Below are 57,671 nucleotides of genomic sequence, written 5' to 3'. Positions count from 1 at the left end.
TGTCCAGGTCGCCCTGATCCGCATTGGCGGTGAAGGGGCAGTTGTCGCCGCCGTCGCCGATGCCGTCGTTGTCATCGTCGTCGTCACAGGCGTCGCCGAGGTTGTCGCCGTCGCTGTCCTGTTGCCCGCCGTTGGCCGCCAGCGGACAGTTGTCGGCGGCGTCTTCAATGCCGTCGCCGTCGCTGTCGGTCAGGTCGTCACAGGCGTCTCCTATGCGGTCACCGTCGGTGTCGGCCTGGGCGGCGTTGGAGTGGTGCGGGCAGTTGTCGCTCGCGTCTTCGACGCCGTCACCGTCGCTGTCGGTCAGGTCGTCACAGGCATCGCCGAGCCCGTCGCCGTCGGTGTCCGCCTGATCGGCGTTGGCGCTCTGCGGGCAGTTGTCGCTGCCGTTTTCCACGCCGTCGCCATCCCGGTCGCTGTCGCAGGCGTCGCCGCGACCGTCGCCATCCTGATCCGCCTGATCGCCGTTGGCGGTCAGCGGGCAGTTGTCGCCGTCGTCGCCGGTGCCGTCGCCGTCGTCGTCGCCGTCGCAGGCATCGCCGTGGCCGTCGCCATCGACGTCTGACTGGGATGGGTTGGCGTCGGTGGGGCAGTTGTCCGCGCCGTCGTCGAGCCCGTCGCCGTCGGTGTCGCTGTCCGCGTCGCAGGCGTCGCCGGTGTTGTCACTGTCCTGGTCGGCCTGATCCGGGTTGGCGGTTTGCGGGCAGTTGTCGAGGCTGTCGGTCACCCCGTCGCCGTCCCGGTCGTTGTCGCAGGCGTCGCCGGTGTCATCGGCGTCGAGATCGCCCTGTTCGGTGTTGGCGCTGGCGGGACAGTTGTCGGAGTCGTTGTCGACGCCATCGCCGTCCATATCTTCGTCGCAGGCGTTGCCGAGCCCGTCGCCATCGCCGTCGGCCTGATCCCGGTTGTCGAGTGCGGGACAGTTGTCGCTGCTGTCCGGGATGCGGTCGCCGTCGTCGTCGCTGTCGCAGGCGTCGCCGGCCCCGTCCTTGTCGAGATCCGCCTGGTCGGCATTGGCGGTATTGATGCAGTTGTCGTCGCTGTCGGCCACGCCGTCGCCGTCGGCATCTGCGGTGGTTGTGGGGGCGCTGGCCAGTGCCGCATCACTTGTGCCCCATTTGCCCCGCTTGGTGTCGGCGCTGCAGGCGGTCAAAGCGAGTGCGGCGAGGGCGAGCAAAAAAACAGGAAAAAAACGCATGAATGGACTCCCTGGAAACAAATTCCTTTTTGTTATGTGCCAGAGAGGAGAGGTGTCGCCGATACCGCGTGGCCGGTGTCGTTGCGGAAATTATCCGCCCGCCGCCAATCCACGCTCCCGCTTCCCTGCTATTGATCCACCAGTGAAATAGGGGCCCATCTATTCCACAGTCGCTCGCGCCGGCTTGCGGCCGGCGGCGACATATCCCAGTGCCGCATCAACCCGCCTGTCGATTTCTTTGCCGGGCTGATAAGGACCGGTGTTGATAACAGAAGAGGCCCTTGCGGATATCCCTGTCGCGCATAGGTCGCGCAACGCTTTTAATACTTATCCGTCAGCTGTTTCTAACTCAAAATGTGACAAAGATCTAAGAGTTGGCATCAAACTGTTTGAGTTTGCACGGATTAAGCGAACTTAAGGACCATTTGTGTTGCCGCGGGCGGCGGCGCAGTGTTTGTAGCCGCGAGGACATGAAACAATAGTTGTCTTTAGACGGCGCTGCGGCGGGGTGTGCCCTCGCGTGTCAGTTCCGAATATGACTAGTACGGATTGCGCGGCGCCCCTACACTGGCGGCCAGACACAGGAGAACGCCGTGCGACTCGACCCGACAATCTGCTCCAGTGCGCGTCTCGCCCGCGACCGGCGTTTCGATGGCCGTTTCTTCACCGCGGTAAAGACCACCGGCGTCTTCTGCCGCCCCATCTGCCCCGCGCGACCGCCGCTGGAGCGCAATGTGACCTACTACGCGACCGCCGCCGAAGCCGCGAACGCCGGCTACCGCCCCTGCCTGCGCTGCCGCCCGGACGCGGCGCCGGGCAGCCCGGCCTGGGGGCTGGTATCCACCACCGTGCAGCGGGCATTGAAACTGATGCGCAGCGAGCGCGAGGCGCAATCCGTGGAGACACTGGCGGCGCGCCTCGGCGTCAGCAGCCGCTACCTGCGGCGCCTGTTTGCCGAGCACCTGGGTGTAGGGCCGCTGGCGGTGTGGCAGGCGGAGCGGGCGCTGTTCGCATTCGGCCTGTTGCGGGACACGGATCTGCCGGTGTCCGAAATTGCCTATGAAGCCGGTTTCAACAGCCTGCGGCGTTTCAACGCTGTCTTCAGGCAGATCTACCAGCGCACCCCGTCGGAGGTGCGGCGAGAGGTGGGCGCCGCGGGTACCGGGGGGCCGGTGATTCGCCTGTATCTGGATTACCGCCCGCCGCTGGATTGGTCGCGGCTGCTCGAATTTCTCGCTGCCCGAGCGCTGGCGGGGATAGAGCAGGTGGATGGCGATAGCTACCGGCGCAGCTTCGCGCTGGAGCAGTTCCGCGGCCTGCTCAGCGTGCGCAACCAGCCGCAGCGGAGCCGCCTGGTGGTGGAGATCCGCGGCGAGGGCGGCGGTGCGAGCCTCTACCTGCTGAACCAGCGCCTGCGGCGGCTGTTCGACCTGGATGCGGATAGCGAGGAAATCGCTTCGGTGCTGGCGAGGGATCCGCTGCTGGCGGAACAGCTGAAACGCTCCCCGGGTCTGCGCTTGCCCGGCGCCTGGGACCCGTTCGAGTACGCCCTGCGCGCGATACTCGGCCAGCAGATCTCCGTCGCTGCCGCCACCACCATCGCCGGCCGCCTGGTGGCCCGCTATGGGGAGTCCTTCACCGATGGCGAAGGCCGGGCACACCGGTTGTTCCCGAATGCCGAGCAACTGGCCGGGGTGGATTTCAGCGGGCTCGGCCTGACCCGGGCGCGGGCGCAGACGCTGCGGGAGTTCGTCGCCGCCGTCCTGGACGGGCGGGTCAATTTCGAAGCGGCAGACCTGGACGAATGGTGTAGGCAGGTCACTGCGCTGCCGGGTATCGGTGATTGGACGGCGCAGTACATCGCGATGCGCGGCCTGTCGATGCCGGATGCGTTTCCGGCATCGGATCTCGGCATATTGCAGGCGCTCGGCAGTAACGGTGAGAAGGCGAAACCGAAACAGGCGCTGGCGCGGGCGGAAAACTGGCGCCCGTGGCGGGCCTACGGCGCGCTGCTGTTGTGGCAGTCGCTGAAAGGAGACGGACAATGATCAACTATGAAATCTACGGCACTTGCTTCGGCGAGGTGGGCATAGCGGCGGATACGCAGGGGCTGGTGGCGCTGGAATTTCACCGCGGCGAGCGCCCGATGCGCATTGATCCCGACTGGCAGCGGGGGGCGTCGGCGCTGACCGATCTGGCCGCCCGGCAACTGAAGGAGTACTTCGCCGGCGAAAGGCGGGAGTTCGACCTGCCCCTCGCTCCCCGCGGCACCGACTTCCAGCGCCGTGTCTGGGACGCGTTGCTGCGCATCCCCTACGGCGAGACCCGCAGCTACCGCCAGCAGGCGGAATCGCTCGGCAACCTGAAGGCGATCCGCGCCGTGGCGCGGGCCAACGGCGCCAACCCCATAGCCGTGGTGATCCCCTGCCACCGGGTGATCGGCGCCGACGGCAGCCTGACCGGCTACGCCGGGGGCCTGGATATCAAGGCCCGCCTTCTGACGCTCGAGGGGGCCCGCTTCGTGCAGCAGGCGGAGCTGTTGTAGGCAGGCCTCTGCGGGACGGTGGGCGGGGTGAAAAGCGCAATATCCCTCCGCTAGCCACAACGGCTTCTGAGCGGGATAATAACCGGCTCGATCGCAACCGAGCCGGAGACCAAATGCTGTACAAACTGGGCGACAAACAGCCACAACTGGAAGGCGAGGGCCACTACATAGCGCCCGGCGCCCAGGTGATCGGCAATGTGCGACTGCTTAGTCACAGCTCCGTCTGGTTCAACGCGGTGGTGCGCGGCGACTGCGACCTGATTACGGTTGGCGAGTACAGTAATGTGCAGGATGGCTCCGTGCTGCACACGGATCCGGGCATCCCGCTCACTATCGGTACCGGTGTCACCATCGGCCACAAGGCGATGCTGCACGGTTGCAGCGTCGGCGACTACAGCCTGATCGGTATCAATGCGGTGGTGCTGAACGGGGCCAGGATTGGCAAGTGCTGCATTATCGGCGCCAATGCGCTGGTCACCGAGAATACCGAGATCCCCGACTATTCGATGGTGTTGGGCAGCCCCGGCAGGGTTGTCAAAACCCTCGACGAATCCACCTTCGAACTGCTGAAGGCCAGCAGCGACCATTACGCGGCCAACGGCAAGCGCTTTGCCGAACAGCTGCTTCCGGTTTCAGAAGCACAATGTCAGAAAACGCCGTAAAAACCGCGGGACCGGTGGAGAAACCGGTCAGGTCCCCCTGTGTGTCCATCTGCGCGCTGAATGCGGAGGATATCTGCGAGGGCTGTTTCCGCAGTGGTATGGAGATCAGCCGCTGGGGCACCATGAGCAATGACGAGCGCCGTGCAGTGTTAAAGCGCTGCACCGAGCGCGCGCGGCGGATGGGCCGCATCTGGTAACAGCGAAACAAGATTTGAAGCCACACAGGTCGGCCAGCCTCTAAGGCCGATGTGAAGCCCCGACAGCAGAGGCGCCCGAAAGCCCGCTACAGGGCACTCGGGCCTAGGCCTGTAACAGAATACGAAAAGACATGACCCAACCCTTTGTCCATCTAAGAGTCCACTCCGAATTCTCACTGATCGACGGCCTGGTGCGCATCAAGCCGCTGGTCGCGCGCGCGCAAGAGTTGCAGATGCCGGCGCTGGCGCTGACCGACCAGACCAACTTCTACGGCCAGATCAAGTTCTACAAGGCCTGCCTCGGCGCCGGCATCAAGCCGGTGACCGGCGCCGATTTCTGGCTCAGCGAGGGCGGCGAGGACAATCCGACCCTGATCACGCTGTACGCGATGAACGGCGATGGCTACCGCAATATCACCGAACTGATCTCGCGCGCCTGGATGGAGGGGCAATACCACGGCAACGCCTATGTGAAACGGGAGTGGATCAGGGAATACAGCCAAGGCGTGCTGATGCTGTCCGGCGCCAAGTACGGTGATGTCGGGCGCGCGTTGATCGCCGGGCGCCGGGCGCAGGCGGAGGAGCTGGCCCGCGAGTGGTCGGATATATTCCCCGGCCGCTACTATCTGGAGCTGCAGCGCACCGGCCGCCCCGGTGACGAGGAGTACCTGCACGCGGCGGTGAACCTGGCACAGCAGCTGGGGCTGCCGGTGGTGGCCACCAACGATGTGCGCTTCCTCGAGGAGAGCGAGTTCGAGGCCCACGAGGTGCGCGTCTGCATCCACGACGGTCGCACCCTGGACGACCCCAGGCGCGAGCGCCGTTACTCGGCGCAGCAGTATTTCCGCACCCCAGAGGAGATGTGGAAGCTGTTTGCGGATATCCCCGAAGCGCTGCACAACACCGTCGAGATCGCCAAACGCTGCTCGGCGCCGATACAGCTGGGCAAGTACTTCCTGCCCGAGTACCCGATTCCCGAGGGCATGACCGAGGACCAGTTCTTCGAGAAGGTCTCCTTCGAGGGCCTGGAGCGGCGCCTGGAGAAGATTCTCGACAAGTCCGCGCCGGACTACGCCGAGCGCCGCAAGGTCTATGAGGACCGCCTGCGCTTCGAGCTCGACATCATCATCCAGATGGGCTTCCCCGGCTACTTCCTGATCGTGATGGACTTTATCCAGTGGGCCAAGGACCACGATATCCCGGTGGGCCCGGGGCGGGGTTCCGGTGCCGGCTCGCTGGTGGCCTACTCGCTGGATATTACCGATCTCGATCCGCTGCAGTACGACCTGCTGTTCGAGCGCTTCCTGAACCCGGAGCGGGTCTCGATGCCCGACTTCGACGTCGACTTCTGCATGGAGAAGCGCGACCGGGTGATCGGCTATGTGGCCGACAACTACGGCCGCCAGGCGGTGAGCCAGATCATCACCTTCGGCACCATGGCCGCCAAGGCGGTGGTGCGCGACGTGGCGCGGGTGCAGGGCAAGTCCTACGGCCTGGCCGACAAGCTGTCCAAGATGATCCCGCCGGATGTGGGCATGACCCTGCAGAAGGCGTACGAGCAGGAGGAGGTGCTGCGGGAATTCCTCGAGAACGACGAGGAGGCCCAGGAAATCTGGGAGATGGCCCTGCAGCTGGAGGGCGTGGCCAGAAACGTCGGCAAGCACGCCGGCGGCGTGGTGATAGCGCCCACCAAACTGACCGACTTCGCGCCGCTGTACTGCGACGAGACGGGTGCGGGCCTGGTGACCCAGTTCGACAAGAACGACGTCGAGGACGCCGGCCTGGTGAAGTTCGACTTCCTCGGCCTGCGCACCCTGACCATCATCGACTGGGCCAAGCGCATGGTGAACGAGCAGCGCGCGCGCGAGGGCAAAGAGCCACTCGACATAGCCGCGCTGCCGCTGGACGACGAAAAGACCTTCCAGATGTTGAAGAAGGCCGAGACCACCGCGGTGTTCCAGCTGGAATCCCGCGGCATGAAGGATCTGATCAAGCGCCTGCAGCCGGACAACCTCGAGGACATGATCGCGCTGGTGGCCCTGTTCCGCCCCGGCCCGCTGCAGTCGGGCATGGTGGACGACTTCATCAACCGCAAGCACGGCCGCGCCCAGGTGGCCTACCCGGACGCCAAGTACCAGCACGAGAAGCTGAAGCCCATCCTGGAGCCCACCTACGGGGTCATCGTCTACCAGGAGCAGGTAATGCAGATCGCCCAGGAGCTGGCCGGCTACACCCTCGGCGGCGCCGACCTGCTGCGCCGCGCCATGGGCAAAAAGAAGCCGGAGGAGATGGCCAAGCAGCGCGCCATCTTCGAAGAGGGGGCCAAGAAGCAGGGCGTGGACCCGGAGCTGGCGATCAAGATCTTCGACCTGGTGGAGAAGTTCGCCGGCTACGGCTTCAACAAATCCCACTCCGCCGCCTATGCGCTGGTGTCCTACCAGACCGCCTGGCTCAAGGCCCACTACCCGGCGCAGTTTATGGCCGCCACCATGTCCTCGGACATGGACAAGACCGACAAGGTGGTGACCTTTATCGAAGAGTGCCGGGCCATGGATCTGGTGCTGGTGCCGCCGGATGTGAACCTGGGCAGCTACCAGTTCTCGGTGGATGTGGACAACCGCATCATCTACGGCCTCGGTGCTATCAAAGGCCTGGGCGAGGGCCCGATCGAGAACATTATCGCGGTGCGCAAAGAGGGCGGGCCCTTTACCGACCTGTTCGACTTCTGTTCCAGAATCGATCCGCGCAAGGTCAACAAGCGCGCGCTGGAGGCGCTGGTGCGCTCCGGCGCCCTGGACAGCATCGGCCCCGAGGCCTCCGGCGCCGACGGCCTGAACTATTCCCGCGCTGTGCTGTGGGGCGCGCTGGACGAAGCGGTCAAGGCCGCCGAGCAGCAGGCCGCCAACGCCAGCGCCGGCATGATGGACCTGTTCGGCGAGGTGGTGCCCCGGGCATCCGACGGCGACGTCTACGCGGAATTCCGCCGCACCCGCCCGTGGAGTATCCGCGAGCGCCTCGAGGGCGAGAAGAACACCCTCGGTCTGTATCTGACCGGCCATCCGATCGACGAATACGAGGACGAGCTCAAACATCTGGTCAAGGCGCGCATCGCCGACCTGAAGCCGGGCAAGGAGAGCCAGAAGGTGGCCGGCCTGGTGGTGGCGATGCGGGTCATGAAGACCAAGCGCGGCGATTCCATGGCCATAGTGACTCTGGACGACCGCAGCGGCCGCATAGAGGCGGCGGTATTCAGTGAGGCCTTTGGCGAACACCGCGAGAAGCTGGCCAAGGATGCGCTGCTGGTGCTGGAGGGGCCCGTGGCCCACGACGACTACAGCGGCGGCCTGAAGATGACCGTCAACGGGGTCTCCACCCTGGACGAGCTGCGCCAGCGCAGCGTGAACGGCGTGTGCCTGCAACTGGACAGCGCCGCGGCGACGCCGGATCTGGTCAAGCGCCTGGCCGCCAGCCTGCAGCCGTACACCGGCGGCAATTGCGAGGTCAGGCTGGAGGTGGTGCGCAGCGACGCCCGCGGTATCTACCGGCTGCCGCCGCAGTGGAAGGTGGAGCCGAACGACCAGATGGTTCAGTCGCTGCGTGAACTGCTCGGTAGAGAGCGGGTGACACTCAACTACACTGAGCGGAACCGTTGACGGCGGGCTCGACTAGCCAGTTCTATCTAGGTAAGCTAGCCGCCATTTTAATCGTGGGGCGGGCCTGTGGTCCGCAAGCCGAGCCGGGGCTAGGCGCTCCCGGCTTAAGAACAGAATTCAGGGCGCGGATTTCATGAACTTCAATTTTCTCGAATTTGAACAGCCGATTGCCGAGCTGGAGAGCAAGATCAAAGAGCTGCAGCATGTGGGCGACGATGTCGACCTGAACATCGCCGACGAGGTGGCCCGCCTGCGCGAGAAGAGCAAGAGCCTGACCGAGTCCATCTACTCGAATCTGTCCCCCTGGCAGGTGGTGCAGGTGGCGCGCCACCCGCAGCGCCCCTATTCGAAGGACTATATCGAGCGCATCTTCACCGACTGGGACGAGCTGCACGGCGACCGCCACTTCGGCGACGACAAGGCCATCATCGCCGGTATCGCGCGCCTCGACGGCGTGCCGGTGGCGGTGATCGGCGAGGAGAAGGGGCGCTCGGTGAACGAAAAGGTCGCGCGCAACTTCGGCATGCCGAAGCCCGAGGGCTACCGCAAGGCGCTGCGTATCATGGAGATGGCCGAGCGCTTCAAGATGCCGGTGCTGACCCTGATCGACACCCCCGGGGCCTACCCGGGCATCGATAGCGAGGAGCGCGGCATCAGCGAGGCCATCGCCCAGAACCTGGCGGTGATGTCGCGCCTGCGCACGCCGATCATCTGCACCGTGATCGGCGAGGGCTCCTCCGGCGGCGCGCTGGCGATCGGCGTCGGCGACCAGCTGAATATGCTGCAGTACTCCACCTACTTCGTGATCTCCCCGGAGGGCTGCGCCAACATTATCTGGAAGACCGTGGAGAAGGCGCCGCTGGCGGCCGAAGCCATGGGTGTGACCTCCGGCGTATTGGAGGAGCTGGGTATCGTCGACGAGACAATTCCGGAGCCCCTTGGCGGCGCCCACCGCGACCCGGACACCATGGCCGCGCGTCTGAAAGAGCGCCTCAGCGCGCAGTTGGATCGGCTGCGCAATGTGCCCATCGACGAGCTGCTGGAAAAGCGCTACCAGCGCCTGATGAGCTACGGCAATATCGCTTCTTGATTCCCGATCTGCGCGGGATAGGAGAAGTCGCGCAGCGACGTGCCCATCCTGCGAAGCCTGCGCCTTAGGCAGTGGCTGTAGGAGCCTGCTTGCAGGCGAAAGGACTGGAGCGCCGTAGCTTTTCGCCTGCAAGCAGGCCCCTACGGCGCCGCCAGTTTATTCCCTGGTTGCCAACGCCTTATTCCTTACTCGCTAGCGCCAAGGCCACAGTCCCCGGCCCCAGGTTGATACCGCCGGACAGGCTCATCACCGAGCGGTAGACCTTGACCTTGTGCGCCTGCGCCACCTTCTCCAGTTCGGCAAAACCCGGGGTCTTCTCCAACGCTTCAAGCTTGCCGGCGATACTGGTCACAACCATCGGTACCAGCAGTTCCCCTGCGCGGATCTTGTCCGCCGCCAGTTTGAACAGCGCCTCGGTGCAGTTGTCGTAGCCGCGTATCGTGTCGGTCACCGTGCTGCCCTGGGGGTGCATCGACAGTATCGGGTGCAGGTCCAGGTGGCGCGCGGCGATGGCCTTGAGCCAGCTGACGCTGTTTTCGTTTTTGCGGCGCGCCCGCTCGCGCACATAGTAGACATCCTTGATTGCCGCATAGCCGTGGATCCGGCGGGTGAACGCTTCCGCCTTCGCGGCAATTTCCCCACTCGGGAGCCCTTTGCGGATCAGCATCAGTGTGTAGAGCGCCAGCAGCCCCTGGCCCGAGAAGAGGGTGCGGGAGTCCACCGTGTGGATTTGCACATCGTCGCCGATGTCGTCGTCGTTCAACAGCACGCGCGCCGCGGTTCGGGCGTTCTTGTAAGTGGGGCTGTTGGTGCCGTTGATGGTCTGCACCACTATGTCTTTACAGCCCTTGTCCACCATATCGCGCAGAATGGCACCGATTTCCCGGGTTCCGGCGGGACCGGTGGCTATCTGGCGCGAGCGGTCGACCAGAGACATGGAATAGAAGTGGCTCATCTTCGCCGGGTTGCGCTGATCGCCGAAGGTGTCATCGCCGACAGTGATCGAGTGGGGGAGTACGGGAATGGAAAACTTGCGCAGAAAATCATCCGGCAGGTCGCAACCGGAATCTACAACTAACTGGGTCATGATTAAATACTGTACAACTGTGGTCGGGTGCTTGATTTGGCGCGCAAATTTACCACCTGGGGCTGGCAAGGCATAGTTCAAAGAGCCCGTAACCCCAGTCGGGGGATCGGCGTGCTATGCGGTATCCGCGGCGTCAATCAGTCAGTGCCGCTGTTGTCCGGTAAAAATGCACGCTTGGATATTCAGACCAGGTAAAAGCTTCTGTTCCGACGCAAAGCCGGACGACGATTTCCGGCCCCCTCTCCTAATAATCCACTGGACTGTCTCCGTAGAAGAACGAACGCTGCGCCTGCGTTCCGCCTGGTGATGGTCAGGACTGTGGTGGCAAAGCGCCTCGACAGCAGTCAGGCGCGGAGTGGACGCTTTGCCAACAACAATAATTAACAGGATTTGGGAAAAGTGATGACAAGAATAATGAAACCCCTGGCAGCGGCGATTGGTATGGTGACGCTCGGTACTGCTGCGCCCGTGCTGGCACAGGAAGGGACCAGCGCCGATGCAACTCTAGAAGAAGTTGAAGTGCGGGGTATCCGCAGTTCGCTACAGCGCTCCATCGATATTCGCAGAGACGCCACCGCGTTTGTAGAGGCGGTGACCGCGGACGACATCGGCAAAATGCCCGACCAGAATATCGCCGAGACACTGCAGCGCCTGCCCGGCGTGCAGATAGAGCGCCGCGACGGCGAGGGCACCAAGGTGCGTATCCGCGGCCTCGATCAGAACGTGACTCTACTCAACGGCGAGCGCTTCACCTCTGGCATGGAGTATTTCCAGCTCAACGAGTGGAAGCAGGAGTTTGACGGCTCCCTCGAAGGGGTGCCGGCGGAACTGCTCAGCGGCGTGGAAGTGTACAAGACGCCGACCGCCTCCATGGTCGAAGGGGGCATGGGCGGCGTCGTCAACCTGAAGACCCGCAGCGCCTTTGCGCTGGACGCGCCGCTGGTGGCGGCAAACCTGAAGGTGGATCAGGGCGAGCACTCCGCCGACGCGCAGCCGTCCGGCTTCCTGGTGCTCGGCAACAACTGGGCCGATAAGTTCGCCGCCATCGTGACCCTGAGTAGCACCAATAAAACCCAACATACCGACAGCATCCAGAACTTCTCGCGCGAAAATACCGGCATTCTGACCACCAACGCTGCGGACGTGGCAGCGGGCTTTGACGCACTGGCCGCCGAGCGCGGCGTCAGTGTGCAGGAGCTCGGCGCCGATATGTCGTTCGACGAGTTTCTCAACAGGGTGCGAGAATTTGGCGGGACCCCCTACGTGGCGCCGGGCATGTACTATGTCATGGACAGCGAGGCCGAGCGGGAGCGGATCGGCGGTTCCATCAACCTGCAGTGGCGGCCGAGCGAGTCCATCGAGGTGGGCTTCGACTGGTTCCGCAACGAGCTGCAACTGGTCAATCACCAGTATGTGATGAAACACCCAATGGCTACCGACGGCTTTGCCGGCTTCGACGAGAGCCAGCCCTACAGCCTCGATCGCAGCGGCCCGGTGGCGGTGATCGAGTCGGCGGTATTCAACGCCAACGGTGCCGGCATGGAGAGCAACACCGCCGGTGAAACCAGCGAATCCACCGCCGACAACTTCGCCCTGCGCCTGAGCTTCGACGACGGCGGTGCCTTCCGCGCCAGTGGCAGCCTGAACTACGCCCGCGCCGAGCAGGCGCAACGCGCCGGCTACATGGACTCCCGCATCACCCCCTACAACGTAACCACCTTTGTCGGCACCGATGACAGCGCCACCGGCTGGGCCCACACGCCCAACAACGTCGGCGCCGGCAGTGGGGACTTCGGCTTCCGCTTCAGCGCTGGCGAGCGCCCGAACCTGGCCCTGCACGACGCTTCCTGGCTGCAGGATCCGGCGTTGCGCAACTACAAGTCCGCCTGGGCTCTGGGTTCCGACGTGGAGTACGACAACTGGTCCGCGCGTGCCGACTTCGAGTACGACATCGCTATGGGTGACCTGCAAACGCTGAAGTTCGGCCTGCGCCTGGCTGGTGAGGATGTGGAGTTTGAGGAGCTGCGCTTCCTCACCGACTTCTCTACCACCCAGGGCGCCGCGCAACCGGCCCGCTTCGACGAGAACGGCAACCTGATCTCCGCCTCTACCTTTGATCCCGACGCGGATCCGGGCGCCGGCAATCCGGGGATTGCCGAAGCGGTCTACTACGACCTGTGCGGCAACGGCGGCATCCCCGCCGGGCGGAGCTGCGATATCGACGGCGACGGTCTCGACGACAACCAGCCGTTCGGCCCCTGGGGCTATTTCCACGACGCGGCGATTGGCTCCAAGGCCGGCGATCTCACTACCTCCAGTGGCATCCCCATGTCCGAGGCGCTCTATGGTGTCGCCTTCGGGCGCTGGCACAACTCCCCCGGGATCATTCCCTGGCAGACTTTTGCGATGAATCCCGGCGCCTACACCAGCATCAGTGATTTCTTTCCGTCCGGAGGCTATCAGGGCGGGGTCATCATGCCCGACGCCAGCCGCATCAGCGATGATGTGGCTGCCTGGCACGACAGCCTAGCGCCGAACGCCGAATCGCGCCTGATGATGGTGCCGCTCGAATCCTGGGCCGCGGCCCAGACCACCAGTGCCTTCTACACCGAGGCGCTGTTCCGCGGCGAGACCATTCCCTACGACCTGAATGTCGGCCTGCGCGTGGTGCGCACCGATGTGGAGATCACCTCGGTGGTCACCTCGCCGGAGGCGAACCTCTACTCCCTGGCCTCCGACGGCTGGAATGGCCAGGGTGTGCTGCTGGACGGCACCTACAGCTGGGAGACCAGCGAGCAGAGCTACTGGGATCTGCTGCCGAGCGTGAACTTCGCGCTGGAAACCAGCGACGACAGCAAGCTGCGTTTCTCCGCCGCCAAGGTCATCGCGCGGCCGAACCTGCAGGACATGGGCAAGGGCTTCTCCAAGAACTACACCCGCGTGAATGTGGCCGGTGGCGGAGACTACTATCAGTTCACCGGCGGCAGCGCCGGTAACCCCGGACTGGAGCCCTACCGCGCCACCCAGGCGGACATCGCCCACGACTGGTACTTCGGCGAGCTGGGCTACTTCTCCGTGGGCGCGTTTATCAAGGCGGTGGACACTTTTATCGCCGCCGAGACGCGCACCGAGACGCAACCGGACTTCAGCCCCTCGGGCGCCAGCACCGGCGGTGTGACCCGGCCACTGAACGGAGATGGCGGCAGCGTGAAGGGGTTGGAACTGGCGCTGCAGCAGTCGTTCGACAATGGCTTCGGATACGCCTTCAACTACACCTTCTCCGACAGCACCACCTCGGTCACCTCGCTGACCCGCGACGACCTGGGCCTGCCGGGGGTATCGGAAAACGCCTTCAACCTGATCGGCTTTTTCGAAAACGATGTGTTGAGTGCGCGGCTGGCCTACACCTGGCGCGATGAGTACCTGTCTCCCTACAGGCCCAACTTCGGTCTGGTGAACCATGTGCTCGGCAGCGTGGAGACCCCGGCCATGGCGGAGTTCTACGAGGACTACGGCCAGTGGGATGCCAACCTGACCTGGCACGCACTGGACAACCTTTCCGTCACCGCCGAGGCGATCAATATCACCGGGGAGCAGCAGAGCAGTTATCTGGAATTCTCTTCCAACCCCATGACCTATGTCCTCTCCGAGCCCCGTGTCGTTGTCGGGGTTAACTATCGCATGTGATTGTGGTGCGATTTGGGCGGAAGCGTGACTTCCGCCCCTTTTTCGTGGTCACATCGGCGTATTCGAAAAATACGTAGTGCAAAAAACAATAATAAATACACAAGAATCATTTCAGCTGTTTCATATCGCACCCGGAAAAAAGTCAGCGGCGCCGCTCTTGCTGCCTGCCGTTTTCGACGCGATGCCGTGAGGTGCGCACCCCGTTTTTCCGGCGGTTTTTCCGCCGCCATACACTGCGCTCCCCGCCCCTCAACGGCCGCACGGCGGGCTGATTGTTCCGAGTTTGCGGCTCCAGAAGATATTGCCGGGCCACCGGTGTATCGGCCCGGCAATGCGGCGCAGGGATGCGCCCCGCTGGCGCTGTGCCAGCGTAAACCCCGTGCTGCTGCCTGCTGTTGGCAGTGCGGCGCAGCGCCTTGCGCGAGGGACACCGCGCAAGGCGCCGCAGGATAAAAACTTCAATTGGGAGAAAGCGTGATGTTACAAAAGATAATGCGCGGCTTTTGCGCAGTACTGCTACTTGCCGGAGGAGCTTCGGCGCTCGCCATCCAGGCGACGATGCAGGTCGTCAATGACTGGGGCAGCGGCGTGCAGATGGAAATCACCGTCGTCAATGACACCGCAGAGACGGTTAGCGACTGGTCGCTGGCATTCGACCTGGCGGTGAACATCGACAACCTGTGGAATGGCAGCATCGTTTCCGCTGCCGGTGGTCACTATGTGGTGGAGGCGGCGGACTACAACCGGACCATGGCACCGGGGGCACAGTTCAGCGTCGGCTTTACCGCGCAGCCGGGCAATGTGTCTCCGGTAGAGGTGATTGCCAGCGCCGACAGTGGCGGATCCTCGTCCGGCTCCTCCGGCGGATCCGGTTCTTCGAGCTCGTCGAGCTCCTCCGGTTCGTCCGGCGGTTCGGGCTCCTCCGGCGGATCCAGCTCGTCCGGCGGATCCAGCTCTTCCGGCGGATCCAGCTCTTCCGGGGGATCCAGTTCGTCCGGGGGCGACGTCAGCTTCAGGGTCGACGAGGCGGGCAATATCACCCGCAACGGGGAAGTGATGCCGGTGCGCTGCGGTTCCTGGTTCGGACTCGAGGGGCGCCACGAGCCCTCCAACGACAGTGTCAATCCGAGCGGCGCGCCCATGGAACTCTATATCGGCAATACCTTCTGGGCCAACGGGGGCGCCGGTACCGGCCGCACCATTCAGCAGACCATGAGCGAAATAACCGCCATGGGGATCAATGTGGTGCGCTTCCCGGTGGTGCCGCAAACCCTCGATCCGGATGACCCCCAAGGCAGCGGCAGCATGTTGAAGAATCACCCGTCGGTGCAGGTGCCAAACGCGCGTCAGGCCATGGAGGAATTTATCCTGGCGGCAGACCAGAACAACATCGAGGTGATGCTGGATATCCACTCTTGCTCCAACTATGTGGGCTGGCGCGCCGGGCGCCTGGATGCGCGGCCACCCTATGTGGACGCCGAGCGGGAACTGTACGACTACGCCCGCGAGGACAGCTCCTGCGCCGCCAGTGGCAATCCGGACTCGGTGACTCGCATCCAGCCTTACGATGAGGCGGCCTGGCTCGAGGATCTGCGCGCACTCGCCGCGCTGCCGCAACAGCTAGGGGTGGATAACGTCATTGGTATCGATATTTTCAACGAGCCCTGGGATTACACCTGGGAGGAGTGGAAATCCCTGGTGGAGGCTGCCTATCAAGCCATCGACGAGGTGAACCCCAACCTGCTGCTGTTCGTGCAGGGGGTTTCCGCAACCGCCGGCAATCAGGACGGCTCGCCCGAGTCCATCGTGCAGGTGCCGCACGGAGACGAGGCCACCAATCCCAACTGGGGTGAAAACCTGTTCGAGGCCGGCGCCAATCCGCCCGCGGTGCTGCGCGAGCGCCTGGTCTATTCACCGCACACCTACGGCCCCTCGGTGTTCGTGCAGAAGATGTTTATGGATCCTGCACAACCCCACTGCGAGGGACTCGAAGGCGATGCCGCCGGGGATGCCGGCTGTAATATCGTGATAAATCCGGAGCTGTTGCGCGCGGGTTGGGACGAGCATTTCGGCTATCTGCGCGACCTGGGTTACGCCGTGGTGGTGGGGGAGTTCGGCGGCAACCTGGATTGGCCGGACAAGGCCGCCCTGCGCGACCAGCAGCGCTGGAGCCATATCGAACCCGGTGTGGTGGACGGACAGTGGCAGGAGGCTTTCGTCGACTACATGGTGGAAAAGAATATCCAGGGTTGCTACTGGTCCATCAATCCGGAGTCGGGCGATACCGGTGGCTGGTACGGTCACGCCTACGACCCGATTTCCAATACCGCCGGCTGGGGGGAGTGGCTGCCGTTCGACGCCCGTAAAACCAACCTGCTGGAGCGGCTTTGGGGCGGTGAGCAGTAATACGGACCCCGCCATACATCTGCCAGATGCCTATTGGCACAGGTGGTGCCAGGTTGGCGCCACCTGTTTTCCGGAGGGTCTCTGAGAATCAATTCGCATTTCCGGCGGTTTTTTTCACAGTTTGCCCGGATGCCGGTTCAACTTGAAGTAAGCGCAAAGTCTGACCGCGTCCATCGATACTAATTGTCCTGGGAATTCCTGTAGTTGGACGCCATGGCCGCACGGCGGCCTTTATCTTGCAGAGGCCATTGACGGTAATGGCAAAAAAATCTGAGAGCGCGTGTAGCGCGGTGAATTAACGTCGCTGAACTCGAATTTTTAATGTCACTTGGCGGCGCAAATACACGTCAGCTCGGGCAGTTCAGGTTCTCCAAAATAAAAACTTGAGTGAGGTCTGCAATATGAAACGAGCGATGAGAATCTGCCAACCCCTGTGTGCGCTCGCACTCGCCATTTCGGGCGAGGCGCTGGCTCACAATTACGGCGAGGCACTGCAAAAATCCATTTATTTTTATGAGGCCCAACAGTCCGGACCCATTCCACCCTGGAACCGCAACGAGTGGCGCGGTGACTCCGGCATGCAAGACGGCGCCGATAACAATGTCGACCTGCGGGGCGGCTGGTACGATGCCGGGGACCATGTGAAATTCGGCTTCCCTATGGCGGCGAGCGCCACCATGCTGGCCTGGGGCGCGCTGGAATACCCCTCCGCCTATGAACAGACGGGGCAGATGCAGCACCTGAAAAACAACTTGCGCTTTGTGGCCGACTACTTCGTCAAGGCCCACACGGCGCCCAACGAGCTGTGGGGGCAGGTGGGCGAGGGGGCCGTCGACCACGCTTGGTGGGGATCGGCGGAAGTCATGCAGATGCCGCGCCCGTCGTTCAAAATAGATGCCAACTGCCCCGGCTCCGATTTGGCCGGCGAGACGGCCGCAGCCCTGGCGGCAATTTCCATGGTGTTCGAGTCCTCCGACCCGGACTATGCCGCCCAGTTACTGGATCACGCTGAACAGCTCTACAGTTTCGCCGACAATTACCGCGGCAAGTACAGCGACTGCATCACCGACGCCACCGCCTTCTACAACTCCTGGAGCGGTTACAACGACGAGCTGGTGTGGGGGGCCGCCTGGCTCTACCGCGCCACCGGCGACAGCAGCTACCTGGACAAGGCTAGGCTCTATTACAACGATCTCGGCAACGAGCAGCAGGAGCCGGTGAAGGCCTACGGCTGGACCCACGCCTGGGACGACAAGAGCTACGGCAGCTATGTCTTGATGGCGGCTCTGACCGGCGATGAGGAATACCGTGCCGATGCCGAGCGCTGGCTCGACTACTGGACCACCGGCTATAACGGCCGCCGCGTGACCTACACGCCCGGCGGTCTCGCGCACCTGGATCAGTGGGGCGCGGCGCGCTACGCGTCCAATACCGCCTTTATCGCCCTGATCTACTCTGACTACCTGAAGTCCCTCGAGCCGGCCAACCCGCGGGTGCAGATCTATTACGATTTTGCCGTCAGCCAGCTGGAGTATCTGCTCGGCGACAACCCGATGAATATGAGCTACCAGATAGGCTACGGCAGCGTCTATCCGCTCTCTCCGCACCATCGCACCGCCCATGGCTCCTGGAACGACAGCCTGCAGGAGCCGGTGGCCAACCGCCACACGCTGGTCGGCGCCCTGGTCGGTGGTCCGGACACCAACGACAACTTCGAGAATGATCGCGGCGACTATATCCTCAACGAGGTTGCCACCGACTACAACGCCGCCTTTACCGGCGCGCTCGCACGCCTGTGGCTCGACTTCGGCGGCGATCCCATTCCGGAGGGCCAGTTCCCTGCGCCGGAGGCCCGCGACCTGGAGTTTTTTGTCGACGCCCGGCTCAATTCCAGTGGCACCCGCCACACGGAAATCAGCGCGCGGCCACACAACCGCAGCGCTTGGCCGGCGCGCATGACCGAGAACCTGCGCCTGCGCTACTGGATCGATATCTCCGAGCTGGTGGACGCCGGCTATAGCGCTGACGACCTGATACTCACCTCGGCCTACAACCAGGGCAGCGGCTACACCGGTCCCTACCCCTGGGGGGATCCGACGGACAACCTCTATTACGTGGAAGTCCCCTTCGCCGGCGTGAAGATTTATCCCGGTGGCCAGTCGCACTCCAAGAAGGAGGTGCAGTTCCGCATCGCCGTGCCGGAGGGCGCGCCCTGGGATCCGACCAACGACCCCTCCTGGGACGACTACGGCAGCAGCCGCGAACAGGCGCCGCGCATTGCCCTCTACGATGGAGACGAGCTGCTTTGGGGGCAGGAGCCGGGCGGCGGCTGTGGCGGCGACACAGGCGTCAACTGCGCGCCCAGCGCGCACTCTCAGAGTCTGTCGACGCCCTATGAAAGCCCGCTGGCGATCACCCTGAGCGGCAGTGACAGCGACGGCAGTATCGTCGACTTCACAGTGGAAAGTGGGCCCGCCAACGGCAGCCTGAGCGGCAGCGGCGCCAGCCGCCTGTACACACCGGCGGCCGGCTTCTTCGGCAGCGACAGCTTCACCTTCACCGTCACCGACGACGCGGGGGCGGTTTCCAGTCCGGCCAGCGTGCATATCAGCGTGGAGGCACCGGAGGTGCCCGCCGTCAGCATCTCGAGCCCGACGGACGGCCAGCGCTTCACGCTGGGCAGCGACATCGCGGTGCAGTACAGCCTGCAGAATGCCGCCGGCGTGAACCTGTATCTGGACGGGGCCCTGGTGGACAGCGGCACAGGCTCCGGCACTCTGGTCGCGCCGGCGCCGGGCGCGGTGGGCTTCTACCAGCTGGATCTGGTCGCCACTGACGACGAGGGCGCCGAGCTGAGCGCGAGCGACAGGGTCTCGGTGGAAGTCTACGAGCCGGTCGCCGGTGCACTGGGATGTAGCCTCGGCATCAGCGATGTGTGGAACGACGGCTTTGTGTTGAACGGCGTTACGGTGAGCAACGACGGCGACACCGCCGTGGACGGCTGGCAGGTGACACTGGAGTTCGCGGAACCCATTGGCTTCGTCAATGGCTGGAACGCCGACTTCGAAGTCTCCGCCGACGGCCGCACCGTGACCGCGGCCAATCTGGACTGGAACCGCCACCTGCAGCCGGGCGCCAGTGCCGACTTCGGCTTCCAGGGCACGCACGGGGGCAATTTCCAGGCGCCCACCTGCCGCACCGACTGATCTCCTCCCTCTTGGCGGGCGGCACTGCCGCCCGCATTTTTTCCCGCCGCCTTCTTCTCATTGAATGGTGCCGCAGCGTACCTGGACGCGCTCCGCGCAGTTGCGCCGCTATTTCAAGGATGCCAATCCAATGGGGGAAGGATCACCTATTGGATTGCCGGGTGAATCAGAGGAATGCCGGAGTGCCAATCGCAGGGTTGCCTCCCGCTTTCGGGGAGGTTCGTGGATGTCACTGAGGTCCGGAGGTTGTGTCGGCGGCGGAGAGCCGGACGGCGGCGCGCTGGCGCCGCGCGAAGGCCAGCAGCTCGGCGCTGCCGGCGGATACTGTTATGTGTTCGGGAATGGGCGCCAACAGCCAGCGGGTCTGCCAGTGCAGGGTGTCGCCGCTGGTGAGCCGCTGCGCGGCGCTCTGCACCTCCAGCTCCAGATAGGGGTGGCGCCCGCTCAGGTAGAGTTCGACATCGCCCTCGCCGTCGGCCACCCGGTCCGGCGCCACCGGCGGGTAGGCGATCAGGTACAGGAGTCGGTCGCGCGCATAGGCGAGCCAGCCTTCACTGCCGTTGGCGATCAGCTTGCCCTCCCGCAGCGGTGTATCGGCTTGCAGATCCAGCCAGAGCACACCGTCAGAGATCCGGTGCTCTACAGAACCGCGCACCGTCTGCACGCTGGCCGCGCGCACCGGGGCGAAGGCCACCCCGGCGCGCTCGACGCGGGTGATCTCCCAGGCCGCCACCTGGTCGAAGTCCCGCGTGGCGTCGATGCGGTAATCGCGCCTTACCTGTCCCCCTTCCAGCAGTTGCAGCCGCTTCTCCACCCGTGCGCCCGCACCCTCGGCACTGCGCAGGCGGGCGCTGCACGGCGTCTGCTGCAGCAGTGCGTAGGCGCCGCTGTCGTGGGCGGCGACCGGCGGCCAGCCCCACAGCGACTGGGGGCTGAGCCAAAAGGTGGAGCCATAGTTGCTGCCGTCGCTGTCGCTGAGCGCGAGCAGATCCCGGTCTCCGTAGCGCAGCGACGTCACCCGCGCGCCGGTGTGCGGGTCCAGTGTCAGGCTGAGCGGTGCCCGTTCCAACGTGATCCCGGCGCAGTGCGCGCTGCCTGTGGCCAGCGCCAGTGCCGCCGCCAGCGCCGTCAGCCGCGACACTGGATTTCCGCGCTCTGCGCGGCCCCGGGCACATACTTGATGTTGGCCACCGCCAAAGACAGAGCGCCATCGCTGGTCAGGGTCAGCCCCTGTGAAATGCGCGAGAAGTCGGCGCCGCTGTCGGCGAAGCACTGCAGGTCGATGGACAGCTGCGACCAGTCCCCCTGCGGCAGCGCGCCGAGAGATTCCTGCAGGGGCAGCTGTGCGGAGCAGTCGTCCGCGCAGGCGATCTGTGCGAACACGGGCGCCTGTGGTCGCCGGTCTACGCGGATATCCATGGTCAGCGCGGCGTCTTCGGCCAGATAGCGGGTCAGGTCCTGGGGATTTTCCGCGCGCAGCTGCACGCTGGCGCGACGCAGGCCTTTCCAGTCGATCAGGCGCGCGTCCTCCTGGGATTCCATGTCGATAGAGGCCACGGTGACATTGCCGTCGCCGCTGCTGGCGAGGTTGCCGTTGACCGGTATCGGTGCCGGCTCCGCGTCGGCGATATACAGCCCCCAGGGTTCCCGCGGCCGCGAGACCATCAGCCAGGCGTCCTCTAGGGCGCCGAGGGCATAGGTGTCGCCGTCTTCGGGCAGGTTGTTGCTGAGTTGCGTGTTGTCGCTGTAACTGAGGCCGAAGTCGTAGGCGAACAGCGGCGCATAGTCGCGATCTCCCCGGTTCAGCACCGTCTGGTGCACCAGGTGCGGCCAGCTGAAGGAGAGGCGGCCGACAAAGTCATACTGCGGCTGTCCGTTGGCGTCGGTGAAAATCACATCCGCGACTCCCGTACCCTCCGAACCCGGCAGCCAGGCGGCGACGAAGGCGTCCGAGGCGTTCAGCTCCTTGTTGACCCACAGGGGGCGACCGGAGATAAAAATACTGACAACCGGGATATTCTCGGCGCGCAGTTTTTTCAGCAGCGCCAGATCCTTCTTGCTGCCCAGCTGGTATTCAATACTGGCCAGATCACCGTGCCACTCGGCGTAGGGGTCTTCGCCGAAGACCACTATGGCCACATCGGGCTTGCCGCCATCGGCAAAGGTCTCCGCGGAGAAGTCGCCACTGACGCTCAGCACCGCTTCACCACCGGCGGCGCCGACTGCGGCGCGGATGCCGTCGTAGATGGAAGTGGCGCTGGGGAAATCCGCATCGCTGTTGCCGGTGCCCTGCCAGGAAATGGTCCAGCCGCCGCTCTGTTTGGCGATGTCGTCCGCCGCGTCTCCGGCGACCAGTATCTTCTGGCGCGGGTCCAGCGGCAGCAGGCCGCCGTTGTTCTTCAACAGCACCAGGGATTTGCGCACCGCCTCGCGGGCCAGGGCGCGATGCTCGGGGCTGCCGAGAATGCCCTCTTTGCCGGCGAGGCTGTTGCTGCGCTCGAAGAGTCCGGCGCGGAGTTTGACCCGCAGGATGCGCGACACGGCGTCATCCAGGCGCGCGGCGGAAATCTCGCCGCTTCTGGCCTGGGCCAGTGTGTTGTGATACAGCGCCTTCCAGTCCGACGGCACCATAAACATATCCAGGCCGGCATTAATCGCCGCGGCACAGCTGTCGACGCTGCAGCCGGGCACGAAGCGGTGCCCGTTCCAGTCGCCGACGACGAAGCCGTCGAAGCCGAGGCGCTCCTTGAGAATATCGGTGAGCAGATATTTGTGGCCGTGCAGGCGTTCGCCGTTCCAGCTGTTGAAAGAGGCCATCACCGTCTGGACGCCGGCCTGCAGTGCGCTGATATAGCCCGCTGCGTGTATCTCCACCAGTTCCCGCTCGCCGATCCGGGTATCGCCACGGTCTATACCGCGGCTGGTGCCGCCGTCGCCGATGAAGTGTTTGGCGGCGGAGAGGAGGTGAAAGCCCTGGAGGAAGGCATCGCTGTCCTTGTCTCCCTGAATACCCTTCACCATCTGTTCGGCGTATTGACGCACTATGGCCGGGTCCTCGGAGTAGCTTTCGTAGGTGCGGCCCCAGCGGTCGTCGCGCACGACCGCCACCGTGGGGGCGAAGGTCCAGTCGACGCCGGTGGCCGCCACCTCGCGGGCCGTGGCGCGGCCGATGCGGTACACGAGTTCGGGGTCGCGCGCCGCGCCGAGGCCGATATTGTGCGGGAAGAGGGTGGCGCCCACGACGTTGTTGTGGCCGTGCACGGCATCGGCGCCCCAGAGGATGGGAATGGCCACGCCGCCGTCGGACGTGTCCATCGAGGCCTCGTAGAAGGCGTCGGCCATTGCCGCCCAGTCCGCCGGCTTGGCGTACTTGTCGTTGTTGGGGTAGGTGCCGCCGCCACTCAAGATGGCGCCGATATGGTATTTGCGCACATCGTCGGGCGTGATGTACTTGATCTCCGCCTGAATCAGCTGCCCGACCTTTTCCTCCAGGCTCATCTGCGACAGCAGTTCGCCGATGCGGGCTTCCAGAGCGGGGTCGGGTGGCAGCGCCGGTTCGAGCTTCGGCCAGTGTTCGCCACGCTGTTCGGGCGCGGCCTCTTGCCTGTTCGGGTCCGCGCCTTCGCCACAGGCCGCAAGGCCCGTGCAAGCCAACAGCAGGCTGGTCACCAACAGTTTTCCACAGGACATAAGTGCTCCACGGGTAAAGATATTGCTGAAAAAAGCGGGGCCTGGGCCCCGCAAACCGTCGACGGCTTAGAAGCCGGCCTTGAACCGCAAGCCATAGGTGCGCGGCAGGTTGGTGAAGCGCAGGTTGTTGCCGTGATCGATGATGCCCTTGTGGGAAACCACTTCATCGGTCAGGTTGGCGCCGTAGAGTTCCACCCGGTAGCGGCCGCTCGGATCGGAGTAGCCGACGCCGGCATCCAGATTCAGGTAGCCGTCCACGCCGTCGGCATAGTCGGGATCGTTGCCGACAACGGTCTCGCCGTTCACCAGGTCGTAGTCGGTATCGTTCCAGATACTCAGGAAGTAGTCGCTGCGATACTGGGCAGACAGGGTCCAGTCAAAGGCGCCCAGAGCCGACTCGATCCGCTGTGACAGGGCCAGGTTGAAGGTGAAATCCGAGGCCAGCGGCAGTTTTTTGCCGCTGATGTCGACGATCGGCAGGTCGGTGCCCCAGCTCTGGCGGGTATCCGCCATGACGCCTTTCTTGACTTCCGCGTTCAGCCACAGGGCGGTCATGTCCAGCATCACGTCCGCCGGCAGCAGGAAGCGGCTCTCCAGTTCCAGGCCGGTGATTTCGGAATCGGCGATATTGCGGTTCTGCAGCGAGCTCGCGCTGTCGTCCTCGCCGGTGGCGACGATCATCTGCAGCACCTGGTCGCTGTAGTCGTAATAGAAGGCCGATGCATTCAGGCGCGCCGGCACCGAGCCGAGGGTGAACTCGTTCTTGGCGCCCACCTCGTACATCACCAGTGTTTCCGGCGCGTAGGGCTCGGCCACCAGCTCGCCGTCGGGCATGACCAGGGTGTCGTTGAAACCGCCGGATTTGTGGCCGCTGGCGATACTGCCGTAGAGCATGCTGTCGTCATTCAGCTGATAGCTCAGGCCCACACGGAAGTCGACATAGTCGTCTTCATAGCGGCCTTTCTGCTGTATCGGCGCGCCGACGGTCCAGGGCATGGTGATCTCGGTACAGGCGGGATCGGTGACGCAGGCGATCTGGTCGTCCAGGTTGTCGTCGCGGCCCCAGCGGCCGATGCCGTCGAGGAGATAGGCGTAGAGTTCCGCGTCGCTGGCGCCGAGAATGTCGAAGTTGCTGCGGCCGAGGCCGTCGTACTCGAATCCGGGGGTGCCGATGCGCGAGGGCAGGGCGGTGCCCCACTCGTCACCGGCTTCAAAGAAGGCGAAGGCCCAGTTGCCGCCGGTGCCGAAACGGGACTTCTCTTCCTCGGTGCGGCGCAGGCCGGCGAAGCCGGTCAGCCGGTCGGTGAACTCGTAGGAAAGGTCGGCGTAGACGGCCAGGGAAGAACTGTCCACATCGGGCATCACCCACTCGGTGCCCGTGTACCAGGTACCGCCGTCGGACAGGCTGAACAGTGCCGCCTGCTGATCTTCGCGGAAATGGAAGACGCCGGCGGACCAGGTCAGCGGGCCGTCGCCGTTGGAGAAGAGGCGCAGCTCGTTCACGTAGGAGGTGGACCGGGTATCCCAGTACTGACTGCTGTAATTCTCCTGGTTTACCGGGCCGTGGCCGGGGAAGTAAACGCCGTCATTGGCGGCGTTGACCTGGGTAAAGTCCAGATCGCGGTAGCTGGAGGATAACTCGACCGACAAACCGTCGAACTCGTGCGTCAGCACCGCCATCAGGCCCGAGTGGGTGGAGTCCAGATCGCCCTCGGTGCCCCGGTAGAGGACCGCGCGCGGATCCTCCAGGTCGTCGAAGTCGTAGCCGTTTTGCAGTGCCTGTTTGATCTGTGCGCCCGGGTAGCCGGTGCCGCCCTCGTCGGTGCGGTCTGCCACCAGGTGCAGGCTGGTGGCCTCTGTGATATCCCAAAGGGCCGACAGGCGCAGCGATTGAACATCCTCGCTGCCGGCGGCCTCGAGGCTGCTGCCCGGTGCGGCGTTGGTGAAATAGGGATCGTGTTCCTCACTGTAACCGGCCAGGCGCAGGGCGAAGCTGTCGCCGAGCGGCAGGTTGGCGGCACCGCGCAGCCCGAAGGTACTGAAGTTACCGGCGGTGACCTCCAGGTCCGCTGTGGCGGCATCCATTTGCGGGCGTTTGGCGACAATATTCAGCGTGCCCGCGGTGGCGTTGCGGCCGCGCAGGGTGCCCTGTGGCCCCTTTTTCACTTCTACCCGCTCGATGTCGTAGAACATGGCACCGACACCGCGCGGGCGCGGAATATAGACGCCGTTCAAGTGGGTGGCGGCGGCCGGATCACCCAATTCGGTGTTGTTGCTGGAGCCCACGCCGCGGATGTAAATCTCCATATTGCCTTCCTGGTCGGCAATATTGAGGCCGGGCACCACATTTTGCAGGTTTTGGAAGCTGGTTCCCACGCCCAGGCGGTCGAGGCTGTCCTGGCCGAAGGCCTGTGCTACGCCGGCCACACTTTGCAGGGACTGTTCGCGGCGCTCCACGGTTACCACGATTTCCTCGAGGCCTGCGTTGTCTTCACGATCGTCAGCCTGGGCATGGGCACCGCCGTACAGGCCGGCGAGAACTGCGGTTACTGCGAGTGCTAGGGGATCTGTCTTGAACGGCGTCATCGCTGATGCTCCTCTGGTTTTTTCTTGTACTCATGCGCGCCGGCCGCGGATAGGACTGGCGGGGGTATTCTTGCGCTGACATTGGGAACGATCGTCCTGATTTGCGCTTCGTCACAAATTTGGACGTACAAGTTTCCGCGCGGCGCAAAGTCTGACCTGAACGGCCGCACGCCGGACACAGTTATTGCCGCCGGCGGATCATGGGCGCTTGCGCGGGACGGCCGGTGGGCTTAACCTTCTGGCGATAAAAATAAATAGATAGAGTGAGGGGAAACAGGGGCACATGGACATCCTGTTGTTCAATTTCCACGACGTGGTGCTGATGATGACCAGCTACCAGTGCACGCTCTTTGCGCTGTTGCTGCTGGTGATCCGCCGGGACGGCTATATCAGCAATGTGCTGCTGGCGCTCTTCCTATTTACCCAGGCGGCCATTCCATTGGATATATTGATTAATTTCGGTGCCGGCTTCCGCGAGTGGGCCATCCAGGCTTCTCCCAACCTCTTCTATGTATTCGGCTTCGCCTACTGGCTGGAAGGGCCGGTCCTGCTCTGGTATACGCGCTCGCTGATCTATCGTAAGTACCGCCTTTCCAGGTCCGATCTGCTGTACCTGCTGCCCTTTGTCGCCTATGCGCTGTTCGAATACTTCTCCTATTTCCGCTTCGATAATGCGGCAAAAGTCGCGATGTTGGAGGGATACACCCCATACGACGAGTCGCTGGTCAACTTGCTGGTCGGCTTCGCACGGGAGGTGCTGCGCGTACTGTTCGGCGTGCTCTGCCTGTTGGAGATTCGCAACTGCCGGCGGCAGATCCGCGACTCCTATTCCAATGTGGACAAGATCGATTTCAAATGGCTGCTGATCCTGGTGTGGGGCTTCCTGTTGCTGCGCGGCTGGGCGGTATTGGTCAATATCGCCCTGACCCTTGCCGCCCACCTGGACGTCATGGTGGACTTCCGCATCATGGGGTTGGCCAGCAACTACACGGTATTTATCCTGGTCAGTGCAATGATCTTCTTCAGCCTCAGCTACTCGTCCATGTTCGAGGGGCTCGACCGGCGCGAGGGGCAGGACTGGCCCGATGCAGAGGGGGACGCTGCGACAAAAGGCGGCCCGCGCCCGCAGGTGGACCGGGCGCTGGCGGACAGGATCAGCAGCTATATGGAGCGGGAGAAGCCCCACCTGGCACCAACGCTGACACTGGAGCAGCTGTCCGCCCAGTTACAGATCCCGAAGCGCAGTCTGTCGAATATTATCAATCGCCATTTCGAACGTAACTTCTTCGAATTCGTCAATCACTACCGCATCGAGGAGGCCAAACGGCTGCTCGCCGATCCCGACTGCGCGGACCGCACGGTCATGGACATCATGCTCGACTCAGGCTTCAACACCAAGGCCACCTTCAACGCCTTCTTCAAGAAACTGGTGGGCATGACACCCACCGAGTTCCGTCACCGCAACCGCGCGCAGGAGGCGCTGGCCGGTCACTGATGGGGCTGTTGCTCAGCCCCGCATCTGCTCCAGTTCCAGCCCCTTGGTTTCGTGCACCAGGTAGAAAACAAAGGCGATTGAAAGCAGTGCGAACAGGGTATAGATACCGTAGGCGCCGGCGAGGCCGATGCCGGTCAGCATGATCGGGAAGGTCATGGTGATCGCGAAGTTGGCCACCCATTGCGACAGCCCCGAAACCGCGAGGCCGGAGCCGCGGATCTGGTTCGGGAACATCTCGCCGAGCATGGTCCACATGGCCGGCCCCCAGGAGCCGTTGAAGAAGAACACATAGGCGTTGGCGGCGACCAGTGCCAGCAGCCCCATGCTCCTCGACAGCTGCAGGTTACCGTCGGCATCCAGGGTGGAATTGGCGAAGGCGAAAGCCACTAGGCCGAGGGTTGCCGCCATGCCGATGGAGCCGGCCAACAGCAGCGGTTTGCGGCCGATCCGGTCGATCAGCGCCATGGTGATCAGGCAGGCCGCGATGCTGACACCGCCGGAAATGATATTGATCAGCAGGGCGTCGGACTCGGAGAAGCCCACCGCCTGCCACAGCACTGCGCCGTAGTAGAACACCACATTGATCCCTACCAGCTGCTGGAATACCGCCAGACCAATGCCGACCCAGACGATCTTGCGCACTTTGCCGGCGTGCCGACCGGCGCTTTCCAGCAGGTCTGCCATACGCGGGCGGTGGTCGCCGGCCACCGACTCGCGGATGCTCGCCAGTTTTACGGCCACGGACGCTTCGCCGTAGAGCCTGCGCAGCACTTCACTGGCGCGAGCGGTCTGCCGCGACAGCACCAGATAGCGCGGGCTTTCAGGAATCAGCAGCAGGGCGAGGAAGAAGAGGGTCGCCGGGGCGATTTCGATCCAGAACATCCAGCGCCAGGCGCTGAAGCCCATCCACCAGGCGTTCACCGCGGAGCCGGCGCTGTTGGCCAGCCAGTAGTTGCTGACAAATGCGGCGAACAGGCCGGAAATAATCGCGATCTGGTTGATCGTGATCAGGCGGCCGCGAATGGATGCCGGAGCGATCTCGCTGATATAGGCCGGCGACATCACGCTGGCGGCGCCCACCGCGAGACCGCCGAGAATGCGGTAGAACACGAACTCCGGGGAACTGGCGGCAATCCCGGAGCCCCAGGCGCTGACGATAAAAAGCAGCGCGGAGATCAGCAGCAGCGTCCTGCGCCCCCAGAGGTCCGCCAGGCGGCCGGCGAAAAAGGCGCCCACGGCGCAGCCGAGCAGCATCGATGCCACATTGAAGCCGGTACCGGCGGTGTTGGAGTTGAACGCCTGCTGCAGCCCGGTGACGGTGCCGTTGATGACGCCGCTGTCGAAGCCGAACAGGAAGCCGCCGATGGTGGCGACTCCGCATATCAGTACGATGAAGCCCAGGGGTACCGCTTCGGCCCCCTGTGTCGCTGACGGGGCAAGAGTAGGATTCGCTGCATCCATGATTCTGATCTCTGTTTATTTTTGGGGTTGGCAGGCCCGCCCTGCGCAGCAGCGCGGGTGTGTGCCGACTATAGGAATTGCGGTGCTCGGCGGTCGTCCGACTTTTGTCGGTGGGTGTAAAGAATGGCAGTACCGGGTAAAGTTGCGAGCGCTGCGCAAAGTCTTACCCGTGCGCAGAAGCGTACTGGAGCAACTGTGGAACGGCTGAAACGCACAATTGTCGACTTCCTCTTCCGCCACCCCCGGGGCGGGCGCTACTGGCTCGGGTACAGCGGCGGCTTGGATTCGACCGTGCTGTTACACCTGCTCGTGGAGGCCGGCGTTCCGCTGCGGGCGATCCACGTCAACCACGGTCTGTCGCCACACGCAGAGGACTGGCAGGCCCACTGTGCCGCCGTGGCCGAACAACTGGGCGTGCAATTCGAAGCCCGACGCGTGAAGGTTGAAACGGACGGCTCCGGGCTCGAACAGGCCGCGCGCGCCGCGCGCTACCGGGCCTTCGCGGAACTGCTGCGGCCGGGCGACCAGCTGCTGCTGGCGCAGCACGGCGACGACCAGGTGGAAACCTTCTTTCTGCGCCTGCTGCGCGGCGCCGGTGCGCTGGGGCTGGCGGCCATGGCGGACGCGCGCGCGCTCGGCGGCGCAACGGTGCTGCGCCCTCTGCTCGGCGTCGGTCGCGACCACTTGGAGGCCTATGCGCGGGCACGCCAGTTGCGCTGGATCGAGGACGAGAGCAACGCGGATCAGTCGCTCGACAGAAATTACCTGCGCGCGAGCGTGCTGCCGCTGCTGCGCCGGCGCTGGCCGCTGCGCGAGCGGGTGGCGCGGGCGGCGGACAATCTGCGCGAGGCCGCCGAGCTGTTGCGGGATCTGGGCGACGCGGACCTGCAACTGTGCGCCCGCCGCCGCGAGCGCTTCGGCGAGAGCGTCGCGCTGGAACCGCTGCGGGCGCTGCCGCGGCGCCGGCAGAAAAACCTGCTGCGCGCTTGGCTGGCCGATTGCGGCGGCGACATGCCCGAGGCGGTGCACCTGGCGCAGGCGCTCGACCAGGCGCTGCAGTCCGCCGTCGACAGCCGCATGGCCGTCGCGCTCGGCGGCCTGGTCGCGCGCCGCTTCCGCGAGCGCCTCTACCTGACGCCGCGGCTGCCGAAAATGGAGGCCGGCCAGTGGCGCTGGGATGGCCGCGGCAGCCTCAGCCTGCCCGGCGGCTGGCGGCTGCTGGCCGGCGACGGCTGGCCGGAGGGGGACTATCTGGTTCGCTTTCGCCGCGGCGGCGAGCGCGCCAGGCCGTCGGGGCGCAGACACTCGCAGCTGCTGAAAAAACTGCTGCAGGAGGCGGACCTGGAGCCCTGGCTGCGGGACCTGGTGCCGCTGGTCTACCGCGACGGGGAGTTGCTCGCCGTCGGCGATCTGTTCGTCTGTGGCGACACTGTGACCGGCGCGCTGGAATGGCGCTATGTGGGAGCTGACGGCTGATCGGCGCCCGCGCATCGGCGGCTTTTGGATTGAGCGCGGGGCGCCTTTCTGGTAGTCTGGCGTCCCATCTCAAAGGCACCGGGACGGGCGGGGCGGTCACTCGACTGGCCTCTGGAACAGCCTCCAGGAGAGTCCTCCCGGGCCAGCCCCGCAAACCCGATCCCATCGGGCATTCAACTGACCAAGGTTTTGCATGACGCGCTATATTTTTGTCACTGGTGGCGTGGTTTCCTCATTGGGGAAAGGTATCGCCTCCGCTTCCCTGGCCGCTATTCTCGAGGCCCGCGGCCTCAAGGTCACCATCCTCAAGCTGGACCCCTATATCAACGTGGACCCGGGCACCATGAGCCCCTTCCAGCACGGCGAGGTCTATGTGACCGAAGATGGCGCCGAGACGGATCTGGATCTCGGCCACTACGAGCGCTTTATCCGCACGCGCATGTCCAAGCGCAACAACTTCACCACCGGTCGCGTCTACGAAACCGTGCTGCGCAAGGAGCGCCGCGGTGACTACCTGGGTGGTACCGTACAGGTGATCCCGCACATCACCGACGAGATCAAGCGCCGCGTGCTTGAAGGCGGTCGCGATGTGGACGTGGCCATCGTCGAGATCGGCGGTACCGTGGGCGATATCGAATCCCAGCCGTTCCTCGAGTCCGTGCGCCAGCTGCGCGTGGAGCTGGGCCTGAACCGCGCCCTGCTGATCCACCTGAGCTACGTGCCCTATATCGCCACCGCCGGCGAGACCAAGACCAAGCCCACTCAGCACTCGGTCAAGGAGCTGCGCTCCATCGGCCTGCAGCCGGATATCCTGCTGTGCCGCTCCGAGCGCGAAATTGACGAGGACTCGCGCCGCAAGATAGCGCTGTTCACCAATGTCGAGGAGCGCGCGGTGGTGCCGCTGCCGGATGCCAAGACCATCTACAGCGTGCCGCGCCTGCTGCACAGCTACGGTCTCGACGATATCGTCGTGGACAAGCTGCAGCTGGAGTGCGGCTCGCCGGATCTGTCCGAGTGGGATGCGGTGGTCGACGGCAAGCTGAACCCGCAGCACGAAGTGAAGATTGCCATGGTCGGCAAATACATGGAGCTGTTGGACGCCTACAAGTCCCTGATCGAATCCCTGACCCACGCGGGCATCAAGCACCGCTGCAAGGTGGATATCGACTTTATCAATGCCGAGGACGTCGAAGGCGAAAACGGCATCGATCTGATCAAGGGCGCCGACGCCATCCTGGTGCCCGGCGGTTTCGGCGAGCGCGGCCTCGAAGGCAAGCTGGAAGCGGTGCGCTACGCGCGCGAAAACAATATTCCGTTCCTCGGCATCTGCCTCGGTCTGCAGTCTGTTGTCATCGAATACGCGCGCAACGTGCTGGGCCTCGAAGGTGCCAACAGCACCGAGTTCGACGCCAAGACCCCGCACCCGGTGATCGCCCTGATCACCGAGTGGATCGACAGCGAGGGCAAGGTCGAGAAGCGCGACGAGCAGTCCGATCTCGGCGGCACCATGCGCCTCGGCGGCCAGGAGTGCCGCCTGGCCAAAGACAGCAAGGCGCGGGAAATCTACGGTGCCGATGTGATCGTCGAGCGCCACCGCCACCGCTATGAGGTCAACAACAACTACGTCGACCGCCTGCAGCAGGCCGGCCTGAAAATCGGCGGCTGGTCTGCGGACGACACCCTGGTGGAAATGGTCGAACTGCCGGAACATCCGTGGTTCGTCGCCTGCCAGTTCCACCCGGAGTTCACCTCCACCCCGCGCGATGGCCACCCGCTGTTCGAGAGCTTTGTCGCCGCTGCGATGAAACAGCACGATAAGTCCTGATCGCGAGAATGGGTAGGATGGGCACAGTCGCGAAGCGACGTGCCCATCAACGCCGGGTGATGGGCATGCTGCGCTTTGCCCATCCTACGAAACCGACGGTAGAGGCCTGCTTGCAGGCGAAAAAAGGTGGAAAGAATTGAAAATTATTGAAGTCGGAAAAATCCAGGTCGCCAACGACAAGCCGTTCGCGCTGTTCGGCGGCATGAATGTGCTCGAATCCCGCGATCTGGCCATGCAGGTTGCCGAACACTACGTCAAGGTCACCGAAAAGCTCGGCATCCCCTATGTGTTCAAGGCCTCCTTCGACAAGGCGAACCGCTCCTCCATCCACTCCTACCGCGGCCCCGGTATGGAAGAGGGCCTGAAGATCTTCGAGGAGATCAAGAAGACCTTCGATGTGCCGCTGATCACCGACGTGCACGAGCCGCACCAGGCGGCGCCCGTCGCCGAGGTGGTAGATGTGATCCAGTTGCCGGCCTTTCTCGCTCGCCAGACCGACCTGGTCGCCGCCATGGCGAAGACCGGGGCGGTCATCAACGTGAAAAAACCGCAGTTTATGAGCCCGCCGCAGGTCAAGAATGTGGTGGAGAAATTCGCCGAGTGCGGCAATGAAAAAATTATCCTGTGCGAGCGCGGTGCCTGCTTCGGCTACGACAACCTGGTGGTGGACATGCTCGGCTTCCGCACCATGATCGACGCCTCTGGCGGCGCGCCGCTGATTTTCGATGTGACCCACTCGCTGCAGATGCGCGACCCCGGCGGTGCCGCCTCCGGCGGCCGCCGCGCCCAGGTCACCGAGTTGGGCCGCGCCGGTTTGGCCATCGGTATCGCCGGTCTGTTCCTGGAGGCCCACCCGGACCCGGACAAGGCACTGTGCGACGGCCCCAGCGCTCTGCCGCTGGACAAGCTGGAGCCTTTCCTGGCGCAGATGAAAGCCGTGGACGACCTGGTCAAAGGCTTCCCGCCGCTGGATACCAAATAAACTGTAGGAGCGGCCATGGGCCGCTCCTACAAAATTACTGAATTGCCAATCACCCCACTCACAAAAACATGGAGCCCTTGTCAATGAGCAAGATTGTTGCCGTAAAGGCCTACGAAGTGCTGGATTCCCGCGGTAATCCGACGGTCGAAGCCGATGTGATTCTGGAAGACGGTTCCATCGGTTCCGCCTGCGCCCCGTCCGGCGCCTCCACCGGTTCCCGCGAGGCGCTGGAACTGCGCGACGGCGACAAGAGCCGCTACCTGGGCAAGGGTGTGCTGAAAGCCGTCGAGAACATCAACACCACCATCGCCGACCTGCTGAAAGGCATGGACGCGACCGACCAGCGCGCCCTCGACAAGGCGATGATTGACGCGGACGGCACCGAGAACAAATCTGTGCTGGGCGCCAACGCCATTCTGGCGGTTTCCCTCGCCGCGGCCAAGGCGGCGGCTGCTTCGAAGAAGATTCCGCTGTACCAGCATATTGCCGAGGTGAACGGCACCGCCGGCCAGTACACCATGCCGGTGCCGATGATGAATATCCTCAATGGCGGTGAGCACGCCGACAACAATGTGGATATCCAGGAATTCATGATCCAGCCGGTCAAGGCCGCGAGCTTCTCCGAAGCCCTGCGCCAGGGGGCGGAAATTTTCCACTCCTTGAAAAAGGTGCTGTCCAGCAACGGCCTCAACACCGCGGTGGGTGACGAGGGCGGCTTCGCCCCGAACCTGCCGTCCAACGAGGCGGCCCTGAAAGTGATTGCCGAGGCAGTTGAAAAAGCCGGCTACACCCTGGGCGACGACATCACCTTGGCTCTGGACTGCGCCTCCTCCGAATTCTACAAGGACGGCCAGTATGTGCTCGCCGGTGAGGGCAAGCAGTTCGACAGCGAAGGCTTCGCCGAATACCTGGCCGAACTGTCCTCCAACTACCCGATCCTGTCCATCGAAGACGGTATGGACGAGAGCGACTGGGACGGCTGGAAAGTGCTGACCGACAAGATCGGCGACAAGGTGCAGCTGGTGGGTGACGACCTGTTCGTGACCAACACCAAGATCCTGAAAGAGGGGATCGAGAAGGGCGTGGGCAACTCCATCCTGATCAAGTTCAACCAGATCGGCTCGCTGAGCGAGACGCTCGACGCGATCAAGATGGCCAAGGACGCCGGCTATACCGCCGTCATCTCCCACCGCTCCGGCGAAACCGAAGACACCACCATCGCCGACCTGGCCGTTGCCACCGCCGCAGGCCAGATCAAGACCGGCTCCCTGTGCCGCTCCGACCGCGTGGCCAAGTACAACCGCCTGCTGCGCATCGAGGCCGAACTGAACGGTTCCGCCCCCTATCGCGGCCGCGCGGAATTCAAATAAGTTCAGGGTGATGATTGCGGGATGATGAATGGGGGCCTCGGCAGCGCGTTGCGGCCCTACATTCATCGTTCATCGTTCATCGTTCATCGTTCATCATTCGCTATGAAATGGCTGCTGGCAACTCTCACCGCAATGCTTCTGGCTACCCAGTACCGCCTGTGGGTAGGCGAGGGCAGCCTGGCGGAAGTCACTCGCTTGAAGCGCCAGCTCGCCGAACAGCAGGAAAAGAACAGCGCACTGGCGCGGACGAATCGGCAGTTGTTGCGGGAGGTGCGCAGCCTCAAGGAGGGCACCGACGGCGTTGAGGCCAAGGCGCGCTACGACCTGGGCCTGATCAAGGAAGGCGAAACCCTGTTTATCTTTCTCGACCCCGAAGAGGCCAAAGAGCGTGACTAGCGCTTCTCTCGTCAGTGGTTACTGGGTAGTGGTGCCCGCCGCGGGCCGGGGCAAGCGCATGGGGGCGGACAGACCCAAGCAGTACCTGCCGCTGTTGGGGCGCCCACTTTTGTCCCTGACCCTGCGCAATATTCTCACCTGGCCGGGGCTCGCGGGCATCGTCGTGGCGCTGTCCGAAGACGACTCCTATTTTCCCCATCTGGCGGAAGCCAGGCACCCGTTGATCCACCGGGTTACCGGTGGCGCTGAGCGGGCGGATTCGGTCTTGGCCGCACTCAACTTTCTCGCCACGCGGGAGTCAGCGGATACGCCGGTGCTCGTGCACGACGCCGCGCGCCCCTGTGTCGCCCTGGAGGATATCGAAGCGCTGCTGCGGGCGGAGCCGGTGTCGCTGTTGGCGCAGCCCGCCTGCGACACGGTAAAACTGAGCCGCGCGACGCAGGCCGGTGCGGCGGTGGAAAAAACACTGGACCGCGACAGCATCTGGCTCGCGCAGACACCGCAGCGGGCACCGCTGGGCCTGTTGCACAGCTGCCTGCGCCGCGGCCTCGAGCAGGGCGCGGCCATTACCGATGAAGCCAGCGCGCTGGAGCTTTTCGGCCGGCATCCGCAGCTGGTACCCGGGCGGCGCGACAACCTCAAGGTCACCCACCCATCCGATATCGTGCTGGCGGAAACCATACTGCGCCTGCGCTATGCGCCCACAGAGGACAAACGATAGTGAGTTTCAGAATCGGCCAGGGGTTCGATGTGCACGCATTCGGCCCCGGTGACCATGTCGTGTTGGGGGGCGTCAAGATCCCATACGAGAAGGGGCTGGTTGCCCATTCCGACGGTGACGTGTTGCTGCACGCGCTTGCCGACGCCCTGCTGGGCGCGCTGGCGCTGGGGGATATCGGCCACCATTTCCCCGACACCGACGCCAGCTATGCCGGAGCCGACAGCCGCGCGCTGTTGCGCCAAGTCGTGGCGCTGATTGGCGAGCGCGGCTACCGCCTGGTGAACGCCGACTGCACCCTGATCGCCCAGGCGCCGAAGATGGCGCCGCATATCGATGCCATGCGATCCAATATCGCCGCCGATTGCGCGGTGGATGGCGGGGCCATCAGCGTGAAGGCCACTACCAGCGAGCGGCTCGGGTTCACCGGTCGCGGCGAAGGCATTGCCGCCCAGGCCACGGTACTGCTCGAGCGTGCCGATGACTGATCACTGGCGTTTGGACTGGCCGCGCGCCCTGGGCGGCGCGGCCATCGCGGGGGACTTCCGCACCCAGCCGGAGGATTTTGTGGTGGACGAGCTGGCGGCGCCGCCGCTGGCGGAGCGCGGAGAGCATGTCTACCTGCTGCTGCGAAAGCGCGGCGCCAACACCGCCTGGGTCGCCCAGACGCTGGCGAAGCTGGCCGGCGTGCGGCCCCAGGATATCGGTTACTATGGCCTCAAGGACCGCCACGCGGTAACGACGCAGTGGTTCAGTGTCTGGCTCGGGCAGAGGGACGCGCCGGACTGGGCGCAGATCAATAGTGATGAAATAACCCTGCTGCAGCATTACCGCGGCCCGCGCAAACTGCGCCGCGGCGAGCACAGCGGCAACCGCTTCCGCATACGGCTGCGCAATATCCGCGGCGACCGGCAGGGCGCCGAGCGGGTACTGGAGCGGCTCCCCGGCGGAGTGCCCAATTACTTCGGCGAACAACGCTTCGGCCGCGATGGCGGCAACCTGGACCTGGTGCGCAGGCTGGTGGAGGAGAATGCCCGCTGCCGCAAGAGCGAAAAGGCGTTTGCGATGTCGGCAGCGCGCAGCTGGATTTTCAATCAGGTGCTGGCGGCACGGGTGGAGGCGGGCAGCTGGCAGCGGCCCCTGCCCGGAGAGCCGGAACCCGAGCCCAGCGGTCCGCTCTGGGGCCGGGGCAGAAGCCCCGCCGCGGGAGAGGTCGCGGAGCTGGAACAGCGCGCCCTGGAGCCCTGGCAGCACTGGTGTGACTGGCTGGAGCACTGCGGCCTGAAGCAGGAGCGGCGCCCGCTGCTGCTGCGCCCCGAAGCCTTCGTTTTCCGGTGGTCCGGCGACGACCTGGTGTTGAAGTTCGCCCTGCCGTCGGGCGCCTTCGCCACGGCGCTGTTGCGGGAGGTCGCGGAGCTGGTCAATGTATCGGGCGCCACATAGAATCTGAGCTTCGGAAGAACACAATAGTTTGATGTGAAGACCCTGCGGCTGGCAGCAGGGCCGCCCGGGTCCGGCGGGACTAGGCCTTGCACACTTCAGGGGTTGGAATAAGAAGAATATGGATCGCTTGAAACGCGAAGGTTTGGGGATGACTTCCCAGCGCACCCGCAACCGCCTGATTCAGCGGCTGCGGGAAGAGGGCATTGGCAACGAGGCAGTTCTGGATGTGATGGCGTCCACCCCGCGCCACCTGTTCCTGGATGAAGCCCTGGCCCTTCGCGCCTACGAGGACACCTCTCTCCCGATCGGCTACGGCCAGACCATCTCCCAGCCCTATATCGTCGCGCGTATGACCGAACTGCTGCTGAGCCGCGCGAAGTCCCTGCACAGGGTGCTCGAAGTGGGCACCGGCTCCGGTTACCAGACGGCGATACTCGCGCGCCTGGTCGAGCGGCTCTACTCGGTGGAGCGCATCGAGCCGCTGCTGCAGCAGGCGCGCCGGCGCCTGCGGGAGCTGGATCTGTGCAATATCGAGTTCAAACTCAGCAACGGTGGTTTCGGCTGGCCGGAGAAGGGGCCCTATGACGCGATACTGGCGGCGGCCGCACCGGCGTCTGTACCGCAGGAGCTGAAACAGCAGCTGGCCCCCAATGGTGTGCTGGTGATCCCGGTGGGGTCGGAGCGGCAGCACCTGACGCTGGTTACCCGCCGCGAAGACAGCGACCAGTTCGACGTCGAGAAACTGGAAGCCGTGCGCTTTGTGCCACTGCTCAGCGGCGTGGTGCGATGAATCTATTCAAACTGTTCAGAAGCCGCTACCTGGGCGTCGCTGCGCGCGGTATGGCCATGGGTGCGGCAGATGTGGTCCCCGGGGTCTCCGGCGGCACCATCGCGTTTATCACCGGAATTTACCAAGAACTGCTCGACTCCCTGAGCCGTATAGGCCCGCACTGTATAACCCTGCTGCGGCGCGAGGGTGTCGGGTCGGCCTGGCGGTATATCAACGGCAACTTTCTGCTGGCGCTCTTTTCCGGCGTGCTGCTCAGTATCTTCAGCCTGGCGAAACTGATCGGCTCCCTGTTGGACACCTATCCGATCGTGGTCTGGGCCTTCTTCTTCGGGCTGGTGCTGGCATCTGCGGTGCCCGTTGTGCGCAGCATCCCCCGCTGGTCCCCATCGGTCTTCCTGTTTCTGCTGGTCGGCGTTGCGTCCGCAGTACTGATCAGCGAGCTGCGCCCCGGCGAGGTTCCGGCGACGCCGCTGACGCTCTTCCTCTCGGGGGCGCTGGCGATCTGCGCGATGATACTGCCGGGTATTTCCGGGGCTTTTATCCTGCTGCTGATCGGTATCTACCCGCGGGTACTGGCCGCGGTCCACGAGCTGCAGCTGCTCAACCTGCTGTGCTTTGCGGCGGGCGCCGCAACGGGGCTGATGCTGTTCAGCCGCCTGCTGTCCTGGCTGATGCATCGCTATATCGCGCGCACCCTGGCCTTTCTCGCCGGCGTCCTGCTCGGAAGCCTCAAGATCATCTGGCCGTGGAAGCTGCCGCTGGCGGGCGCCGCAGATGGTGCGAATAAACTGGCGCCGCTGATGTCCAATACGTCGCCATCGGGTTTCGCCGCTCAGACCGGCGCAGATGCCTACCTGGCTGCGGCGCTTGTCGCGGCGGTGAGCGCGGTGGCCCTGGTACTGGTGGTGGACTTTCTCGGCAGACGCTTCCGAAAGGGGCAAACTCGCGCCAAGCCGCAATAAGATCTGTCAAAGGTCGGATTGGCAACTTTTTGTGAGGCTTTTCGCTAAGAATTCGGGCGATTTCTTTAGACACATTTTCCATAAATGCGGCCGTGTGATGTAAAAAGAGAATAATGAAATGTCGTTTTTTTCAACATGTTGAGGGGCGATTCTGGCGGGACAATTGTCCTGTTTCCGGTCATCGTTACCCAAACATGTTAAAAATATTGATCGCGATGACGCTGCCGCTGCTGTTGAGTGCCTGCGCCAGCCACCCGGCTCCGACCACTTCGCTGGCGCAGCCGCCCAGCGCCTGGATCAAGCACCACACGGTCAGTCGCGGCGAGACTCTCTATTCCATCGCCTGGCGATATGGCAAGGACTACCGGGAGCTGGCGGCGATCAACGGCATAGCCGCCCCCTACCAGATCTACCCCGGACAGAAACTGCAACTCGCCGGCCGGGCGAAGTTAGTCAGTAGCCCGAAACCTGCCAAGAAGCGCAATCCGGTGCCGAAGGTCAAGCCCGCCCCAGTACCCCAAAAGGTCACAAAAAACACAAAATCATTAACAGAGAAAAAATCGCGCCAGTCGGTTTCACGGGCATCCGGGTCCTCCATCCGGTGGCGCTGGCCGGCCAAGGGGGAAGTCATCGGCCGCTTCCGTGCAGGCGATCCCCTGCGCAAGGGAGTTGATATCGCCGGTGAAAAGGGGGACTCTGTACTCGCAGCAGCCGATGGCACCGTGATCTACGCGGGAAGTGCGCTGAGAGGCTACGGAAAACTGCTGATCGTAAAGCACAGTTCGGAGTACCTGAGTGCTTACGCCCACAACCACAAGTTACTTGTGAAAGAGGGCAGCGAAGTCAAAGCGGGGCAAAGGATAGCGGAACTGGGTTCAAGTGGTACCGACCGCAACAAGCTCCACTTTGAGATTCGTCGCAACGGTCAGCCGGTAGACCCTCTGGCCTATCTGCCATAACTCGAGTGGGAGCCAGAAAGCGCTGCAAATAAAAATGGATTTTTAGTTTGTACCACTTGAGGTAGTCACTGGAATCGTGACGATCGCAAGGCCGGCAGCCGGCAGAAAGATGTGCTTGTTTTCTTCTGTGTTTACGCCGTCCTTGATGCTTGCCGATCCGGTGGCTGTCGCACAGACGGTAGTCAGCCGGTTAAAGTCGAATTGACGCAATCCGGTTGCAGTGCGGCTGATATTGGCAAAGTACAAGGAGTAGGGGAAATGGAAGCACAACGGCAAGACCAGTTGATGGCTGGTCAGGCAGAAGATCTTCCTCCTGAGTTGGTAACAGATCAGAACAAACAGAAGTCAAGCGACAAAGAGGGTAACTCCAAAGGCCGCACCCGGAGAGCGGTAGCAAAGAAAAGCTCCGAACCCACCCCCCTGAAGGCTCGGGCCCGCAAACTGGATAGCGATAGCCATTTGCAGAAGAATCTCGACGCCACCCAGCTGTATCTCAATGAAATCGGTTTTTCCCCGCTGTTGACCGCTGAAGAAGAGGTCTATTACGCGCGCAAGGCTCTGCGCGGTGATGCAGCGGCGAGAAAGCGTATGATCGAGAGCAACCTGCGCCTCGTAGTAAAAATTGCCCGCCGCTATGTCAGCCGGGGCCTGGCGCTGCTGGATCTGATTGAAGAGGGCAACCTGGGCCTGATTCGCGCAGTGGAGAAATTCGACCCGGAGCGCGGTTTCCGTTTTTCCACCTATGCCACCTGGTGGATCCGCCAGACGATCGAGCGGGCCATCATGAACCAGACCCGCACCATTCGCCTGCCGATTCATGTGGTCAAGGAGCTGAACGTCTACCTTCGCGCCTCCCGCGAACTGGCGCAGAAACTCGACCACGAACCCTCGGCGGACGAAATAGCTAATCTGCTGGAAAAGCCGGTCGGGGATGTCGAGCGCATGTTGGGCCTCAACGAGCGAGTCACTTCGGTGGACACACCCATAGGTCCGTCGTCGGAAAAGACCCTGGTGGATACCATTCCCGACCAGCAGGAATCGGACCCAGCGGAGCTTCTGCAGGATAGCGACCTGTTCGAAAGCATCAACCGCTGGCTGGGTGAACTGCCGGACAAGCAGTGCGAAGTGGTCTCCCGCCGCTTTGGATTGCGCGGCTTTGAAGCCAGCACGCTCGAGGAGGTGGGGCGCGAGATCGGTCTTACCCGGGAGCGCGTGCGCCAGATCCAGGTGGATGCACTCAAGCGCCTGCGCGAAGTGATGGAGAAGCAGGGGCTCGACGGCCAATCCCTGTTCGGCAACCTGTAGACGATATCGTCAAATAAAAAAGCCCGCGAAGGTACCGGCCTTCGCGGGCTTTTTTTGTCATCGGGACACCGGGATTTATTTCTGAACCCAGCGCCCGCGATTGTCCTGGTAGTATTCGCCGGGGGCGAGGCGGGCCTCCAGTTTTTCCGCCGCGCGCGCTGCCACCTGGGCAATATCGATATTGTTGCGCTTGGCGATGCGGGCATACTCCGCTTTGCGCTTGGCGTTGACTTCCGCCACCAGTTTTTCAAGCTCCGGGGAGCTCTGGTCCACCACGGCGATATAGCCGCTGTTGGCCTCGCCGACGAGCCCCTGGCTCTTGGCTTCACTCAGGGAGATCGCCAGGGCCGGCAGCGCGATTGCCAGGCCAAGGCAGAGCAGGGCGGTCTTGACTAGCTTCATGGTTGGCCTCCTTAGAATATGCCTTCTTTGTCTTCGAACAGGTTGTCCAGTTCCCTGTCGACCTTCACGCGAATCTCGTGCTCGATCTTCACGTTCAGGTTCACGGTGATCGGCTCGCTGGGGGCCTGGACGGCGACCGTCGGCGTGCATCCCGCGGCGGCCACGGCGGCCGCAAACAGTAGCGGAAGCAATTGGCTGCTCTTCATCAGTTGCTCCTCAAGTTAAAGCAAGGACATTGTAATCGCGCAAGCTTAACCCAATCTGAACCCGTTTGTCGGGAATCACTGTACCTGCTTTTCCAGCGCCTCGGTCAGGTCACGGCTGGCCTGCAGCGAGCGCAACATGGCGGGGATATTGTTTTCCAGGTTCAGATTGATGATCAGATCCCGGTCCGCGGCGACCGAGGCGCTGCGCCCGACCAGCTTCAGCTGCAGCTGCATATCGCCACTGGGCGGGTATTCGAGGGTGCCGCTCAACGCGCGGTAGTTGTAGTCTTCCAGGGCGCCGGCGAGCAGCTTCAACTGCGGGTTGCCGGACAGCATCTCGGCAGAGAAAGCGCCGTAATAGCGCAGGCGCCCGCCCGGCGGACGCGCGCGAACCGTGCCCTGCTCCACGGTTATCCCCTCCGGGCCGGTCGACAGCGGTATCTGCAGATCCACGGTGCCGGTTGCGGCAAAGTTCTCGGCTTCCATTTCCCGGGCCAGTGCTCTGAGCGAGATTTCATTCAGCGCGACCTGGCTCCTGCGCGTCTCACCGGCGAGATTCCACACCAGCGCACGGGATTGCAGAGTGCCGCCGAGCAGCTCCGCACTGAGGTTGCCGAGGGTCAGATCCCGCTTCTCATCGAGCGACAGCGAGAAGCGGATATTCTCCACCGGCAGGCCCACGTCCAGAGTGTCCAGTTGCACTGGCTGTGGGTTTGCGGTGATCCATTGATCACCCCGGCTGTGCAGGGAAAGCCTGCTGTGGATACCGGCGGCGAAGCTGTCGTTGTAGACCGCGGCAACCCCATCCAGGCGCAGTTCGATGCTGTCCTGCTGTGTTTGCGGCCAGGAGAGCCGTCCTTGCGCGGCAACCTTTCCCGCGACCAGGTCCACCGGCAGTCCCTGCACGGACTGGCTGAGCGGCTGCCTCTGGCTGAATTCGATCTCCTCCAGGGCGAAATCCGCCGCGCCCCGCTGGCTGTCGATATTGTGTTGCCACTGGCTTTGCACCCTGAGGTTTCCGGCCCGAGCCCGGCTCTCGCCGCGCAGGGTGTCGCCGTTCAAAACGAGCTTGCCGCTCAGGTCGGTATCGAGTTGGTAGCGGTTCTGCAGCTGCAGTTCGAGCTTGTCCGAACGGTAGCTGGCGCTGAGCTGTGGCTGGCCCTTGACCTGCCTGAATTGAATGGCCGTGAAATCCATGGTGCCGGAAGCCCGCTGCCCCTCGGCACTGAACGCGCCGAAGTGGGTCGACAGCGCGCCGCTGGTACAGACGGTTTCGCCTCCGGCGAGGGTGCATTCCAGCTGCGGTGCGCGTATCGACAGTTTTTCTATCCGCACGGCCTTGCGGCTGATCTGCCCGGCCTCGAAATTCGTGTCGTGCAGGCTCCACTGCTGCTCGCCGTTGTTTAGATTCCATTCCAGCCGGGTGTCGATCGACGGTTGCAGAACAGCCAGGCCGGACGCCTCGTGCGCGAACTGTTCCGAAGTGGCGCGCAGTTCCAGCGTGCAGCTGGTCTGTGCCGAGATGTCGCAATCGATATTTGCCAGCTGCGACTCCAGGGATAATTTCCCGCTCTCTTCACTGGCTTTCACGCTCAGGTTCTCTCCCGTTACCTGGAGACCCCCGGGCCAGCGGGCCGCCTGCAGGGTCACTGGCGCCAGCAGGTGCAACGCCAGCTGCCCCCTGTGCCAGCCAATCTGCGACGGCAGCGATTTTTCGTCACCCTCCGCCTCGACGGTGACAGACACGCGGCTGTCCGGGAGCAGGGACAGAGTGACATCACTAAGCCAGTGCTGTCCGGCGCCGCTTGCTCCGGCCCGGGAATGGATTCTGGCGCGCCCTTCGAGTGCCACGCTTCCCGCCGCGGATTCTATGGCCAGGGGGGGCAGCAGTCGCCGCCAGCGCGGGGCCTGCAGCAGTGAATCGCTGGCGGCGAGGTTCAGGTCGCCTTCGACGGTGAGCAACTGGCCCGCCTTCTGTGTGCTGGTATCGAGCCGGGCCCGCAGCAGGGGGTGTGGCTCTCCGGCCGGGGTCAGTTCAAGGGCGGCGGTTCCGGAAATTTTCTGCGGCTGTAGCGGTCGCAGGGAGGCGAACTCCACAGAAAGCGGAACGGCCGTAGTCAGGGAAATCTCTGCCGTCGTGCCCAGCAGTTTTTCCGGCAGGCGGAAGCGCACCGATTCGCCCCGCAATTGTGCGGAGATATTCCGGTAGTCCTGTAGTTGAAGGGGTTCATCCGGTATCCGGGCGCGGATATTGGCGGAGAGTTTTCCGGACGCACTGGCTGCGATTTCGTCCAGTGCGGCGGTCGCCGGCAGACCGGTGAGCCGCTGCAATTCCGTCTCGAGATCCGCACTCAGGCGCCATTGGCCGGCGGTATCCGGCACGAGACCGGCGTTCAACGACAGCGCTGGTTGCTGTGGATCCGCACCCAGCCGGCCGGAAAGCCGGAGCTGGTCCGGGCGGGTCTCGACCTGCAGGGAAAGCTGCTGCCTTCCACTGGAAAAATCTGCGTATATCGTTTGGCTGTCATAGTCCCGCCGGAGGCTGAATTTTCCTTTTGCAGTTTTTTCCCGCTGCCACTCCAGATGGTCAATCTGGGCGCTTAGTGGCAGCCGGCGCAGCAACTCGAAGATGTCGCTGAGTTTTGGCCCCTGTGCGCGGGGAAGCTCAGTATCCCGCGGTGGTGGCGTTGTGGTTGTGTCGGGATCGGGCGCGGGCACAAAGCTGAGTCTCGAGACTGACAGCTGCGCCCGGTTGCGTTGCGGCGCAAACAACAGGCCGAAGGGATGCCGTATTTGTACCTGCTGCAGCCGTACTGTTGCGCCGTTGTGCAGAGACAGGGCCAGGTGGTCCGCGGCGACAAGCCCCGGTGCAAGGCGCAGGCCGTCAAGTGCATCGACGCGTCCGCCCTGCAACAGCGGATTGATCAGCCGGGGCGCCATAGCATCCCTATGCCACCAGGCCCAGCAGCAGGCCGACAGTATCAGCAGGGCTGCCGTGATTGGAACGAATCTGGCCTTGCGCACAGATAACCTCTCGAAACTGGCTTGTGGTAGGTGGGTGCGGAATGATTCGCGTTCCCGGGGCCAGTGGCGGCACACTCCCGTGCCGAATTGCCCGGCTACCTATTTGGCTTACGGTTGAATAAGCATCATTATAAGGCCTCGGCACCGGACAAGAATAAGAGTGAGCCTATAGTGAATACTGTCTTTTCAATGCTGCGCACTGCTGCACTGTTTCTGATTGCCCTGACTAGTGGGGGGGGAGCCATGGCCTTTGATCGCGTGACCGGAGAGGGTTTTGCCAGCCGCTCTCCCGTGCTGGCGACGCAGGGGATGGCGGCCACCAGCCAGCCCCTGGCAACCCAGATTGCGCTGGATATTCTCAAGCGCGGCGGCAGTGCCGTGGACGCAGCCATTGCCGCCAACGCGGCCCAGGGGTTGATGGAACCGACCGGCTGTGGCATCGGCGGCGATCTGTTTGCCATCGTCTGGAGCGCGGAGGAAGGCAAACTCTATGGCCTGAATGCCAGTGGCCGTTCGCCCAGATCCCTGCCATTCGAATACTTTTCCCGCAACGGCCTGTCGAAAATCCCATCCCACGGGCCCCTGCCGGTGTCGGTGCCCGGCGCCGTGGACGGCTGGTACCAGCTGCACGAAAAGTTCGGCCGCCTGCCGATGGACGAGCTGTTGGCCCCTTCAATTGACTACGCGGAGCGGGGTTTTCCGGTCACGCAATTGGTGGCCTATTACTGGAACCGCTCGGTGCCGCTGTTGGAAAAATACCCAGGATTCCGCGAGACCTTTATGCCCGGAGGCCGGGCACCGCGGGAGGGGGAGCTGTTTCGCAACCCGCGCCTGGCGGAAACCTACCGGCGGATCGCCGAGGGCGGGCGGGATGCCTTCTACAAGGGCGATATAGCCCGCGAGATCGCCGCCTATATGAAAGAGAACGGGGGCTTCCTCTCCTATGAGGATCTCGCCGGGCACCGCTCGGAGTGGGTGCAGCCTGTCTCCACCAATTACCGCGGCTACGACGTCTGGGAGTTGCCGCCCAATGGGCAGGGCATAGCGGCGCTGCAGATACTGAATATCCTCGAGGGTTACGATCTGGCCGCGCTCGGGCGCACCAGCCCGGAGTATGTGCACCTGTTTGTGGAGGCGAAGAAACTCGCCTTCGAGGACAGGGCGAAATACTACGCCGACCCGGCTTTCAATCGCATTCCCGTTGCCGAGCTGATCTCGAAGGAATACGCGGCCGAGCGCCGCAAGCTGATCGACCCGGACAGGGCGGCCAAACGCTACGATGCCGGCAATGTGGCGCTGCGCCACGGGGATACCATCTACCTCACGGTGGCGGACAAAGACGGCAATATGGTGTCACTGATCCAGAGCAACTACCGCGGCATGGGTTCCGGCATGACGCCGGGGGAACTGGGCTTTATCCTGCAGGACCGCGGCGAGATGTTCAGCCTCGAGGAGGGGCACTTCAACCAGTACCAGCCCGGAAAGCGCCCCTTCCACACCATTATCCCGGCGTTTATCACCAAAGACGGCAAGCCGTATATGAGCTTCGGCGTCATGGGCGGCGCCACCCAGCCGCAGATGCACGCGCAGATAGTGATCAACATGGTGGATTTCGGTCTCAACGTGCAGGAGGCGGGCGACGCGCCGCGCATATTGCACAGCGGCTCCAGCCAGCCGACCGACGAAATCATGCGCGACGGCGGCTATATCAGCCTGGAGGACGGTTTCCCGATGGAGACCCGCCGCAAGCTGGTACAGATGGGGCACCAGTTGCGCTTTGAAAGCGGGCCCTACGGCGGCTACCAGGGCATCCTGCGAGACGCGCAGGGGGTCTACCACGGCGCCTCGGAGAGCCGTAAGGACGGCCACGCCGCCGGTTACTGAGGTGGCCGCCGCGCTCTTGGCAGTGGCGGTGAAATCTATATAGTGGGCGTCTGAGCCTCCGCCGGCAAAGCGCGGGGGCGCGGTTTGTCAAAATGGAATACCCCGTACCCGCTATGAAAGACGCCCAACCCCGCACCGTCTACCTGAGGGACTACCGAGTACCCGACTATCTGGTCGACACTACCGAGCTCCACTTTGAACTGCAGCCCAAGGCCACGCTGGTCAAGTCGCGGCTGAAAATCCGGCGCAATCCGGACGCCGGGGAGGGGCTGCCGCCGCTGCTGCTGGACGGCGTGGATCTGGAGCTGCTGTCGGTTTCCATCGACGGTGTGCTGGTGCCCGCCAGCCGCTACCAGGAGCTCCCGCAGGGGCTGTCGATTCCGGTGGAAAAGCCGGAGTTCCTGCTGGAAATTCACAACCGTATCAACCCTGAAGACAACACGTCGCTGGAGGGGCTGTACCTCTCCAACGGCATGTACTGCACCCAGTGCGAGGCGGAGGGCTTCCGCAAGATTACCTACTACCCGGACCGCCCGGACGTCATGTCCCGTTTCACCACCACCATAGTGGCGCCGCGCCAGTACCCGGTGTTGCTGTCGAACGGCAACGAAATAGCGCGTGGTACCACCGAGGATGGGCGCAGGTTCGTCACCTGGGAGGATCCCTTTGCCAAGCCCGCCTACCTGTTCGCGCTGGTCGCCGGGGATCTCCAGCATGTCGAGGACAGCTACACCACCGCCAGCGGGCGCCGGGTGAAGCTGCAAATCTTTACCGAAGCGAAGAATATCGGTAAGTGCGACCACGCGATGCGCTCACTGAAGAAGGCCATGCGCTGGGACGAGGAAGTCTACGGGCGCGAATATGATCTGGATATATTTATGATCGTGGCGGTCGATCACTTCAATATGGGCGCGATGGAAAACAAGGGCCTGAATATCTTCAACTCCGCCTGCGTGCTGGCGAGCCCGGAGACGGCCACCGACAGCAGCTTCCAGCGAATCGAATCCATTGTCGGTCACGAGTACTTCCACAACTGGTCCGGCAACCGTGTCACCTGCCGCGACTGGTTCCAGTTGAGCCTGAAAGAGGGCTTTACCGTTTTTCGCGATGCGGAATTCTCTGCGGATATGAACTCCCGCGCAGTCAAGCGCATCGAGGATGTGTCCATGCTGCGCACGGCCCAGTTTGCCGAAGACGCCGGCCCCATGGCGCACCCGGTGCGCCCGGACTCCTATATGGAGATCTCCAACTTCTATACCCTCACCGTGTACGAGAAGGGCGCGGAAGTGGTGCGCATGATTCACACCCTGCTCGGCGCCGAGGGTTTCCGCAAGGGCAGTGATCTCTACTTCGAACGCCACGACGGCCAGGCGGTGACCTGCGAGGATTTCATTGTGGCGATGGAGGACGCCAACGGCGTGGACCTGACCCAGTTCCGCCGCTGGTACAGCCAGGCGGGCACACCGGTGCTGGAAGTCACCGACGCCTACGACGAGGCCAGCGGCAATTACGCGCTGACCGTCAGGCAGTCCTGCCCGCCCACCCCGGGCCAGGAGAAGAAGCTGCCGTTCCATATCCCGCTGGCGATTGGCCTGCTGGGTTCCGATGGCGGCGACCTGCCGCTGGACTCGACGGGCAGCACCCAGATGGTGCTGCAGGTGACAGAAGAAGAGCAGACCTTCAACTTCCCCGGCCTGACGGAAAAGCCACTGCCGTCGCTGCTGCGCGGTTTCTCCGCCCCGGTCAAAGTGCACTATGCCTACAGCGATGAACAGCTGTTGTTCCTGATGCGCCATGACAGCGACGATTTCAACCGTTGGGATGCCGGTCAGCGCCTGGCGTTTGCGGCGCTCGGGCGACTGCAAAAGGCATACCGGCAAGGCGAGCCGCTACAGCTGCAGCCGCAGCTGGTGGAGGCCTACCGCAGCCTGTTGCAGAACCGCGACCTGGATCCGGCACTGGTGGCCGAAATGCTGGCCCTGCCGAGCGAGCAGGCGCTGGCGGAGCAGGCCGAGCAGATTGACGCCGAGGCCATTATCGCCGCGCGCAATTTCGCCCGGAGCGCCCTCGCCGAGGCCCTGAAAGACGACCTGTTGGCGTGCTACCAGCGGCTGCACACGGAAAAGCCCTACAGCCCGAACGCGGCCGATGTTGCCGAGCGCAGCCTGAAAAACGCCTGCCTCTCGTATATGTGTGTGACCGAAAGGCCGGAAGCGCTGGCGCAGGCGCAGGCGCAGTTCGACGCCGCGTCCAATATGACCGACAGCGCCGCAGCACTGGCTGCGCTGGTCAATCATGCGGACGAGGCCAGCGCCGCGGCGGCGCTGGAGCGCTTCTACGAGCGCTGGCGGCAGGATACTCAGGTCGTAGAGTTGTGGTTTGGCCTGCAGAGCGCCAGCGCCAAACGCGGCACCCTGGACAAGGTGCGCGCGCTGATGCAGCACCCGGCCTTTGAATTGAAGAATCCGAACAAGGTGCGCGCGGTGATCGGTGGTTTCGCCAACCGGAATTTCACCCAATTCCATCGAGGCGATGGCAGCGGCTTTGAATTCGTCGCCGAGCAGGTAATCGCGCTGGACAAACTCAACCCGCAGATTGCCGCGCGCCTGGTAATACCTATCACCCGCTGGAAGAAATACACCGGCGATCTAGGCGACAAGATGCAACGGGCGCTGCAATCGGTGATGGATTCCGGCAAGCTGTCCGCGGATCTCTACGAAGTGGTGAGCAAAAGCCTGGCCTGATACGCATCGGGGGCGGGCTCCGGGAGTCCGTCAATCAACGGGTCGCTTGCGCCCCTACAGAATGCGGCTGTACTTTTCCTCACCCAACCGCACCAATTCCAGCGCCTGCCCCGCCAGGCGCAACTCCGTCACCGACGCATAGTCCGGTCTGAACTGCTGTATCTTCCGGTCGCCGCGAATATGCGCCACTATGGAGTTGATCACCATAAAATGACAGAAAACCGCCGTGTCCCCGCTTAGGCCGACAAGATAGTTCAGTATCCCGTTGCGCCAGGCCAGTTGCCGCCGATCCCCAGGATCCCATTCGCCGTGCAGCAGGCTCTTGATCCACTGGCCACGCTCGCGGAGCGGCATATTTTCGGGAGATGGAATTTCGGTAACTGCCGTCTCAATGGATACCGGCTGCTGCCAGAGCTCCGACAGCGGCTGGGCCGTCTGCCTGGCCCTGGTTTTGGGACTGCTTATCAGGGCCATGGGTTTACTGGGCGCAAGCCGCTGCGCGAGCTCCCTGGCCTGCTGATGTCCGAGGTCCGTAAGCTCCGGGTCCGCTACGGTCGGGCCCTTTTTGGCTTCGCCATGGCGTATCAATAAAATTCTTGTCACTCGCTCGCTCTACAGAAAACCGTTTAGCAATTCATCCGGTATATGTTGCCACAGGGCTTCGATTTCCGCTGTATCGAATGAACGTGTCGCCGGGTGATCGCCAAAGCGGCGGCTGTGCCCGGCGGAGAAATCGGGCCACTCCTCCCCCGGATCCCCGCATTCGGCAAAGTTCAGCCACGCCTCGCGCATGGCCTGGCTCAGTTTGTGCGCATTCGCTTCGCCTCCGTAGAGCGCCTGGAGTGAAGCTTCTCCATGTGTGCCAAACACATAGCCCAGCTCCACCGCGTGGCAGGCGCCGAGGAGCGGCTGGGCCGCCAGCGGTTGCGCGAAGTGATAGTGAAAGCGCCGCCCGCCATGGGCGCGCAGCAGGCGCAGACCGGGCAGAGTGAACACCATATCCGTCAACAGCAGATTCCAGGTACGGCTCCACTCCGGCCATGGATTCTCCGCCATACCCCGAGCGATTTGATGGTAGTGCCCCAGCAGTGGGTTCAGGAGCTCTCCCGGCAACAGCCATTCCAAACGCGAGCGAATCTGATGGCTGTCCAGCGTAAAACTCTCAGGGTTTATGGCGCTGAACAGATTCCATTCTTCCAGGTTGCTGCCCAGCAGCAGCGATACATCGGCGGCGCCGCCCCTGTGCAGTTCTGCCATGGGGTCGGTATCGAACAGCTCACCGTCGAGCACCGGCTTGAACGGCAGTTGTCCCCAGTTCTGCTCCATGCGCGGGTCGGACAATATGGCGCTCTGTGCCCGCAGCAGCATTCGGGTGTCGACATTGGCCGGCGGCTCGCCGCCGCTAATCGTATCCAGCCGCTCCAAAAATGCCTGCGCCAGACTGTTGGCCCTGTCGCGGTTATGCATGGCCTTGGGGTTGCCGCTCTGGACTATTGCCCGGCGGAACAGCCCCCGGCTGCGCGGTGTGGCCAGCAGGGCTGCGATACTCATGGCGCCGGCGGATTCCCCGAACAGGGTAATATTATCCGGGTCTCCGCCAAATGCAGAGATATTGCCTCTCACCCACTCCAGCGCCGCAATCTGGTCCAGTATTCCCTCGTTGCCGGAGGAGGGGATATCGCTGACATCCCGCAAGCGCAAAAAACCCAGTGCACCGAGGCGATAGTTAAAGGTGACGACGATGGCGCGCCCGCTCGCGGCCAGGTAGCGGCCATTGTAAATTTCCTGGCAGCCTGACCCCATATAAAAAGAACCGCCATGCACCCAGAGCATAACCGGCAGCTTTTTGTCTCCTGATACGGGCGGTGTATAGATATTCAGGTAGAGACAGTCTTCGCTCTCCGGCACCTCGCCGTTTGGGCCGCGCACTTCGATCAATGTTGAAGGGTTTTGTGCCGCCGGCATCCCAAAGCTGAAAGCATTGAATGGATTTTGCCAGCGGGGCACAGGCTGGGGCGGACACCAGCGCAGTTTCCCTACCGGCGGAAGGGCGTAGGGAATGCCAAGGTAGCGGTGGATGCCTGTCAGATCGTCGACAGTACCGACAACCGGGCCTGCGGGTGTTTCCAGGACAGGTGTGGTTTTACAGGGATTTTTGTCGGGCCTTCCTGTCGTCGCATCGCTGCTCATCACTGGCGTCCTGCTCTTTGTGCAACGGAATCCATAACTCGTCGAGTATAGCTGGCGTCAATATTGCTCTTGAAAAGCTCAACGCCGCAGTCCATACAGAAATAGGCTGGTCAAAAATTGTCCAGCAACGCCGTATTTGAGGTTTTGAAATACGCCGAGGATTGGGGCGCCCCTTTCTGAAACTTGCCGGGTAGTCGTGGGCTGGTGTTGGAGCGGGACCTCGTCGGGCGCGAAATGGATGTACGCATGGACTTAGCAGGTTGAATTATGTACGCGAGGATTTACGACAAGGTCACTGGCTCGGTAACGCAACAGCCATTGCACAACTTGGATTTATCTTCTACCGGGATCGTAGCACTACCATTTGGGCCCGATGAGATCGCTTCCTATGCGAGGAACGGTCTCGACCTGGTCATCGTGCTCAAATCCGGGGAGATAATCACCATCGCCAATTTCTTCCAACTGGATGAAGATGGCACCCACAGCGAACTGGCAATTGCCGGTGGAGAAGAGCCGCTACTCCTGGCTCAGGCCGGGGACCTGGCTTCGGTCTTCTCCACAGCGGGCGGCGGCTCGGGATGGGATCTGATACCCGTAGCCGCCCCTGTTACCGAAGTCGGGTCCTGGATTATTCCAGGGCTGGCGGCACTTGGGATAGCCGCTCTGATAATTACCGACGACAGCGGCGACCGGGACCCCTTTACCCGGACCGGCGAGTTTGTACCGGTTGCCAGAATCGATGATCTACCGCCTCCACTACCACCATCGCCGCCTGATAGCGACGCGGACGCCGATGCGGATGCCGATGCCGATGCGGATACCGACGCGGACGCTGACGCCGATGCGGATGCGGATGCGGATGCGGATGCGGATGCGGATGCGGATGCGGATGCCGATGCGGACGCCGATGCGGATGCTGACGCGGACGCGGACGCGGATGCGGATGCTGACGCGGATGCGGACGCCGACGCCGACGCGGATGCTGATGCCGACGCGGATGCGGATGCTGACGCTGATGCGGATGCCGACGCGGATGCTGACGCCGACGCCGATGCGGATGCGGATGCGGATGCGGATGCGGATGCGGATGCGGATGCGGATGCTGACGCTGATGCGGATGCCGACGCCGACGCGGATGCTGACGCCGACGCCGACGCCGACGCCGACGCGGATGCGGACGCCGATGCAGATGCTGACGCTGATGCGGATGCCGACGCCGACGCCGACGCGGATGCTGACGCCGACGCCGACGCCGACGCCGACGCCGACGCCGACGCCGACGCCGACGCGGATGCGGACGCCGATGCCGATGCGGATGCGGATGCCGATGCCGATGCGGATGCGGATGCGGATGCCGATGCGGACGCCGATGCGGATGCGGATGCGGATGCGGATGCGGATGCCGATGCCGATGCGGATGCGGATGCCGATGCGGATGCGGATGCGGATGCCGATGCGGATGCGGATGCCGATGCGGATGCGGATGCCGATGCGGATGCGGATGCGGATGCCGATGCGGATGCGGATGCCGATGCGGATGCGGATGCCGATGCGGATGCGGATGCGGATGCGGATGCGGATGCCGATGCGGATGCGGATGCCGATGCGGATGCGGATGCGGATGCGGATGCCGATGCGGATGCTGATGCTGATGCTGATGCCGATGCCGATGCCGATGCCGATGCCGATGCCGATGCCGATGCCGATGCGGATGCAGATGCCGATGCGGATGCGGATGCGGATGCGGATACCGATGCAGATGCCGATGCCGATGCCGATGCCGATGCCGATGCCGATGCAGATGCCGATGCCGATGCCGATGCCGATGCCGATGCCGACGCCGATGCCGATGCCGATGCCGATGCCGATGCCGATGCCGACGCCGATGCCGATGCCGATGCCGATGCCGATGCGGATGCGGATGCGGACGCCGATGCCGATGCGGACGCCGATGCCGATGCGGATGCCGATGCCGATGCCGATGCCGATGCCGATGCCGATGCCGATGCCGATGCCGATGCCGATGCCGACGCCGACGCCGATGCCGACGCAGATGCCGACGCAGATGCCGACGCAGATGCCGACGCCGATGCCGACGCAGATGCCGACGCAGATGCTGATGCCGACGCGGACGCCGACTGTGATATCAACATTGATATCGACATCAATATCGACTGCGATTGTGACGCAGACGCTGACTCGGATGCCGACGCCGATGCCGACGCCGATGCGGATATGGGACATGGCGCCGGTGGCTGGTGTGACCCCGACTGTCAGATAAAAGATGTTGATGTCGACGTTGACATCGAGAAAGACGGCTGCGACATCAATATCGACATCGATATTGATATCGAATGCGATGCGGATGCAGATTCGGACGCGGATGCGGATGCCGATGCGGATGCCGATGCGGATGCCGACGCGGATGCCGACGCGGATGCCGATGCCGATGCCGATGCCGATGCCGATGCGGATGCGGACGCCGATGCTGACGCCGATGCGGATGCAGATGCAGATGCAGATGCGGATGCGGATGCCGATGCCGATGCCGATGCCGACGCGGACGCCGATGCTGACGCCGATGCGGATGCAGATGCCGATGCGGATGCAGATGCCGATGCGGATGCGGACGCCGATGCTGACGCCGATGCGGATGCCGATGCGGATGCCGATGCGGATGCCGATGCCGATGCCGATGCGGATGCCGACGCGGATGCTGACGCGGATGCGGACGCCGATTCGGACTCCGATTCCGACTGTGAGCTACCGAATGCAATTTCCTACATTGCTTACAGGCTGGACGACGGTCGGGTGATCAAGGTCGAAGGAATACCGGATGAAATTACAGACGGTAGCTATCCGGAAACCCTGATTGAGTGCATCGAGGAAACTTATGGTGGAGAGGTAACAGAATTCATCGTCAAGGCTGGAAACGAGCACTATGACGAGAACTGTGAGGAAACTACCACCGATGGCTGGCCGACAAACCCATCAGGCAATGTCGGTGGGCCCGGCGTCATCGAAACAACCGTTGACGAACTCTGCGATGAGGAAAGTGGCCCCGCAACAGCCAGTTCCGATTCCAAAGAGGAAGACTGCGGTTGCGAGGGAGAAGCCAATGCGAATGCGGATTCTGATGCGAATGCCGATACAGGCGCAGACGAAGATGCAGACGCAGATGCCAGCGCGGGTCTCTGGTTGCAGACCGATACGGAAAGCAGTGATGTAGTCCCACTACATGATGCGGAGTTTGACTCCATCGACTACGGAGACGGTGTCGATTCCCAGTTCTGGTTGACCTCTGACGATGGCGTCTATGGCGACGGCCTGGATGGCCTCGGATCAGAGCAGTCGGGATTGACACTGGAGGAACTGTTGGATGATCCGGATCCGAATGGCGACACTCTGTTCGGACAGGAGCAGGGTGGAGACGACGGACTGCCGGAACCAACGGACTCCTCTGGCGACACCGCCTGCGGTTGTGACGGAGGATCGGACAGCGCGATGCATGCCCAGACGGATGAGCAACTCCAGGATCTGTGGCAGCAAAACGGGCTCGATGATGTATGAATAGATAGAGGAGATTGATGTCGAATCACACCGGGCCGTAAGGCCCGGTGTTTTTTATTGGACTAAACTGGAAAGCGGAATTTTATAAATTGGGTATCTCAGCCGCCTTGCGGCGACAGCCCGATATAAACAGTTGTCAACAGCAAGTGAAAATAGTGGATCGAATAAAGCGACTATGGATGGTTTCGCTCACTTCGGCGGTACTTTTGTCGGTACACCAGGCCCGGGCGGAAGACCGGGGCGTAGTAAGCCCGACAGCGCTGCAGTCGGAAGTGGTTCAATCCTCTGCAGAGACAGTCATCTCCCAAAGGGAAGTAATCGCCGCCCAGGAACTGGATCTTGTCAGTGCGGTTCATCGGGCCGTCGAGTGGCATCCCAGCATCTCCGAGTCAGTCGGGGCTCTGTATCAGGAACAGGAAAATGTCCGTGCGGCCAAGGCAGGCTACTTCCCCCAAGTAGGCGTCAATTTGGTTACCGGGCGCGACACAGAAGACAAGAGCGACGGAAACGGGCACGCCGTGCAGCTCTATGCGTCGCAGCTTTTGTATGACTTCGGCAAGGTGTCCAGTGAAGTGGATCGGGCGACCGCGGGAGCGAGAAAGTCCCAGGCGGAAGTGCTGCGGTCCATCGATATGGTGGCTCGGGATGCCGCCAAGGCGGCTATCGAAGTGCAGCGCTACCAGGCTCTATTGCAGACCTCCCAGGAGCAGATAGATGGTGTTTCTGCCATCGTTTCCCTGGTGCGAATGCGCAGCGAACGGGGGGCGAGTTCGCGCTCCGATGTGCTTCAAGCTCAGTCCCGGATGGAGGCTGCGCGCGCGTCTAAGCAACAGGTGCAGGCGCAGCTCAACCGCTGGCGTAGCACCCTGCAGTACCTGATGGGCAGCCGCAATCGCTTCATCCTGTCCATGACAATCCCGGCGCCTGTCAGCGACGCCTGCCAGGTGGAATCGCCGGAGCTCTCCGCAGTGCCGGAGGTCCTGATCGCAGAGGCTTCGCGGGCGGAAGTTATGGCGCGTATGGAGGAGGCGAGAGCGAACGCCTGGCCGACGCTTTCACTGGATGCCAGTGTCAACAATTATCTCGATCAGCAGTATGTGGATTCCAATGCGCTCAATGAGCACGAAAGCGCCGTTTTCCTGAACCTGTCCATGCCGATATATCAGGGCGGCAGAATTTCGGCGAACAAGCAGTCCACCGTTTATGCGCTGCGCGCAGCGGATGCGGCGAAAGACGCGGTGCGCCTGTCGGTGATGCAGAATCTTCTCGCCGCGCAGGAAGAGGCGAGCGGGCTGATGCGGAGCCTGTCTATTCTCGACGCCCGCGAGCGCGCCATTGCTGAAACCCGGGATCTGTACAGGAAACAGTACTCCTCTCTCGGTACCCGCACTCTGCTGGATCTACTCAACGCCGAGCAGGAGCTGCACCAGGCGCGTCTGGAAAGAAGCAATACCCGCTATGACCTGAATCGACTTCAAATCGACTGTCTCTACAACGTAGGCGCGCTCAGAAGAGTGTTCCAGCTGGAGGGGCGGGAGATACAGGGGGTGGAGGTTCTGCCGTGAGCGAAAGCGATACCCTGGGCGCGGAAGCGGTGCTCGGCCCGATGGAGACATCGGATGAACAGCTGGATTACGCCCCGTGGCTGGATGCGATACTGGCCGTGGCCAGGCACTACCGCCTGGAATACTCGGCAGAAAACGTTCGCATTGCCTCCGCATGGGGTCTGGAAGATTCCACAGAGAATGTGATCAGGCATATGGCCAGGCAGGCGGGCCTGACGGTCAAGTTTTCCCGATTCAAGGAATCCCTACTTACACCCTGGAGGTTGCCGCTGGTCGTCCAGTTTAACGACGGGCAGGTGGGGGTTATAGAAACCATAGGCGGCGATGGCAGCCTCGGTGTTCTATACAGCGGGGATCAGGGGCTGCAGAGTAGGGCCAGCGTCAAGAATATTGCGGACAAGGTTTCACTGGTTCTGGTGCTGCGTCCGGCGAAGACGGTTACGGACGCGCGGGTCGACGACTATATAAAGCCGGATAACAAGCACTGGTTCCGAAAAATCATTTTGCGCGATCTCAAGCCCTATGGGCATGTCATGCTGGCCACTACAGTCGCCAACATCCTGGGATTGTCCGGAATATTTTTTGCCAGGCAGGTCTATGACAGAGTGATTCCGGCGGAATCCATGCCGACCCTCTACGTGCTCTTCAGCGGCGTGATACTGGCCGTGGTGTTCGACTTTATTATGCGCATCATGCGGGTGCGGATCACCGACCTGCTGGGCAAGCGTGCGGATATCCGTGTTTCCGATCTGGTGTTCGGTCACGCGGTGCGCCTGCGGAATTCGGCCCGGCCAAAGTCCACCGGTACCTTTATTTCCCAGATCCGAGAGCTGGAGCGGGTGCGGGATATGGTCACATCCACCACTATTCTGGCGCTGGCGGATATGCCCTTTTTCC

39 protein-coding genes and 1 pseudogene (2 of these 40 cut by a window edge) are annotated in these 57,671 nt (G+C 63.1%); 28 read left to right on the top strand and 12 right to left on the bottom strand.

All coding sequences use genetic code 11. The features are described from left to right. A protein-coding gene (locus tag ACXAF3_RS10630; protein WP_475112273.1) for a thrombospondin type 3 repeat-containing protein crosses the window boundary here: on the bottom strand, window positions 1-1,198 show its 5' portion. Its footprint begins 1,154 nt before the window's first position; only the first 1,198 of its 2,352 coding nucleotides appear in the window; the start codon lies at window positions 1,196-1,198; its stop codon lies beyond the left edge, outside the window. Window positions 1,199-1,791: 593 nt separating this feature from the next. Here ACXAF3_RS10630 and ACXAF3_RS10625 point away from each other — a divergent pair. The 6 genes from ACXAF3_RS10625 to accA all read left to right on the top strand — a co-directional run bounded on the left by ACXAF3_RS10625 (window position 1,792) and on the right by accA (window position 9,345). After that, window positions 1,792-3,246, top strand: coding sequence for a DNA-3-methyladenine glycosylase 2 family protein (locus ACXAF3_RS10625; protein WP_475112272.1), 1,455 nt, complete (start codon window positions 1,792-1,794; stop codon window positions 3,244-3,246). Then, window positions 3,243-3,743 (top strand): methylated-DNA--[protein]-cysteine S-methyltransferase, encoded by a 501-nt coding sequence (locus ACXAF3_RS10620; RefSeq protein WP_475112271.1) that lies wholly within the window; start codon window positions 3,243-3,245, stop codon window positions 3,741-3,743. Before ACXAF3_RS10625 ends, ACXAF3_RS10620 begins: the two co-directional genes overlap by 4 nt. A 113-nt stretch (window positions 3,744-3,856) precedes the next feature. Then, window positions 3,857-4,405 carry a gamma carbonic anhydrase family protein gene (locus tag ACXAF3_RS10615; protein WP_475112270.1) on the top strand — a complete coding sequence of 183 codons (549 nt, stop codon included), beginning with the start codon at window positions 3,857-3,859 and terminating at the stop codon, window positions 4,403-4,405. Continuing rightward, window positions 4,387-4,602, top strand: a complete 216-nt coding sequence (locus tag ACXAF3_RS10610; protein WP_475112269.1) for a DUF1289 domain-containing protein — start codon at window positions 4,387-4,389, stop codon at window positions 4,600-4,602. The genes ACXAF3_RS10615 and ACXAF3_RS10610 overlap by 19 nt, the downstream gene beginning before the upstream one ends. 131 nt (window positions 4,603-4,733) lie before the next feature. After that, window positions 4,734-8,255, top strand: coding sequence for a DNA polymerase III subunit alpha (gene dnaE / locus ACXAF3_RS10605; protein ID WP_475112268.1), 3,522 nt, complete (start codon window positions 4,734-4,736; stop codon window positions 8,253-8,255). A gap of 133 nt (window positions 8,256-8,388) precedes the next feature. Beyond that, window positions 8,389-9,345 (top strand): acetyl-CoA carboxylase carboxyl transferase subunit alpha, encoded by a 957-nt coding sequence (gene accA, locus ACXAF3_RS10600; RefSeq protein WP_475112267.1) that lies wholly within the window; start codon window positions 8,389-8,391, stop codon window positions 9,343-9,345. A 178-nt stretch (window positions 9,346-9,523) separates the two neighbouring features. Here accA and ACXAF3_RS10595 read toward each other — a convergent pair whose 3' ends face one another. Beyond that, window positions 9,524-10,432, bottom strand: coding sequence for a DegV family protein (locus ACXAF3_RS10595; RefSeq protein WP_475112266.1), 909 nt, complete (start codon window positions 10,430-10,432; stop codon window positions 9,524-9,526). A 402-nt stretch (window positions 10,433-10,834) separates the two neighbouring features. Between ACXAF3_RS10595 and ACXAF3_RS10590 the strand changes: the two genes are divergently transcribed. The 3 genes from ACXAF3_RS10590 (at window position 10,835) to ACXAF3_RS10580 (ending at window position 19,731) form a co-directional block, all read left to right on the top strand. Beyond that, window positions 10,835-14,119, top strand: a complete 3,285-nt coding sequence (locus ACXAF3_RS10590; RefSeq protein WP_475112265.1) for a TonB-dependent receptor domain-containing protein — start codon at window positions 10,835-10,837, stop codon at window positions 14,117-14,119. Window positions 14,120-14,596: 477 nt separating this feature from the next. Beyond that, window positions 14,597-16,525, top strand: a complete 1,929-nt coding sequence (locus tag ACXAF3_RS10585; protein ID WP_475112264.1) for a cellulase family glycosylhydrolase — start codon at window positions 14,597-14,599, stop codon at window positions 16,523-16,525. A gap of 413 nt (window positions 16,526-16,938) precedes the next feature. After that, window positions 16,939-19,731, top strand: a complete 2,793-nt coding sequence (locus ACXAF3_RS10580) for a glycoside hydrolase family 9 protein (RefSeq protein ID WP_475112263.1) — start codon at window positions 16,939-16,941, stop codon at window positions 19,729-19,731. A gap of 229 nt (window positions 19,732-19,960) precedes the next feature. Here the strand turns inward: ACXAF3_RS10580 and ACXAF3_RS10575 are convergent, their stop codons facing one another. The 3 genes from ACXAF3_RS10575 to ACXAF3_RS10565 form a co-directional block, all read right to left on the bottom strand. Beyond that, window positions 19,961-20,872, bottom strand: coding sequence for a DUF4380 domain-containing protein (locus tag ACXAF3_RS10575; protein WP_475112262.1), 912 nt, complete (start codon window positions 20,870-20,872; stop codon window positions 19,961-19,963). Then, window positions 20,860-23,421, bottom strand: a complete 2,562-nt coding sequence (locus tag ACXAF3_RS10570) for a glycoside hydrolase family 3 protein (protein WP_475112261.1) — start codon at window positions 23,419-23,421, stop codon at window positions 20,860-20,862. The genes ACXAF3_RS10575 and ACXAF3_RS10570 overlap by 13 nt, the downstream gene beginning before the upstream one ends. 66 nt (window positions 23,422-23,487) lie before the next feature. After that, window positions 23,488-26,007: a TonB-dependent receptor gene (locus ACXAF3_RS10565; protein ID WP_475112260.1), complete on the bottom strand. Its 2,520-nt coding sequence runs from the start codon at window positions 26,005-26,007 to the stop codon at window positions 23,488-23,490. A gap of 283 nt (window positions 26,008-26,290) precedes the next feature. Between ACXAF3_RS10565 and ACXAF3_RS10560 the strand changes: the two genes are divergently transcribed. Beyond that, complete coding sequence (locus ACXAF3_RS10560; RefSeq protein WP_475112259.1) at window positions 26,291-27,502, top strand: helix-turn-helix domain-containing protein; 1,212 nt, start codon at window positions 26,291-26,293, stop codon at window positions 27,500-27,502. A 12-nt stretch (window positions 27,503-27,514) separates the two neighbouring features. Here the strand turns inward: ACXAF3_RS10560 and ACXAF3_RS10555 are convergent, their stop codons facing one another. Continuing rightward, complete coding sequence (locus ACXAF3_RS10555; protein WP_475112258.1) at window positions 27,515-28,963, bottom strand: sugar porter family MFS transporter; 1,449 nt, start codon at window positions 28,961-28,963, stop codon at window positions 27,515-27,517. Between the two features lie 195 nt (window positions 28,964-29,158). Here ACXAF3_RS10555 and tilS point away from each other — a divergent pair, with 195 nt between their 5' ends. From tilS to rpoS, 12 genes are all read left to right on the top strand, one after another. Beyond that, on the top strand, window positions 29,159-30,439 hold the full coding sequence (gene tilS / locus ACXAF3_RS10550) for a tRNA lysidine(34) synthetase TilS (protein WP_475112257.1): 1,281 nt from the start codon (window positions 29,159-29,161) through the stop codon (window positions 30,437-30,439). 193 nt (window positions 30,440-30,632) lie between these two features. Next, entirely contained in the window at window positions 30,633-32,264 is a 1,632-nt protein-coding gene (locus ACXAF3_RS10545; RefSeq protein ID WP_475112256.1) for a CTP synthase, read from the top strand. A 136-nt stretch (window positions 32,265-32,400) separates the two neighbouring features. After that, on the top strand, window positions 32,401-33,246 hold the full coding sequence (gene kdsA / locus ACXAF3_RS10540; protein ID WP_475112255.1) for a 3-deoxy-8-phosphooctulonate synthase: 846 nt from the start codon (window positions 32,401-32,403) through the stop codon (window positions 33,244-33,246). An 83-nt stretch (window positions 33,247-33,329) separates the two neighbouring features. Beyond that, window positions 33,330-34,616 carry a phosphopyruvate hydratase gene (eno, locus tag ACXAF3_RS10535; protein WP_475112254.1) on the top strand — a complete coding sequence of 429 codons (1,287 nt, stop codon included), beginning with the start codon at window positions 33,330-33,332 and terminating at the stop codon, window positions 34,614-34,616. 102 nt (window positions 34,617-34,718) lie between these two features. Continuing rightward, the gene (locus tag ACXAF3_RS10530; protein WP_475112253.1) at window positions 34,719-35,012 is read left to right on the top strand and encodes a septum formation initiator family protein; all 294 of its coding nucleotides are present in this window, start codon (window positions 34,719-34,721) and stop codon (window positions 35,010-35,012) included. After that, window positions 35,005-35,733, top strand: coding sequence for a 2-C-methyl-D-erythritol 4-phosphate cytidylyltransferase (gene ispD, locus ACXAF3_RS10525; RefSeq protein WP_475112252.1), 729 nt, complete (start codon window positions 35,005-35,007; stop codon window positions 35,731-35,733). The genes ACXAF3_RS10530 and ispD overlap by 8 nt, the downstream gene beginning before the upstream one ends. After that, window positions 35,733-36,218: a 2-C-methyl-D-erythritol 2,4-cyclodiphosphate synthase gene (ispF, locus tag ACXAF3_RS10520; protein WP_475112251.1), complete on the top strand. Its 486-nt coding sequence runs from the start codon at window positions 35,733-35,735 to the stop codon at window positions 36,216-36,218. Before ispD ends, ispF begins: the two co-directional genes overlap by 1 nt. Beyond that, the gene (truD, locus tag ACXAF3_RS10515; RefSeq protein ID WP_475112250.1) at window positions 36,211-37,173 is read left to right on the top strand and encodes a tRNA pseudouridine(13) synthase TruD; all 963 of its coding nucleotides are present in this window, start codon (window positions 36,211-36,213) and stop codon (window positions 37,171-37,173) included. The genes ispF and truD overlap by 8 nt, the downstream gene beginning before the upstream one ends. Before the next feature lie 118 nt (window positions 37,174-37,291). Continuing rightward, on the top strand, window positions 37,292-37,963 hold the full coding sequence (locus tag ACXAF3_RS10510; RefSeq protein ID WP_475112249.1) for a protein-L-isoaspartate(D-aspartate) O-methyltransferase: 672 nt from the start codon (window positions 37,292-37,294) through the stop codon (window positions 37,961-37,963). Further along, window positions 37,960-38,925: a DUF368 domain-containing protein gene (locus tag ACXAF3_RS10505; RefSeq protein ID WP_475112248.1), complete on the top strand. Its 966-nt coding sequence runs from the start codon at window positions 37,960-37,962 to the stop codon at window positions 38,923-38,925. The genes ACXAF3_RS10510 and ACXAF3_RS10505 overlap by 4 nt, the downstream gene beginning before the upstream one ends. 113 nt (window positions 38,926-39,038) lie before the next feature. Continuing rightward, on the top strand, window positions 39,039-39,884 hold the full coding sequence (locus tag ACXAF3_RS10500; protein WP_475112247.1) for a peptidoglycan DD-metalloendopeptidase family protein: 846 nt from the start codon (window positions 39,039-39,041) through the stop codon (window positions 39,882-39,884). 258 nt (window positions 39,885-40,142) lie between these two features. Then, window positions 40,143-41,189, top strand: coding sequence for an RNA polymerase sigma factor RpoS (gene rpoS, locus ACXAF3_RS10495; RefSeq protein ID WP_475112246.1), 1,047 nt, complete (start codon window positions 40,143-40,145; stop codon window positions 41,187-41,189). A gap of 75 nt (window positions 41,190-41,264) precedes the next feature. Here rpoS and ACXAF3_RS10490 read toward each other — a convergent pair whose 3' ends face one another. The 3 genes from ACXAF3_RS10490 to ACXAF3_RS10480 form a co-directional block, all read right to left on the bottom strand. Continuing rightward, window positions 41,265-41,591 (bottom strand): YdbL family probable chaperone protein, encoded by a 327-nt coding sequence (locus ACXAF3_RS10490; protein ID WP_475112245.1) that lies wholly within the window; start codon window positions 41,589-41,591, stop codon window positions 41,265-41,267. Window positions 41,592-41,602: 11 nt separating this feature from the next. Next, complete coding sequence (locus tag ACXAF3_RS10485; RefSeq protein WP_475112244.1) at window positions 41,603-41,797, bottom strand: YnbE family lipoprotein; 195 nt, start codon at window positions 41,795-41,797, stop codon at window positions 41,603-41,605. Between the two features lie 75 nt (window positions 41,798-41,872). Then, a complete protein-coding gene (locus ACXAF3_RS10480; RefSeq protein ID WP_475112243.1) occupies window positions 41,873-44,821 on the bottom strand; it encodes an intermembrane phospholipid transport protein YdbH family protein in 2,949 nt (982 codons plus the stop codon). A 243-nt stretch (window positions 44,822-45,064) separates the two neighbouring features. On the opposite strand from ACXAF3_RS10480, the gene ggt reads away from it, so the two are divergent. Together ggt and pepN are read left to right on the top strand one after the other, a co-directional pair. Beyond that, window positions 45,065-46,705: a gamma-glutamyltransferase gene (ggt, locus tag ACXAF3_RS10475; RefSeq protein ID WP_475112242.1), complete on the top strand. Its 1,641-nt coding sequence runs from the start codon at window positions 45,065-45,067 to the stop codon at window positions 46,703-46,705. A 113-nt stretch (window positions 46,706-46,818) separates the two neighbouring features. Then, a complete protein-coding gene (gene pepN, locus ACXAF3_RS10470) occupies window positions 46,819-49,449 on the top strand; it encodes an aminopeptidase N (RefSeq protein ID WP_475112241.1) in 2,631 nt (876 codons plus the stop codon). A 54-nt stretch (window positions 49,450-49,503) separates the two neighbouring features. Here pepN and ACXAF3_RS10465 read toward each other — a convergent pair whose 3' ends face one another. Further along, entirely contained in the window at window positions 49,504-50,052 is a 549-nt protein-coding gene (locus ACXAF3_RS10465; RefSeq protein WP_475112240.1) for a histidine phosphatase family protein, read from the bottom strand. A 9-nt stretch (window positions 50,053-50,061) separates the two neighbouring features. Continuing rightward, entirely contained in the window at window positions 50,062-51,639 is a 1,578-nt protein-coding gene (locus ACXAF3_RS10460) for a carboxylesterase/lipase family protein (RefSeq protein WP_475112239.1), read from the bottom strand. Between the two features lie 267 nt (window positions 51,640-51,906). Here ACXAF3_RS10460 and ACXAF3_RS10455 point away from each other — a divergent pair. Further along, window positions 51,907-52,167: pseudogene (locus tag ACXAF3_RS10455) on the top strand (BapA/Bap/LapF family prefix-like domain-containing protein); the annotation flags it as partial. Between the two features lie 228 nt (window positions 52,168-52,395). On the opposite strand, the gene ACXAF3_RS10450 reads toward ACXAF3_RS10455, so the two are convergent. Next, window positions 52,396-53,883 (bottom strand): hypothetical protein, encoded by a 1,488-nt coding sequence (locus ACXAF3_RS10450; RefSeq protein ID WP_475112318.1) that lies wholly within the window; start codon window positions 53,881-53,883, stop codon window positions 52,396-52,398. Between ACXAF3_RS10450 and ACXAF3_RS10445 the strand changes: the two genes are divergently transcribed. The 3 genes from ACXAF3_RS10445 to ACXAF3_RS10435 form a co-directional block, all read left to right on the top strand. Then, window positions 53,875-55,209, top strand: coding sequence for a hypothetical protein (locus ACXAF3_RS10445; RefSeq protein WP_475112317.1), 1,335 nt, complete (start codon window positions 53,875-53,877; stop codon window positions 55,207-55,209). The two genes, ACXAF3_RS10450 and ACXAF3_RS10445, sit on opposite strands and share 9 nt — an antisense overlap. Before the next feature lie 179 nt (window positions 55,210-55,388). After that, a complete protein-coding gene (locus ACXAF3_RS10440; RefSeq protein WP_475112238.1) occupies window positions 55,389-56,774 on the top strand; it encodes a TolC family outer membrane protein in 1,386 nt (461 codons plus the stop codon). Continuing rightward, window positions 56,771-57,671 carry the 5' end (the start) of a type I secretion system permease/ATPase gene (locus tag ACXAF3_RS10435; RefSeq protein WP_475112237.1) on the top strand. 1,301 nt of this gene lie beyond the right edge of the window, so 901 of the gene's 2,202 nt are visible here — the first part of the coding sequence; it begins with the start codon at window positions 56,771-56,773; its stop codon lies off the right edge, out of view. The genes ACXAF3_RS10440 and ACXAF3_RS10435 overlap by 4 nt, the downstream gene beginning before the upstream one ends.

The sequence above is a fragment of the Microbulbifer sp. ABF4_143 genome, from assembly GCF_056160225.1.
This window is presented reverse-complemented; position numbering and strand designations above follow the sequence as displayed.

Coding starts and splice junctions, on each gene's coding strand:
- ACXAF3_RS10620 (WP_475112271.1), top strand. CDS start 3,243: ATGATCAACTATGAAATCTACGGCACTTGCTTCGGCGAGGTGGGCATA.
- ACXAF3_RS10615 (WP_475112270.1), top strand. CDS start 3,857: ATGCTGTACAAACTGGGCGACAAACAGCCACAACTGGAAGGCGAGGGC.
- ACXAF3_RS10610 (WP_475112269.1), top strand. CDS start 4,387: ATGTCAGAAAACGCCGTAAAAACCGCGGGACCGGTGGAGAAACCGGTC.
- dnaE (WP_475112268.1), top strand. CDS start 4,734: ATGACCCAACCCTTTGTCCATCTAAGAGTCCACTCCGAATTCTCACTG.
- accA (WP_475112267.1), top strand. CDS start 8,389: ATGAACTTCAATTTTCTCGAATTTGAACAGCCGATTGCCGAGCTGGAG.
- ACXAF3_RS10595 (WP_475112266.1), bottom strand. CDS start 10,432: ATGACCCAGTTAGTTGTAGATTCCGGTTGCGACCTGCCGGATGATTTT.
- ACXAF3_RS10590 (WP_475112265.1), top strand. CDS start 10,835: ATGACAAGAATAATGAAACCCCTGGCAGCGGCGATTGGTATGGTGACG.
- ACXAF3_RS10585 (WP_475112264.1), top strand. CDS start 14,597: ATGTTACAAAAGATAATGCGCGGCTTTTGCGCAGTACTGCTACTTGCC.
- ACXAF3_RS10580 (WP_475112263.1), top strand. CDS start 16,939: ATGAGAATCTGCCAACCCCTGTGTGCGCTCGCACTCGCCATTTCGGGC.
- ACXAF3_RS10570 (WP_475112261.1), bottom strand. CDS start 23,421: ATGTCCTGTGGAAAACTGTTGGTGACCAGCCTGCTGTTGGCTTGCACG.
- ACXAF3_RS10565 (WP_475112260.1), bottom strand. CDS start 26,007: ATGACGCCGTTCAAGACAGATCCCCTAGCACTCGCAGTAACCGCAGTT.
- ACXAF3_RS10560 (WP_475112259.1), top strand. CDS start 26,291: ATGGACATCCTGTTGTTCAATTTCCACGACGTGGTGCTGATGATGACC.
- ACXAF3_RS10555 (WP_475112258.1), bottom strand. CDS start 28,963: ATGGATGCAGCGAATCCTACTCTTGCCCCGTCAGCGACACAGGGGGCC.
- ACXAF3_RS10545 (WP_475112256.1), top strand. CDS start 30,633: ATGACGCGCTATATTTTTGTCACTGGTGGCGTGGTTTCCTCATTGGGG.
- eno (WP_475112254.1), top strand. CDS start 33,330: ATGAGCAAGATTGTTGCCGTAAAGGCCTACGAAGTGCTGGATTCCCGC.
- ACXAF3_RS10530 (WP_475112253.1), top strand. CDS start 34,719: ATGAAATGGCTGCTGGCAACTCTCACCGCAATGCTTCTGGCTACCCAG.
- truD (WP_475112250.1), top strand. CDS start 36,211: ATGACTGATCACTGGCGTTTGGACTGGCCGCGCGCCCTGGGCGGCGCG.
- ACXAF3_RS10510 (WP_475112249.1), top strand. CDS start 37,292: ATGGATCGCTTGAAACGCGAAGGTTTGGGGATGACTTCCCAGCGCACC.
- ACXAF3_RS10505 (WP_475112248.1), top strand. CDS start 37,960: ATGAATCTATTCAAACTGTTCAGAAGCCGCTACCTGGGCGTCGCTGCG.
- ACXAF3_RS10500 (WP_475112247.1), top strand. CDS start 39,039: ATGAAATGTCGTTTTTTTCAACATGTTGAGGGGCGATTCTGGCGGGAC.
- rpoS (WP_475112246.1), top strand. CDS start 40,143: ATGGAAGCACAACGGCAAGACCAGTTGATGGCTGGTCAGGCAGAAGAT.
- ACXAF3_RS10490 (WP_475112245.1), bottom strand. CDS start 41,591: ATGAAGCTAGTCAAGACCGCCCTGCTCTGCCTTGGCCTGGCAATCGCG.
- ACXAF3_RS10485 (WP_475112244.1), bottom strand. CDS start 41,797: ATGAAGAGCAGCCAATTGCTTCCGCTACTGTTTGCGGCCGCCGTGGCC.
- ggt (WP_475112242.1), top strand. CDS start 45,065: ATGGCCTTTGATCGCGTGACCGGAGAGGGTTTTGCCAGCCGCTCTCCC.
- pepN (WP_475112241.1), top strand. CDS start 46,819: ATGAAAGACGCCCAACCCCGCACCGTCTACCTGAGGGACTACCGAGTA.
- ACXAF3_RS10460 (WP_475112239.1), bottom strand. CDS start 51,639: ATGAGCAGCGATGCGACGACAGGAAGGCCCGACAAAAATCCCTGTAAA.
- ACXAF3_RS10445 (WP_475112317.1), top strand. CDS start 53,875: ATGGGACATGGCGCCGGTGGCTGGTGTGACCCCGACTGTCAGATAAAA.
- ACXAF3_RS10450 (WP_475112318.1), bottom strand. CDS start 53,883: ATGTCCCATATCCGCATCGGCGTCGGCATCGGCGTCGGCATCCGAGTC.
- ACXAF3_RS10440 (WP_475112238.1), top strand. CDS start 55,389: ATGGTTTCGCTCACTTCGGCGGTACTTTTGTCGGTACACCAGGCCCGG.